Source organism: Shewanella sp. MF05960 (assembly GCF_050849305.1).
GTDB lineage: Bacteria > Pseudomonadota > Gammaproteobacteria > Enterobacterales > Shewanellaceae > Shewanella.
Genome location: NZ_JBOZPS010000017.1, coordinates 1 through 57,671, shown reverse-complemented (window position 1 = coordinate 57,671; position 57,671 = coordinate 1). Strand labels below are relative to the sequence as shown.

Below are 57,671 nucleotides of genomic sequence, written 5' to 3'. Positions count from 1 at the left end.
TCGAAATGTTGTTTAATCAAGTGATGAGCAGCAAAATGCCTGCTGATAGGATTATTGGCCAATATTTTCGTGAAAATAAAAAACACGGTTCAAAAGACAGACGAGTGATCCGCGAAAGTCTATTTGGTTTATTTCGTTGGTGGGGTTGGCTGAGCCAGTTACAAGCATCACAACAGCATGTGATTTGGTTTAGGCAATTAAGTGCCTGTGCAGCACTTGAACAACATACATGGCACGATGTCACCCAAGCTTGGGACGATATTGCAGCATGGCACGATGCGACCAAAGCAGAGAAGGAAGCTCCTGGAGATCAAGTTAACAAAACTCAACGCACCGAGAGTGTCAATGATAAGTTAGCGCTATTTATTGACTTATCAGGTATGACACAGTGCCAAACCAGTGACTTATTACCCCAATGGTTTTGGCAAACCTGCCCTGTAACAGCAACAGAAAAAACAGCCGTTGTTGAAGCCATGAGCAGCCGCCCACCCATTTGGGCCCGAGTACAAAATATGACGACTAAACAAGCTTTAGCGCAGTTGTCTAAAGCGGGTATTGAAGCTACAGCAAGTGAGTTTTTTACTGACGCCATGAGCCTGGGTCATAAAAGTATTAACCTCAATGAAGTCGACACGTATAAACTCGGGCATCTTGAGATTCAAGATCTTGCGTCGCAAGTGATTGGCCAGATCTGTCAGCCCCAAGCGAATGAACAATGGTGGGATGCCTGCAGTGGCGCTGGCGGTAAAACCTTGCAATTACGTTCGTTGATGCTGCAACAAGACCCAAATAGTCGCGGCAGTATTATTGCCTCAGATATCCGTAACAAACCATTAGAAGAACTGAACAAACGGGCTAAGCGTGCTGGTTTTAAGCATATCTCGGTTTCAGCTTGGAAGTCAGATGCCCTTCCCGTTAACCCCAATGCATTTGATGGCGTGTTAGTCGATGCACCTTGCAGCTGTACGGGCACGTGGCGCCGAAATCCTGATATGCGCTGGTTAGACGATGTCAGTGCAGTCAGCGATAAACCCGCGCTTCAATTGGATATTTTAACTCGAAGTGCTGCAGCTGTTAAATCGGGTGGGCAGTTAGTGTATGCCACATGTTCACTGTCGCCGAGTGAGAACGAGCATGTCGTGGAGGCTTTTTTGGCGCAAACCAATGAATTTGAGCTTATTCCAATTACACACCCGTTTACTGGTGAGTTATGCAACATGCTCACCATATGGCCGCAACTGGCAGACAGTGACGGTATGTTCGTCGCTAAAATGCGTCGAAAATAAGCGCGACTTCAAGCCTATTCTTATGCTTTCAATGACAATTAATTAGTCATTAGTTAGTCTAATCATTAATCAGTCTAATAATTAGTAACAAAACGCCATCAAGTTGATGGCGTTGTTGTTTTTATCTATATACCATTCCGTCTTAATAAGTGATGACTCAGAATGCGGATTGGTATTACTTTCGATGCAATCTTAAAATCAGCTCGGCTTCGGCTTTGGGTAGTTCACATTCTTGAATTAACTCTTCAATACCCGCCCCTAGCGCAACCATTTTAACCGCACGAGAATACAACTTAGCTTGTGGGTCTTGCTGGCTGGATTCTTCAATCATATCGGACTGTTGAACAAGCTTTTTTTCTAGTTCAACCACTCGACGGCCAACACCAATCGTGCCGCTGCGCAATTCTTGTAATTCGCGTTTTACAGCTTCGCGTTGGCGATCACTTTCTTTAACTAGCACGGTTAATGCGTCAACTTTAGTCTTTAACTTGCGTGATTGTTTTTGTAAGTAAAGCACCAAACCAAGGCAAATAATCACGGAAACTAGCGCAGCAATTAAAAATTCATCACCCATCAACATACCTACATTGCCATTACATAAAAGCAAAATAAAAAGCCAACAAACAATGGTTGGCTTTAGGATTACAAATTAAAAATTAAAGCTGTGTTAATTCGTCCCACTCGTCGTCTGACAATAACTTATCTAGGTCGACTAAAATCAATAATTCATTATCACGATTACTCACGCCTTGAATAAACTTAGCACTTTCTTCAGTTCCCACATTTGGCGCGTTATCGATTTCTGAGCGACGTAAATAAACCACTTCTGCAACACTGTCTACCAAAATACCAATAACTTGTTTTTCGGCTTCGATAATCACAATACGGGTAGAATCATCAAGCTCAGCTGACTGCAAACCAAAACGTGAGCGCGTATCAATGACGGTCACGACGTTGCCACGAAGGTTAATAATGCCTAGTACATAATCAGGCGCGCCCGGCACAGGGGCTATCTCGGTATAACGCAACACTTCTTGAACTTGCATTACATTGATGCCGTAGGTTTCATGGTCTAACTTAAATGTTACCCATTGTAATACTGCATCGTCTTTACCCGCAGCAACCGCTGCTACACTTCTAGAATCGCTCATAGTTAACCTCGGTCAATCGAATCCTGACAACCTAAACCTGCATCAAGCATTTCAATCAATGCTTGTACATGCAAAATGCCACACATTTGTTGTTTTACTACCCCAGCAAGCCAAGGACGCTTACCCGGTTTTTCACGCCAATTGACGTGTGATTTGTCTATCTTCACGGCATTAACCAATGACTCACAGGTTAAGCCCCAAGAACTGTTTTCTAACATAACAAGATACTGATAGTTCACTGTTTCTGCCAGTGCCGGTGTATATTTTTCTGGCATGACCCAGGCACAGGTATCAACCACATTAATTTTACTGTCGCGGTGAGTTTGCACTCCTTTAAACCATGACGGCCTACCAATGAGATGGTTAATTTTCTCTATCTTTATAATGCCACCTAAACTCACTAATGGCACGGCTAAGGTTAAGCCTGCAACATTAAAGAATAATACCTGAAATTCATCATCTAATACGTCTTGTAAATTTTGAGTAATACTCGGTGGTGTCGCCCCAGTTTGCGTTTGCAACGCTTGTTGTTGCGCGGCTTTGTCTTCAGCGAGCTTGTCATGTTTAATAATAGCGTCTTTTAATTCAGCTAGCGCACTATTATCAGTTTTTATATCGACTAACGGTTTGATTTCTTTATTCGTTAATGACGTTTTTTGTATATTTATACTTTTTAGCGCGGATTGCTCAACAGGTGTCGTCTCTGTTTGGCTGATAGCTTGACGCACTCTTTCTGCACTGGCCTTAATTTGCAGCTGTATATCAGTGCCTTTGTCGACATGCGATACCGCAGACAGTAGCTTTTCCAGTGCTAATTTATCGACTTGAGTTGCGGGTTCAGCAAAACGTCGAGCACTCGCAGCTTTTATTTGTGACGCAAATGAAGACTCAGGTTTACTGGTCACATCTGCACTCTCTTGTGCTGACTTAGCATTGTCTATCGATTTAGGATGAACCGCGATAGGTGCAGCGACTGGCTTGGTTTCAGATGTTATTGCAGGTTGGGCTTCTGCCGGTTCCTGTAATAAAATACTGAAATAATCAAAAACAGTTTCATCAACCGATTTTGACATGAGTAAACTCCCGAGCGTATAAAAAATCAAGCAGACGATTGTATGCTTTAACCCCACGACTCGTCGCAGAATAATGTGATGCGGGTAAATGCGCTAGGCTGGCATCTCTAAATTTGGTATCTACTGGGATCACGTCATTAGGCCACAATGTTTGTCCATATTTGTCTTGTAAAAACTGTAACGCTATTGGTGATGCTTTGGTGCGTTTATCGTACATTGTCGGTAACACTGTGTAGCTATAACGGGTCTTTTTAGAACGGCCCATAATTTCCATGGTTTTCACCATTCTCTCTAAACCTTTTATCGCTAAAAACTCAGTCTGCACCGGAATAATAATATGATTACTCGCCGCTAACGCATTGACCATTAATACCCCAAGCACTGGCGGACAATCAATAATGGCCACATCGTATTTGTCTTCAACTAATGATAATAAATTACGTAATACTAGCCCCATACCTTCTTGATGACCTAAAGAACGGTCAAGTGTGGCAAGTGCCATATTGGCGGGAATAATATCTAAACCTTCTATTTGAGTGGGTATCACATTTTGCATAATCAATTCTTGAGTCAAAGCTTGATGATTTAAAAACACATCATAAAGCGACCCTGGTACTTCATCGGAATCAATACCCAAGTAATAGCCCAATGAAGCATGAGGATCGGTATCAATCATCAACACACGTTGACCACGTTTAGCTAACGCTCCAGCTAAACTGGCAACCGTGGTGGTTTTACCGACACCACCTTTTTGATTTGCTACTGTCCATACTTTCAAAAAAAGCCTCTCAACTTATCATTATGCGATGGAATGCTCATTGCTGTTTTTGTTGTTTATCTTCTCGAGTGGTAACTCGAATACCGCCATTAGGCAAGCGAATCACTTTAACGCCTTGAGCATTTTCAGACACTATAACTTCATGCGTTGGTAATGTCTGTGAGCTGTCAGTCGATGGTGATAATTTGTCATTGTTAGGCGCCTCTGCTCCTGGCCCAACTAGCACACTTTTCGTGTCATTTTTGCCCGACTGACTAATCATGGCTTGGGTTTGCTCTGGATGCATTAACAACCAATTGGAAATATTTTCAGCTTGGTCTTCCGGTACCATCAATAACACTTGCGAAGATTTTAGTTGTTCAACCTCTTTTGTAAGTAAGGTCATTTTACGCCGTGAATCAAGATATAAACTGCCTAACACAAGGATGGCAACAAAGCACAAAAATAAGCCTAATCGAAGCTTAGTGATTAATGATGTTGCTGAATTAGCCACGACTGGTCTCTTTTAAAATCGCATCGGCCATATTATCAAGCGCAATAGAATGTACCGATATTCCAGCAGAAGCAACGGCTTGTGGCATTCCATATACGACACAACTGGCTTCATCTTGAGCCCAAATAGTCGCTCCAGCTGACTTAAGCATTCTGGCGCCTTCGCGGCCATCGGCTCCCATCCCAGTTAATACCACAGCCAAGACATCACCACCATAAGCTTTAGATGCTGACGCAAAAGTAATATCTACCGATGGTTTATAATTCATGTCTGCGTTACCAGCTAACACTTTTAAGCGTGCGGTCATCCCGGCGCGCTCTAACATTAGCTGCATACCACCAGGTGCAAGATACGCACAACCAGCACGCATGACGTCGCCATTTTGTGCTTCTTTCACTTCTATTTTGCATAACGAGTTTAAACGAGCAGCAAATGCGGGCGTAAACGCGGCCGGCATATGTTGAATGAGTACAATAGGGTGCGGGTAATTAGCTGGAAATGCCGTCAGCACTTTTTGTAGTGCAACAGGCCCACCTGTTGAGGTACCGATTAATAAGACTTTGTATTGTTTACCACTGGCTCGAATAGTAGACACTGATGGAGCAATCTGTGCTGATTGACGCTCAGTCACTGGCGAAGTTAATCCGCTGCGCGAGGGTAATGAAGCATTCCCAACAGCTGCAGTGCTTTGATTAATTCTTGAGCTTAATGGTCGGCGAGATGCACTTAAACTGTTGTCTGATAAGCTCGATGAACGACGAGAGTCTATTGTATTGCTAGATAATGCACTCGGAGTTGATAACGCGCTCGGTCGATACATTCGTCTGCGACCCAACGCTTTGATGCGCTGTTGTAGCAAACTAATTGCATCATCTTTATTGGTCGCGATGTCTTCAAAACGTTTCGGGAGAAAGTCGAGCGCGCCAGCTTCTAGCGCATCAAGTGTCGCTTTAGCTCCGTCATGTGTTAACGAAGAAAACATTAAAATAGGTGTAGGATTGTTAGCCATGATCTCACGGACAGCACTAATACCGTCCATAACCGGCATCTCGATATCCATCGTGATCACTTGAGGGTTTAACTTTGCAGCCATCTCAACCGCTTCTTTGCCATTAACAGCAACAGCAACGACTTCGAGATCAGGATCTTGATTAACAATTTCACTGACTCGACGTCGAAAAAAGCTAGAATCATCTACAACTAATACTTTTATGGCCATTTAATTCCTTAATTTATGGAACTTTTTTATTTTTTGTTTTTATTTTTGGCGTAATGTTTAAGTAAACCGGGAATATCTAAAATAAGCGCAATGCCGCCGTCTGAAGTAATTGTTGCTCCAGCCATACCAGGCGTGCCTTGCAACATACTGCCTAAGGGCTTAATCACCACTTCTTCTTGACCAATAAGTGCGTCGACAACAAAACCAATCTGCAAAGTGCCAAGCTGCACAATAACAACATGGCCATGCTTTTTATCACCATGCTTAAACGTCGTTTTCTTGCTATGAAGCCAATGCTCAAGATAAAACAATGGCACAGCTTTATTACGGAAAATCACCGTTAATTGGCCATCGACAATATTAGTTTTAGTTAAATCTAAATTGAATATTTCATTCACACTCGACAGCGGCAATGCGAATACTTGCTTAGACACATCGACCATTAAGGTTGGCATAATCGCCAAGGTCAACGGCACTTTAATTTCAAGAACCGTGCCTTTGCCTTTCATTGAATCAATGTGAACAGTACCGTTTAACTGATTAATGCGAGTTTTAACCACATCCATGCCCACACCACGGCCTGAAATATCAGATATCTCAACTTTAGTTGAGAAGCCTGGTGCAAAAATCAGATTATACGCTTCGTTATCAGTCATTCTTGATGCGGCATCTTCGTCTAACACGCCGCGAGTGATAGCAATTTGTTTTAGCTTTTCAGGATCCATCCCTGCGCCATCATCCTCAATTTTAAGCAGGATATGGTCACCTTCTTGACTCGCAGAAAGCGTAATGGTGCCTGTTCGAGGCTTGCCATTGGCTTCACGCGTAATCGGCATTTCAATACCATGGTCTACCGAGTTTCGCACTAAGTGGACTAATGGATCGGCTAGTGCCTCAACTAAATTTTTATCAAGATCGGTTTCTTCACCAATCATGATCAAATCAATTTCTTTATTTAATGTTCGAGCTAAATCGCGGACAACCCTTGGGAAACGGCCAAACACTTTCTTAATTGGCTGCATGCGGGTTTTCATTACCGCACCCTGCAAGTCAGCGGTAACGAGATCAAGGTTGGCCAACGCTTTAGACATTTCTTCGTCTTCGCGGGTAATGCCTAAACTCACCAGGCGATTACGCACTAACACTAATTCGCCAACCATATTCATAATCTGGTCTAAACGAGCAGTATCTACACGAACCGTCGTTTCGCCTTGTGGGACTGCATTGGCTTTAGCCGCGACAGGTACAGGCGCTTTATCTTTGGCGACTTCAGCTTTAGGTACGGGCACTGCTGCCGGCGCGGCTTTGGCAACGGGGGCTGGTGTAACAGCTTTCGGTGCGTCAGGAACTTTAGGAGGTGTAGGCGTAGCCGCTACGACAGGGGCTGCTGGTTTAGCAACGACTGGAGCACTGCCTTTACCATGTAATTCATCTAATAAGCGTTCAAATTCATCATCGGTAATTTCATCAGAGTCGACTAATGGTTCAACAACCGGTTCTGCTGGCTTAATGGGTTCGCTAGTGGTTTCAGCTTTGGCTTTAAACGATCCAGAACCATGAAGCTCATCAAGTAATGCTTCAAACTCATCATCGGTAATTTCATCACTATTGCTTGATGATGCACTGGCCGATTTAGGTGCTATGGTGTCTTGATTTACAGCGGATGTAGCTGTTGAGGTTGGGCTTTTACCTGAGCCATGCAAGGCATCGAGTAATGCTTCAAATTCAGATTCGTCAATTTCATCAATACCAGTTGAGCTAGGTGCAGAAGTAGATTGCACACTAATGTCTTCGACATATTCAGGTTCAGAGACTTCAGCGGCTTCTTCTATGATTTCAGGTTCAGCAGTTGATTGACCCATTTCAGACGGCAGTGGAGCGCCAGAGCTTAATAATTTTAGTTTTGCTAACAAGTCTGAATCGGCAGGGTCTTGTTGTTGTCCCTGTTGAGTTTGAGCAAACATGGTATTAATTGCATCAACCGCTTGCAAAATTATGTCCATTAGCTCTGCATTGACTACACGTTTACCAGTACGTAAAAGATCAAACGTGTTTTCTGCTTCGTGACACACATCAACCATGGGTTTAAGGCTTAGAAAACCTGCCCCACCTTTGACGGTGTGAAATCCACGGAAAATAGCATTAAGTAAATCACTGTCATCAGGATTATTTTCAAGAGCGACCAGCTGCTCTTGTAGAAGCTCTAAAATCTCACCAGCTTCAATTAAAAAGTCCTGGAGTATCTCTTCATCAACATCAAATGACATTAAATTGACTCCTAATTAGAAACCCAGACTTGATAGCAGATCATCAACTTCATCCTGACCCGTGACCACGTCTTCACGTAACTCAGCGTTCATGATTGGGCCTTCTGCCTCTATCTTATTATCTTTAATTGTAGGTAATGACTCAGTAGTATGGTCACCAAAAACGGTCAACATGGATACTAAATTACTCTCTACTTCGCGCACTAGTTCAATCACTCGGCGGATCATCTGACCGGTTAAATCTTGGAAGTCTTGCGCCATCAATATCTGAGTGAGCAATTCACGAAGACGGTTAGAATCATGCTCGCTATTAGACATAAACTGCTGAACATCATGACAAAGTGATTTAAATTCACCCAGTTCGATGTCGCGACGCATCAGTTTATCCCACATAGGCGTTACAGATTGAATGTTGCTTATAATGGTATCGGCCAAAGGCAAACATTCTTCAACCGCATCCATGGTTTTATTAGCAGCTTGTTCTGTCATCTCAATAACATAGTTTAATCTTTCTTTAGCATCCGGAATTTCAGTGTTCGCTAATTCAGATAAACGGTTATCAACTTGGAAATCTTTTAGTGCGCTGTGCAATTGGCGAGTGAGTTTACCGACCTCTTCAAACAGCTCACGCTGCAGAGGAGTCGCTAAATCTCTAATTAATTCGTCAGCTTTACCTTGCTCTCCCGCCGATAGCAGTTCAACAAGTTGCTGGGCCTGTTCGAGAGTAATTAACCCCGATATTGATGCCTGCATGACTTATCCTTGCTTAAGCGAGTCGTTCAAAGATTTTGTCTAACTTTTCTTTTAACGTAGCGGCTGTGAACGGTTTAACAACATAACCATTAACACCAGCTTGAGCCGCAGCAATGATTTGCTCACGCTTAGCTTCAGCCGTAACCATTAATACAGGTAAATGTTTTAGTGAATCGTCTGCACGGATTGCTCTAAGTAAATCAATACCCTGCATTCCCGGCATATTCCAGTCGGTTACAACAAAGTCAAAATGACCTTTTTGTAACATAGGTAGGGCTGTTGAGCCATCATCTGCTTCTTGGGTATTATTAAATCCCAAGTCTCGCAACAAGTTCTTAATGATACGTCTCATTGTTGAAAAATCGTCAACAATAAGAATCTTCATATTCTTGTCCAAGGTTTCCTCCGGTGAGCTGACACTCGTTTGCTCTATAATTAGTTATTATTCTTGTGTCCAATGCTTGAGTTTGGCTTTTAGTCTGAGCATGGCCTGACTTAATATCTGGCTAACTCGCGACTCACTTACCTCAAGGATGGCACCGATTTCTTTTAAGTTTAATGCTTCGTCATAATATAACGACAGCACTAAAGCATCTCTTTCTGGCAAGGTTTTAATTGCTTCAACCAGTGCAGATTGGAACTGAGTCTCGGCGAGAGAATCAAAAGCTTCATTTGGGGATTCGTCGTCTGTGGTTAACACATCCTGGGAAACACCAAGGTCTTCTATGCCTATGATTTTACCGACAGAAACATCATTTAAGATATGATGGTACTCATCGAGAGACATATCAAGTTTTTCAGCAATTTCTGTGTCTCGTGCATCGCGCCCTAACACTTGTTCAAGTTCGTCAATGACATGGGCTACACGGCGATTATTACGATGAACTGAGCGTGGAACCCAGTCACCGCGGCGAATTTCGTCAATCATTGCGCCACGAATACGAATGCCAGCAAAGGTTTCAAATTTAGCCCCTTTGGTGCCATCAAATTTTGATGATGCTTCTAGAAGCCCCATCATACCTGCTTGTAATAAATCATCCAGTTGCACTGATGCTGGCAGCCTTGCCAACATATGATGAGCAATGCGTTTCACCAACGGTGCATACTGTTCAACAATCGATGTTTTGTTATCGAACTGAGTATACGCTGCGGCTTTATTCACTCGCTCTCCCCTCTTCTACTGGTTTACGTTGTACTAAGCGTTCAACAAAAAACTCTAAGTGACCACCAGGTTGTTGCGGTACAGGCCAGGTCATAATTTTATTGGCCAACCCTTGGTATGCAATCGCAGAAGGTGATTTTGGAAAGGCTTCTACGACCAGTTTTTGTTTACGAACTGCTTTGCGCAAATTTTCATCGAAAGGAACACTAGCGACAAGCTCTAAGGCCACATCTAAAAATCTATCTGTTACTTTACTGAGTTTAGCAAATAATTCCATGCCTTCGCGTAAACTACGCACCATATTTGCCACAATTTTGAAGTGGAACACACCGTGTTCACGACTTAAAATTTTAATCAGGGCGTAAGCATCAGTAATCGATGTAGGTTCATCACATACAACGATTAATACATCTTGTGACGCCCGCGAAAAACTCAGCACCATATCTGAAATACCCGCAGCCGTATCAACAATTAAAATGTCGAACTGGGTGCGCATTTCACTAAAGGCACGAATTAAACCGGCATGCTGCGCTGGGGTCAATTCAACCATCGCTTGTGAACCAGACGTGGCCGGCACAATACCGATCCCTTTTGGCCCACGGACAATGATGTCATCTAATTCGGCATCGCCAGACAAAACATGAGATAAATTTTTCTCTGCACGGATCCCTAGCATCACATCAACGTTGGCTAAACCTAAGTCAGCATCAAGCACCAGTACACGCTTGCCCTTTTCGGCTAATGCGACTGCGGTATTAATTGATACGCTTGTTTTACCGACTCCGCCTTTACCACCGGATACGGCAATTACTTTAACTTTATCGTTATTTGGTTGATTCATCATACGTAAACCACTTGCTTGATCCCGAGTCATATCTTTACTCAAATGCATAGGCAGTGTCATTTGACCATGCCGTGTCTTGTGACGTTGGTTGTTCTGTTTCGTTTAATGCGGCTAGTGCTTGTTTGGCTAATTCTAGTGTATCAGCCACTTTCATGTCTTCTGGAACACGTTGACCGTCAGTAACATAACTCAATGGTAACTCATTTTGAATCAATACGCTCAATGCACCTGCAATTGATACTGATTCATCTAATTTAGTCAAAATAGCACCCGATAACGGAATGCGTTTAAAGTGTTCAACTGCATCTTGCAATACACGACGCTGGCCAGTGGCAGACATCACTAAATAACTGCGAATTGGGATCCTACTATTTGCAGTCAAATTATCAAGTTGTTGATAAAGACGCATGTCTCGTTGTCCCATTCCCGCAGTATCAATTAACACTAGCTTACGATTTCTAAATTGATATAAAATCTGCTCTAATTCGCTTAAATCATGTGCTTGCTTAACAGGGCAGCCCATAATTTTACCATATGTCGCTAATTGCTCATATGCTCCAATTCGATAATGGTCTGTCGTAATCAACGCGACTTGTTCAGGACCATGATGTGCAGCAAACCGCGCAGCAATTTTTGCTAAAGAAGTCGTTTTACCGACACCCGTTGGGCCAACAAAAGCAACTACACCACCACGTTTAACAATATCATCACCTTGATTATCAAGTAAATTAGCTAAACTTTGTGGTAATGCTCGCACTAAGTCTGCTGGCGTGTAGTGTTGGCTCAGCCCAGCTAGTTTAGCAGCAACAGCGGGAGAAAACTCAGCTGCAATTAATTTACTTTCTAACATGGCGCCAACTGGATCAGAGCGCTTTTTGTGATCTTTCATTAAAGAAGACACCTGGTGGGTCAGTAAGCTTCTTAACGATGCCATTTCCTCACGCAATGAGTCTAGCTCGGCAGATTGATTTTTATTACTTTTATTGGGTTTTTCAAGATGATTTACCTGTGGCGCACTTGGGGTAGGCTTAGCCGTTTTAGCCCCTTGTAATTGGCGAGCCCATTCAGGTAACTCTGGTTCATCTTGATGCACAGACATTTGCTGTGCCATGCGATTGTGCTGCTTTTCAAGTAATGCTTGTAACGAGTCCGCTGCAGGCGGTGGGCTCACTTTTGAATGTGCCTTAACGGCAGGTTTAGCGCCCAATGAAACTCTATCTTCACTGACATCCATAAAGCTATTCGTTGGCGCTTGCGACGCCATAGCGGCTTTTGGTTCGTCATAATCAACCGCGGCAACAATTTCGATGCCACCAGCCACTTTTTTATTAGACATAATGACAGCGTCAGACCCTAAGGTGTCTTTAACTTGTGCCAATGCTGCACGCATATCTTTGGCAAAAAATCGTTTAATTTTCACGTACGCACCTCTTTAAACTGACGTTATCACTATTGACCTACTGCAGAAACAATTCTGATTTGTTTCTCGTCGGGGATTTCTTGGTAAGAAATCACTCGTAAATTTGGAATAGTGTATTTAACAAATCGTGACAGCGTGGATCTCAGCATACCAGATGTCAATAATATGGCTGGTTGCCCAACCATTTCTTGCTTCTGTGCAGCATCTAAAAGTGACTGCTGCATGCGTTCTGCGAGTCCGGGTTCAATATTTGGCCCTTCTCCACCTGTCGCCTGCATAGACTTATGCAACATCTGTTCCAACTCAGGCGCCAATGTAATGACAGGGATTTCAAGTTCTGGTCCAGAGATCTCCTGGACTATCATCCGTTTTAGGGCGATACGCACTGCGGCTGTCAATACTTCAGTATCATTACTCTTACTACCATACTCTAATAACGTTTGGACGATTGTGCGTAAATCTCGAACCGATACACCCTCATTTAATAAGTTCTGCATGACTTTAACCACAGAGCCTAAAGGCATAACGTCGGGTACAAAACCATCTACTAATTTTGGTGAGTTCTTTGCCAGCATATCCATTAACTGCTGCACTTCTTCGTAGCCTAATAGTTTAGCGGCATTGTTGCTTAACAACTGGCTAATATGGGTTGCGACAACGGTCGCGGTATCTACCACTGTGTAGCCTAATGTTTGTGCATGCTCACGTTGCTCTGGCGAAATCCAAACGGCCTCTAAACCAAATGCAGGATCGCGAGTTTCAATACCGTCGAGCTTGCCATAAACTTGACCTGGGTTAATTGCCAGTTCACAGTCATGTCTCACTTCGGCTTCACCCACCACAACCCCCATCAATGAAATCCGATAAGCATTGGGTGATAAGTCTAGATTGTCACGAATATGCACTGCTGGCACTAAAAATCCTAACTCTTGAGATAATTTCTTACGAACACCCTTAATACGGCCTAATAATTCGCCACCCTGGGATTTATCAACCAATGGAATTAACCGATAGCCGACTTCAAGACCGATGGTGTCAACGTGGCGCACATCATCCCAGCTCAAATCTTTAGGTTCTTTATCTTTGGCTTCCGCAGGGCCTTTAGTCGCGACGACTAACGCGGCTTGCTTTCTTTCAATATTACGTTTGTAAACAAAATAAGCGGCGCCGGCGGTGATAAATGCAAACGTTAAAAATGCCACATGCGGCATGCCGGGTACAATACCCATAATAAACAGTAGACCTGCGGCAATCGCTAAAGACTTATGATTGTCAAACATCTGACTCATCATCATCTGGCCCATATCACCAGATTCATTTTGACGCGTTACCATTAAGGCCGCAGCAATAGACAATAGTAAGCCAGGTATTTGCGCCACTAAACCATCACCAATGGTCAGTAAGGTATAAATTTCTACCGCACTTGAGAAATCGAGATCATGTTGCACTATACCAATAACAAAACCGCCGAGGATGTTGATCACTAGGATCATAATACCGGCAATAGCATCACCTTTTACAAACTTAGATGCACCGTCCATTGCGCCATAAAAGTCAGCTTCACGGGTCACTTCAGCACGGCGAATACGCGCTTGGTCTTGAGTAAGCGTTCCCGCATTTAAATCTGCATCAATGGCCATTTGTTTGCCGGGCATTGCATCGAGGGTAAAGCGAGCACTCACTTCTGCAATACGCCCAGCACCTTTAGTTACTACAGCAAAGTTAATGATAATTAGGATAATGAACACCACCAAACCCACAGCATAATTGCCGCCAATTACCACAGAGCCGAAGGCTTCAATCACCTTACCCGCGGCATCTCCACCGTTATGGCCTTCTAACAATACAATTCGAGTTGAAGCGACGTTTAACGCTAATCGCAACAACGTCGCGACAAGTAACACGGTAGGAAAGGCAGCAAAATCAAGGGGTCTGTCGGTATAAATCGCGACGAGTAACACCACTAACGCTAAGGCTATATTGAAAGAAAACAAGATATCGAGCAAGAATGGCGGGATAGGCAAAATCACCATCCCTAATGCAGCCAAAACTAATACAGGCGTACCGATACCTTTAAAAGTAGATGGTCTTATTTGTTTAAATTGCCCAAAAGCTGCTTTTGCATCCATATTTAGATGAACCCTTTCTGTCAGTCTACTGCGTCAATGGACTGTTAATTGACGCGAATAAACTTAGAAAGCAAGAATTAAGCCAAAAATAGCATTATCTAAAAACACGCTGAGCTTAATATTTTAAATCATCGGGGATAGGCTGTTTGTAAGGAATAGGTTTAGGCTTACGTCCCTTACCTTTTTGATACTGTCTGAGTTGAAACACGTAGGCTAATACTTGAGCTACTGCAGTAAAGAGCCCTTCTGGCACTTGTTGGTCAATCTTGGTGGTATGGTAAATAGCCCTGGCAAGAGGAGGAGCTGACACAATAGCGACGTTATGTTCACGAGCAATTTCTCGTATTTTAAACGCAACATCGTCTACGCCTTTGGCAATTAAAAATGGAGCCGATGAACGGGTCACATCATATTTAACCGCTACTGCATAATGCTCGGGGTTAACCACAATCACATCCGCTTTTGGCACTTCTGTCATCATTCGGCGCTGAGCCAATTCATGCTGCATTTGCCTAATACGCCCTTTGACTTCTGGTTTACCCTCAGAGTCTTTATATTCATCTTTGACTTCTTGCTTGGTCATTTTAAGCTGTTTATTGTGATTCCAAATCTGGAACGGCACATCAATAATGACAATCAGCAACATTGAACTGCATAAAACAATAAACATCCATACCAGCAGATCTAACGCATGGTACACATTACCCGGCAAATGGTCGTTCGATAACATTAAAATATCGTAAAAATAAAACCTTAATAAAAAATATGCCGACAGCGCAACAACAGCAAACTTAGCGATACCTTTAGTTAACTCAACCAACGCTTGAGTACCAAACATGCGTTTAAAGCCATTCATCGGATTAAGCTTACTGCCTTTAGGCATAAATGCTTTGACCGAAAAAGACATTCCACCTAATACGATATTGCCTAAGAAAGACACAAACGCCAACAATACAATAAAACTCAACAGTGGCCAGGCAAGCTCATTACCCACGACGCCCCAAACACGAAACATCGAGTTGGTATCGAATATTTGATCGCGCTCCATGGAGAAAATTTGTTTCATGATGTTGTAAAGACTAATCGCAATAGAAGGTCCAGTCATGGCAAAACCTACTGATGCAGCCAATAACACCGCGGCGGTTCCGAGTTCTTTTGAGCGAGCAACTTGACCCTTTTCACGTGCTTGTTCAAGTCGCTTACTGGTGGGTTCTTCTGTGCGTTCTTGACTGCTGTCATTTTCGGCCATTTTCCCTCCTTAGAACACGATTGCAGCGTCGGTTTGACATTGAAGTTGTAACACATCACACATCAACAGCTGTGCCGCCTGCCAGACTTCATCAAAATGCGCCATGATAGGGCCAAGGGTTAACCATAAAATCAGCAAACCACTGACCATGGTAACGGGGAAACCAATAGAGAAAATGTTTAACTGAGGTGACGCTCTGGTCATCACACCAAAAGAGAGGTTAATCAGTAATAAGGCCACAATCGCCGAGATTGACATGGTTAATGCCGCCCCAAACATATAACTGCCCCATTCAGCTAACGCGCGGTAATTGGCAATTGAAATACCTTGAGTCGATATAGGGATCGTTTCAAAACTGGCCACCAGCATTCTGAACATTAATAAATGGCCATCAACGGCTAAAAATATCAGCGTCGCGAGCAGTAAAAAAAAATTACTCACCACAGGTACTTGCTCACCTGAACCAGGGTCGACCATAGAGGCAAACCCTAAGCTGGTTTGCATACCAATAATTTGCCCTGTTAACACAAATGTCTGCATCACCATTAAAGTAACAAACCCCATCGACACACCAATAAGAATTTGTTGAGCAATCACAAATACTGAGCTAAACGCCACGAGCTCAATGGATTCTACTGGTGGTAATACCGGCGCAACAGCAACGGTAATGGCAACCGATAACATTAAACGTACACGCGATGGTGTAGTATTAGCACCAAAAACTGTCATCACCATCAACATCGATGAGATGCGAAAAAACGGCAACAGGTATGCGGCAATTGTTTGACTTATTTCATCAAACAAAATATCCATAACCTAACCTATCACTAAAGGAATGAGGTTTACCATATCAAGGAAAAAATCCATCATCGTTTGTACTAGCCAGTGACCTAAAAACATTAGTGCAAACAAGGTCACTAAAAGACGAGGTAAAAAACTTAAGGTTTGTTCATTAATCGAGGTTGCCGCTTGAAACACTGCCACAATCAAACCAATAAACAAACCGGGCAAAATAATCGCCGACACAATCAGTACAATGACCGACAATGCTTCTCTAAAGATATCTATTAGCGATTCTGGAGACATAAATAGGCGGCCTTATATTCCGAAGCTATTCGCTAATGTGCCCATCACTAGGCCCCAACCATCAACTAAAACAAATAACATAATTTTAAAAGGTAGTGACACAATCATCGGCGATAACATCATCATACCCATAGCCATTAAGATACTGGCGACCACTAAATCGAGCACTAAAAACGGCACGAACAACATAAAACCAATCTGAAAAGCGGTTTTTAGTTCACTGGTAATAAACGCAGGGATCACCACGCTCATTGGCGCTTGCTCTGGAGATTGAATGTCTTTGTAGCCCGAAATTTCAATAAAGGTTTGTAAGTCTGTGGTGCGAACTTGCGACAACATAAACGTTTTTATCGGTTCTTTGCCAACATCATATGCCTGGGTTAAGGTCATGGTTTCATTAACATATGGTTCAACCGCCTCGACATAAATCTTATCAAATACTGGCGCCATAATAAAAAACGTCATAAACAAGCTAATGCCAATAAGCACTTGATTTGATGGTGTTTGCTGTAAACCCAATGCTTGCCTTAATATCGATAACACCACAATGATACGCGTAAACGATGTCAGCATAATCACCATTGCTGGGATAAAGCTCATCGCCGTCATCAGCAATAAAATTTGTAATGTTACTGAATATTCTGTTGCACCGTCGGCGCCTGTGGTCACAGTAACAGCCGGTAAAATACCATCTTGCGCGAACGCATCAGGAGCCATCAATAACCCGAGCATTGCCATAATGGCCATCAGCAACATGCTAGTGTATTTATTCATTATTGCTGTTCCTTAGCTTTTCTCAAACGGCTGGCAAATGAAGTTGCAGAGACGTCTACCGCGGTGTCTAATTTGTCGATGAGATTAATACTTTGCGGAGTAACACCGAGAAGATATTGCTGGCCATTAACGTCAATAAGCATCACTTTTTCACGTTGGCCAATGGGCGTCACCGCAAGTGTTTTAATGACCCCACCATTTGATGGCACAAGATTTAGACGTTTTACAATGTAAGCTAAGACAAAAATGATCGCCAGTACCACAATTAATCCACCCACCATATTGGCAAGTGTTGCAGTATTTGAAACTTCAGAGGTGCGAGTGAGTACAGCGGTAGTTGCAGAGTTTGCAGCATTGGGCACTTCGGCATCGGTCAATGCTTGGGCCATCACACTGAGCATTGAGATCATATTTGCCACGGTCATTCCTTGTGTTGTGAACCTTTAGCAAAACCTGTACAAGGCCGGTTTTGCTCATCAAGATTATTTAAGCTTTTTAATACGTTCAGTTTGGCTGATCACGTCGGTTAAACGGATACCAAACTTATCGTTCACGACCACCACTTCACCATGCGCAATTAACGTACCGTTTACCATCACATCAAGCGGCTCACCGGCAACACGATCAAGTTCAACCACTGAACCCTGGTTTAGCTGCAATAAATTACGAATGCTAATAAAACTGCGGCCCACTTCCATTGAAATGGTCACCGGGATATCAAGAATCGAATCCAGTTTAGCGGCTTCTTCTTTGGTTATCGGTTTAGAGTCATCAACTAACTCATCTAGCTCAACCTGCTGCGCTTCTTCTAATGCTTGCTCAGCCATCGCTGCAGCCCAATCATCACCAGTATCTTCTGTACTCATTTATATCACCTTATAAATCTGAAATTTCACGAGCCTTACCTTTACGCGTAACCAGTTGGAGTTCTGATTTGACCGTTTCTGGTCGAGCTATTTTCTCGCTAATTTTTAATGCTAAATTATCGCGTGACTTACCGAGTTTACAACGATAAGTCGGCAAGTCTTCAATGCGCATCATAATATGTTCAGGCAAGTCGATAGGAATAATATCCCCGGCTTTAAAGCCCATCACGTCGCGTAATGTCACTTCGTGTTCAACGATATTGGCATCAAAGCCAACCTGTACGTCCATAATTTCATCACGAAGCGCTTGCGACCAACGCATGTCAGTATCTTGCTTATCACTTTGCACACCCGCGTCTAATAACTCACGAATAGGCTCAATCATCGAATACGGCATGGTAATATGGAAATCACCGCCGCCGCCGTCAACTTCAATGTGAAATGAGTTAATGACTACCACTTCAGTTGGGCTGACAATGTTAGCCATTGCAGGGTTCACTTCCGAATCAAGATATTCAAACTCAACATCCATCACTGGCGCCCATGCATCTTTATAATCTTCAAAGATGATTTTTAGCAACAACTGAACAATGCGACGCTCTGTTGGGGTGAATTCTCGCCCTTCAATTTTGGCATGAAAACGGCCGTCACCACCAAAGAAATTATCAACCAAAATAAACACTAAACGTGCTTCCATGGTGATAAGTGCAGTACCCTTCAACGGGCTAAAACGCACCATATTTAAACTGGTAGGGACAAATAACGTATGAACGTACTCGCCAAACTTAAGCATTTGTACGCCATTAATAGACACTTCTGCCGCGCGGCGCATCATGTTAAACATGCTTATCCGAAGATGACGTGCAAAGCGCTCGTTAACGATTTCGAGCGTGGGCATACGTCCACGTACAATTCGGTCTTGAGACGAGAAATCATAAGAGCGCGCATCTTCGCTATTCTCTTCAATATCATCGTCATCAACGTCGTCTACTCCATGAAGTAGCGCATCGATTTCATCTTGGCTTAATAAATCACTCACATCGTAGCCTTAGCAGTTAATGCATTTGGTTATTGCATCACAAAACCAGTAAACAGGACTTTTTCAACCACTTTTTTGCCCGTTATTGGTTGCAGCGTATTTTGCACATTAAGTAATGCTAATTGACGAAGCTCATCTTTACCGGCTTGGGTACTGAGCTTTTGCACATCTGCACCACTAAATGTAGTTAACAGTGCATCTTCAATTAAAGGAATATGTTTCTTAGTTAAGATACTGTCGTCTTCACCGCGTACCATTAGCTGCACTTTAATCTCAACTAACCGCGCACGATCAACGCCAGGCAAGTTGAATAAAAAAGGTCTCGGCATACCGACATAATCTGCTTGAGCAGAGACAACCGCCTCAGCTTCTGACTGGGTAGCATCTGCACCTTCAGCAACCGGTGTAACAGGAGCAGGATCATCTGACCCCATAAAAAACCAGGCACCACCCGCGGCTAATAAAAGCACAACCAAACCTATGCCACCAAATAACACCAGCTTGTTCTTCTTTTTCCCGCCGGTTGCAGTCTCTTCTAACTCTAATTCTTCAGCCATAAAGGTTCCCAATAAACAATGTGACTAACTTGATGACGAGCTCAATAACCCATTGTTATTAAAAAGTCATATTATGTGTATAGGTTACCTGCTTAAGCATAATAATCTATAGCAGAATGTAAACTCCTTGATGTATTTGTCATCAAGCTGATGTCTTGTGTTGATATTTCGTCCAATTGACCATCAGATGACTGGCCTTGATGTTCAGATGACTCTTGTTGCTGCTCTCGTCCGCTACCGCCTTGCGATACCTTGCTGTCGGTCAGTTGTAACCCTTCACTTGCAAGCATGTCACGTAAACGAGGAATAGCTTGCTCAACAAGATCGCGAGTTTGCGACTGCGCAACATGGAATTGCACTTGAGTTTGATCACCCTGAATTTGTATTTTTACCGTTAAATGACCTAGCTCTGGTGGATCAAGACGAATTTCGGCTTGCTGAATACCATTACTCACCATGGTGATTAACTGTTGCTTCATGACAGGAGAAAACTTTTGGATCATCTCCTGCATCTGGCTGCCCGCCTCCGACTGTGGCCTTAATGAGAGTTGAAATTGCGGTACCTCACTCTTGTGCACAGGCGTAAAGCTACTTTGATTTTGTAACGACTTATTGTCAACTTCACTGACATCAGCAAACATATCAAGTCCGTTATTGGCGGAGTTAACGTTTACACTAGATTCATTAGCACGCTTACCTGCAACAGAATCTAACACCACCGAAAAATCAGCTTTTTCTAAGGCTTTTACCTCAGCAGCAACAGGTTGAATATTACCATCGATCCGCGTTTTATCACCTAAAATAGCTTTAGCATCTGCAGCCAAAGTTGATGTCATATTCTGATCAGACTGAGAGGCGCTTAACTCCGCGCTGAATGATGATGCGATACTCGCACTCAGTGTCACTGAAGATGGGATTGATGTTAACTCAACATCCAATTGCGCCATAGTAGCGCCTTGATCTTTAACTCTCGCATTCACAACAAGCGCTTTATCTATCTCGCTTTGCTGGTAAGTATTAAGCACATTAACCGAAGTATCATCAATACTTTCAAGTTCGAGCTCAGCCATCGCTAAAATAGACTCATCCACAACGGGCATTTGTAAATTAAAATCGCTCACTAACTCACCTAATGCTTCAGCATCTAGTGCTTGTAATTCAGTGCGAGAAAGTTTGCTAAATGCCATTAAATTGGCTAATTGCTCGGGATTAAGCTCTGAGATAACGAGTGAAGATGAAGACGAAGGAGATAAATGAATTGTTTCGGTAAATAACTCATCGACATTGAATTCACTGCTTTTACTATCAAGAGAATCTAAATCAATTTGTTCAAACGTTAAGTCACCTAATGTATTTCCGATTACATTAGGCGAATTAAAAATGGGTTCTAAAGTGGCGCCCTGTTGCGTGTAAACACCGCTCTTATCGACATACGGCAATTCATTTCCGCCATGAGGATTACGCTTACCTAAAGTATCGGCCATCGTCAGCTGAGCAAAAATCATCTCTGCATCTGAATTTTCATCAGAAAGTTGCTCAGCTGTTTTATTGAGTTCGTTTTCGATATCGGCATCATATATTGGCACTTCGACATTTGAGTCTACGGTTTTAACGCTAGCATTTTTTACTTCTGCACTTGATTCGCTCGCCTGATTAAAAGTAGATAAGAATGACGTATTTTCAACATCTTGCTTGTTACCTTTCAAACCCACATCGGCAGATTTACTGCTATTGCTAAGTAAGATATTGCTCATCTGCTGCATAATCGGCTCCACTTAAATCAAATCAAGTTTGGTGAAATATCATCTCGAAAGGGGTCAATATCAAGTACGTTATGCACTGTCACATTGGTATGTAGATAACCCGACAGCAACTAACATGGACTTTAAAAATCCACTTAGTACTGTCACTTCGCTGACGATGTGTTTTTCTATGAACAGAATCAAGCAATTTAAGTGCCACTTGTTTAAAAACACTAAAGTTAAACATTGAGGCCAAAAACTGAGGTAAAAATAAGGTAAAAATACTAATAATCTAATGCTGACAATCTAATGCTGACAATCTAATGCTGATAATCTACTGCTGACAAGCAAACCTTGATAAATTCTGATTCAACAAACTACTTCATCTTCTGCCGAAAATATTGCTGCATCGCAAACTCATCAGACATTTTTTGTTCGCGTTTTGACTCAGCCATTTGCTCTTTGGTGGCTTTTTTAGCCAACAACATCTCAACCGCTTTACGCTTTTGTTGAGTCTCTTGCCAATGTTGCTGACGATAACCCACTTGTTTTTCACCGTCTTTAACCACGGCCACTTGTTGTAAAATGGCCTGATCAACCTGGCGAATAAATTGATGAAACTGATGATATTGATTAGCACGTAATGTGGTGCCGGTGTGGCCTTCCATTTGCTTCATGTAATCTAAGCGGTAATTATTTAGCGCATCAAGCTGCCCCTGGCGCTTTTGGCGTTCAAATTGAGCGGCTTTTAATTGCAACGCGGCTTTCTCTTCTGCGGCAACAGCTAATTTAAGTACGGTGACTAACGGATCTGTTTTAGCCATGGATTAACCTTGGCACTGCGCGGCAATTTGCGTCAGCATGAGTTTACTGTCATCAAAGCTCACAGGTTCTTTAAAGCCCTGACGTAAAAATGCATTCATTGCAGGCTGTAAACGAATGGCATTATCAATGCGCGGATCGCTGCCTTGTGAATAAGCGCCGATAGAAATCAAATCACGATTTTGCTGATACAACGAATACATTTGTTTTACACGACGCATCGCTTCTAGATGCTCACCACTTATCACCATTGGCGCCACACGACTAATAGAGGCTTCCACATCAATAGCCGGGTAATGCCCAGAGTCTGCGAGCTGGCGAGATAACACCACGTGGCCGTCTAAAATGGCACGAGAAGCGTCGGCAATCGGATCTTGCTGATCATCACCTTCTGTTAGCACAGTATAAAATGCGGTAATAGAGCCTTGACCAGGACCGCCATTACCCGCTCGTTCAACGAGTCTGGGTAATTTTGCAAACACCGATGGTGGATAGCCTTTAGTGGCTGGCGGTTCACCCACCGCTAACGCAACTTCACGCTGAGCCTGGGCATAACGGGTTAAACTGTCCATCAGCAATAACACGTCATAACCTAAATCACGGAAATACTCGGCAATACGCGTAGAGGTTTCACACGCGCGTAAACGCATTAATGGTGAAGTATCTGCTGGCGCGGCAACGACAACAGAACGTGCTCGGCCTTCCTCACCTAAAATCTCTTCAATAAATTCTTTAACTTCACGGCCACGCTCGCCCACCAGCCCAACCACAATAATGTCAGCGGTAGAACCGCGAGTCATCATGCCAAGGAGCACACTTTTACCGACACCAGAGCCAGCAAACAAGCCCATACGTTGACCTTTACCAACGGTGAGCATCGAGTTAATCGCTCTTACACCGACGTCTAAAGGCTCGGTAATCGCTCGTCGAGACAAGGGATTAATATTGGGTCCGTGACGAGCAGCTTGGTGGTCAGTATTCAATGGTCCTAAACCGTCTAACGGTGCACCACTGCCATCGAGCACTCGTCCGAGTAACGACATGCCTACATTTAAACTCGATTGCTCACCTAACGGTGTCACTCGAGCGCCTGGTAATACGCCGCGCAGCTCTTCAATTGGCATCAAGTACAGTAATTTATCATCAAAACCGACCACTTCAGCCACTAACTCGCCCACCATGGTTTCAATTGAACACAAGCTGCCTACAGGCGCACGACATCCAGTGGCTTCAAGGGTTAACCCGACAACACGCACTAATTGACCACTGGCCACAGGGCGCAGAGGCAACACTTTTTTGTGATGAACGCTAAATTTATTCAGCAACTGCTGTTGACGATGGTTCATCCATTGTCCTTAGCAGTATCAACATTAGTGGCATCAACATTAGTGGCATCAACATTAGCGGCTTCATCAACTCTCGCAGTATCATCAACACTAATCGTATCTGGCGTTATCGGGACTTGTTGTGATGGATCATTTACATTTTGTTGTTCATTAATGGCAGGCGATAAAGCCGCTTTCGCATGGCTATCTTCTATGCGATCGATTTGTGAAGAGTCCGTTTGTGATGAGTCAACTTGATCAACTGATGATGTACTCTCATCGTCAACATGAGCCTGCTCAGCAGATGCTTGCGTATAAGCAGCTAAATCTTCAACTTCAGATGATTGATAATTAGGGGTTGTAGTTTTTAACTGTTGGGCATTTTTAGTCAGCTGAGTGGCCTGCTCTTCAAGCTCAGTAAACACTTGATCAATACGTTGTTTAACCCGTAAGTCGACTGAAGAACGCACGCTTTCAATCATGCAATCACCGTTTGATAACGTCGGGTCGATATCGATTTGCCATTGATTTTTTAGCAGTTGTTCTGGCGGGTAGTTTTGCGACACGATATCGGCATCGTGCTGGTTTAAGCGTAGCTTAACCCTTTGCTCTTTTAACGGCAGTGCGTCAACACCTTGACGAAGTGCCGACAAAATATGCTCTGGATGGGTTTTTAATTCATGACCAATCACTGACTTAGCTAAACTCATTGTCATCGCCAGTAATTCCGCTTCAATCTCAGCGTCTAAAACAGATAACGGTTGTTCGAACTGAGCGATAAGCTGCGTGAGTTGCTCAACCAATTGGTTAACGGCTACTTGCCCAGCTTCAAGGCCCTGTTGTTCACCTTGAGTAAAACCTTCACTGTGGCCTTGCTCTAAGCCTTCTAAACGGCCTTGCTCTAAACCTTGTTGATAACCGTCTTGCTTGCCCTGCTCAAACCCTTCTTGTTCCGCAGCAGCGCGAATATCTTCAATTTGCGCCATGGTTGGCGGAGCCATTGATTTTTCAGCGGTCACAGGTTTGGTTTGGTAAGGCTCAGATGACTTACCAAACATATTAGAAGGATCTTGGCTTTTATCTCGCGTGATATCAGGAAGCTGCCAATGACTGAATTCAACTTCATCATCGACACTGAGGACATTTTTAGACGATTTGGATTCAGACATAATCAATCACTTGTATTGTTAGTAAATTAGCTATCGGAAATAACGGCACTCAAACGACCGATTATAAGAACTCGTCACCGCCACCACCGCCCAGCATAATTTCACCACTGTCGCTTAAGCGACGTGCAATAGACAGAATTTCTTTTTGAGCCACTTCCACTTCACTGATACGAATGGGACCCATGGCTTCAAGATCGTCACGCAATAATTCTGCAGCACGTTTAGACATATTGCCTAAGATTTTCTCTTTTAAGGCTTCATCAGCCCCTTTAAGTGCCTTCATCAGCACATCTTGCTGCACTTCACGTAACAAGGCTTGAATACCCCGATCATCAACATCAATCAGGTTTTCAAACACAAACATCATATCTTGAATTTGCTGCGCCATCTCTTCATCAGACTCACGCATGGTTTCCATAATCTGGCTTTCTACGCCGGTATCGAGGTAGTTCATAATGTTTGCAGCCGCTTTTAAGCCGCCCATTTTCGCCGCTTGTGCGCCACCTTGACCCGCAAATTGTTTCTCCATAATGTCATTCAACTCTTGCAATGCTGCAGGCTGAACTTCTTCAAGATTGGCAATACGCATCATTAAATCTAAACGAGTGTTTTCAGGGAACTGGCTAAAAATTTCAGCCGCTTGATCGGGTTCTAAATAAGACAACACAATGGTTTGAATTTGTGGATGTTCGTTTTGAATAATAGTCGCCACCTGGCGAGCGTCCATCCATTTTAACGAGTCTAGTCCTTTGGCACCGCTACCCATAATAATTTGTTCAATCAAATTACCGGCTTTGTCTTCGCCTAATGCCGCGGTTAACGCTTTGCGCACAAACTCTTCGCTGTTAAAACCAATTGAAGAGAATTTTTGAATATCATCTAAAAATAACTTGTGCACACCAATGACTTTTTCTTGACCAAAGTCATCCATGGCTGCCATCGCCATACCCACTTTTTGCACCTGCTTAGGCTCTAAGTGTTTTAAAATTGACGCGGCATCGGCTTCACTCAAACTGAGTAGCAAAATAGCGGTTTTTTCAACACCGGTTATCGACCCTGGGTCAAATGCAGCCGGTTTTGCCTTTTCTTTATCTTTTTCATTAGCCATTGTCTTGTAACCAATTCTTAACTACTTGAGTGGAAAGCTCAGGCTCATTGGCCACGAGTGCTCTAATTGCCTTAATCATATCATCATCTTTATGCAAATTAGGTATATGAATTGAACCATCATCGGCATAACTATATTCAGCTTCTTTAGTGTTGAGCATGCCCAGGGTGTCTGCGGCATATTGATCTTCAATTTCAGCTAACTCATGACCAGGTCGAGTGTCCGCTGGCATGTCGCTACCTTGTGGATTAGTGAGTTTTTTCAGCATTGGACGAACCACGGCTAAAAACAACACTAAGATCAATAAAGCACCTAACACTAATCTAATGGCGCGCCAAAACCAAGGCTGCTCCCACATGTCTGGCTCTGGTAGCGCTTCAATTAACTGGTCCATAAACGGCACGGTGACCACTTCAAGCGCATCACCGCGTTGAGTGCTAAAGCCCACCGCACCTTCAAGTAAACGACGAATATTAGTCATCTCTTCTTCTGTGCGAGGCACTCGAGACACTTGACCATTCTCATCAACTTGACCCGGTTTAAAGTCAATGGCAACCGACACACTCACCCGGCGCACTACACCAATTTGTTGGCGAGTATGGCTAATGGTGGTATCGAGTTCATAGTTACGAGTCGCTTCTTTAGACATATCGCCAGAGGCTGTTGACACACTGCCCGCTTCACCCGCCACTTGAGGAATGTCAGCTTCCATTGGTGGTTGATTACTCAACGCCCCTGGGATACCGCCAGAACTTTGACCCGACGAGTTACGCTCAATGGTCATTTCGCTGCGAATAGCCGGTAAATCAGGTGAAAAACGCTTAGCCGTTTGCTCTACCGCAGTGAAGTCCATGTTGACATCAACTTGCGAGGTAAAGTTTTCAGGGCCAAGAATAGGCATTAAAATCGATTCAATTTTGCGACGATATTCCGCTTCTTTTTGTTGTACCAGTTCAAGTTCGCGGCGCGCTCTAGCTGAGGTACCGTCCTGGCTACCAGAATTTAATAAACGACCATTTGAGTCGGTGACGGTGACGCGTGATGGCTCAAGACCTTGTACAGCAGAGCCAACAATATCAACAATCGCGTCAATTTCTTCCTGGCCTAATCCGCCACGGCGTACATTAACCACAACCGTTGCACTTGGCTTTGATGCATTGCGGGCAAAAACGTTTTCTTTTGGTAGGGCTAAAATCACTTTCGCGCGGCTAATGCTTTTAAGCTCTTCAATGGCGCGAGCCAGGTTTAACTCCTGGCTGTGCTTTAAACGCGCTTGCTCCATACGTTGGCTCACACCAAAACCACTGTCCTGACTTAAATAATCATTGGCTTGAGTGCTGCTTTCAATGCCTGCGCGGCTTAGGAGTAATTTTACTTCTTGATATTTGTCTTCAGGCACTTTGACAACATCAACATTAATTTGATAATCAATTTGGCTTTTATCCAGTACATCAAGTACCTGGATCATTTCAGCCGTTTCCATTTTACCCAATGGACGATATTCCGGCTCTTGTGCCCACATCATCACAAAAACAGCCAATGCAAGACACACAGCTAAAGCCAAAATCATGATCACCTGGCGCATCATGTCAGCCCCGCCGACGTTGCCCATTAGCCCAGACTTGTTCTCCTGCTGGACACCGGCGTCAACTGTTGAATCTGAACCTACCATTATGTCTGTGCTCACAATATGTACCTGCTATATGTCTGATGTTTGGGATTACCTAGCGCTTAAAACCGACAGCGGCTAAACAGGCATACTCATGATTTCTTTATACGCTTCAACTAACTTGTTACGCACTTGCACGGTGGCTTCAAATGCCACACCGGCTTTTTCACGCGCAATAACGGTGTCAGACAAGCTCACAGTCGTGTCGCCCATGTCTAAACGTGAAGCTAAACTCGATGATGTTTGTTGCAGTCCATTCACGCTACCTACCGCTTGCGATAACAGCTGGCTAAAATCAGCGCCAGTGGTGTTATTCACTTGCTGAGTTAAGTTAGGGGCAATTGATGAACCAATAGAAGGGGCGATTTCGCCACGAAGCGATTGCATTTCTTGTAATAATGGATTGGCGCTAATCTGCATGGTGTCACTCCCTTTCGTCGACTTTTTGACGACAACAATAATCTTATAAGGAGTTAAAGCAATATAGATGCCAAGATGTAAAACAGAAGGGATAACATCAACAAAACCAACTTACCTACATATATGCAGATAAGTTGGTTTTTATTTAAATACTTTATAGTCAGATAGTTATAGATTTAATAACAACATTACGCGGGTAATTGAATACCCATGTCGCGCATTTTTGCCATTTTATAACGCAACGTACGCGCACTGATCCCGAGTTTCTCAGCGACCATTTTCCGACTCCCCTGACATTGATTCAGGGTTTCTAAAATAATCACGTGCTCTTGCGCTTTAAGCTCATCGCCTAACCCTTCAACATCACCAGACTTATCAACATCGAGGATATCGTTAGATAATAGGTTTACGTCTGCAGAATCAATAATAATGTCATTGACGCCAATATCGTCATTCACGCGTAAAATCAGCGCACGTTGAATCACATTATCGAGTTCACGCACGTTACCCGGCCAACGATAAGTTAATAAACGTCGAGTAGCGGCATCATCAAGTTTAGGGACTGACGTCATATTTAAGGCTTTAGCATGCTTAGCCAGTAAATGGCGCGCCAGCGGTAAAATATCCGCAGGGCGTTGATGTAATGCAGGCCAGGTTAACGGAAACACGTTAATACGATAGTATAAATCTTCTCTAAACTCGCCAGATGTTGCCATGGCTTTAAGGTCGCGGTTTGAGGTCGCTAATACGCGTACATCTAACTTAATGGTTTTACGGCCGCCTAAACGCTCTACTTCACGCTCTTGCAATACTCGTAATAATTTGGCTTGTAAACCAAGCTCCATTTCCGATATTTCATCGAGTAATAGTGTGCCGCCCTGGGCCTGTTCAAATTTACCCGGGCATGCTTGATACGCGCCGGTAAACGCGCCTTTCTCGTAACCAAATAGCGTGGCTTCGAGCATGTTTTCAGGAATAGCCGCACAGTTAATGGCAATAAACGGCTGTCCATTACGCTGGCTGTGTTGATGAATATAACGTGCTAACACTTCTTTGCCTGAGCCACTTGGGCCCATAATCATCACCGAAGCTTCAGACACTGCAACACGTTGAGCAAGTGCCAATAACGCCAGGCTTTTGTCATCGGCTACCACAGGTTTATCGTGATGTTGCTTTAACGGCAAATAACGAGACACTTGATTGAGTAGCACTTCTGGCGCAAAGGGTTTGGCGAGGTAATCGACCGCACCTAACTTCATCGCACTAACCGCGCTGTTAATCGTGGCGTAAGCCGTCATCAACAATACCGGTAATTTAGGTTGGTGCTGCTGTAAATAACCGAGCAACCCCATACCGCCGATGCCGTCCATTTGCACGTCACTGATCACCATATCAAACTGGTTGGCTTTTAAGGCGATAATCGCCTCTTCAGCACTGCCAACATCAACGCACTCATAGTGAGCTAACAACAAGGTGTCGAGTAATGCCTCGCGTAAATCAGCATCATCTTCAACTAATAGAATATGTGCTTCAGCCATGTGTCACCTCCTGATGATGTGCTTTTTTGGCATGTGGAAAAATCAATCGAATATGGCAGCCCATTCCGGGTTTGCACGATAACTGAATGTGTCCGCCATGATTGCGTACCACAGACTGAACCACTGCTAACCCAAGGCCTGTGCCCTGACTTTTGGTGGTAAAAAACGGCTCTAGCACTTGCTTTTGCATGGCAGGGTCTAACCCTTTGCCATTATCAATCACATCTAATAATAGTCCGTCAACGGTTTCACTGGCAGACACTTTAATTTTTGTCGCGCCTGCTTCAAGGCTGTTCATCACCAAATTGTTCACCGCAGAACTTAACGCATTGGCATTGGCTAACATCCTCGAATGCGAAGTGTCTTGTGCTTCTAACTGACACTGCTTTTTGTCTGCTATAGGCTCACAGTTAGCCATCACTTGAGTGATAATATCATCCATAGTCACCGACTCTGCCATGCTGTCCTGACGACCTCTGGCCATCAGTAACATGTCATTAACTTGACGCTCTAATTCGTTTAAGCGGTCAACCAACTTAGATTGAAACTTGCTTCGCGCTGCATCGGTTAACTTTGGGCTAGCCAGATTTGAGGCATACAACAACGCCGCCGACAACGGCGTACGCACTTGATGCGCCAGGGTTGCGACCATTTTGCCTAAAGACGACAAACGTTGTAAATGAGATAAATTCTTTTGTAATAAACGGGTTTCAGTTAAATCGGTAATAACGATTAACTGCCCAGGTTCTGGTGCTAACGGCGTAATCGCCAATTTAACACGGCGACCATTTTTTAAAGACACTTCATGGCCGTCATCGTCTTGCGGCGCAAAGGCGCGGTGAATAATGTCAAACCAACGCGCCCCTTGTAGCGGACGCCCTAATAGCTCTGTAGCCACAGGGTTTGCTAGCGTCACTACGCCATCACCATCAATAATCACCACGCCTGATGGCATAGCCTGAAGAATATGCGCCATTTGATTAGACATATTGGCAGCCTTACTTGAATAATCGCTTACAACCGGCGTAAATACCGGTGCTTTCGCATGCGCAATGCTTTGACGTATGGCACTCTCACTCGGCCTATAATCAGCATGAGCCTCAGCCGCTGCATAAGGTGTGGCTGTAAGCGGAGTGGCAATAAGTGGGGTGGCAGAAAGCGATGCTGTCATCGGCAACTCAACCTCCGCTCCACGCGGATTTGATAACACTCGAGCTGAATACATGGCCACTCCGTCAAAAGAATTACATTTGAACTGGTGGATGCATTTAGTGTGCCAAGGCGAGGATCTATGATTAAGGGGGGGCTAGGAACTCGCAGGCTCGCCTGAGGGCGGACTGCGTCCTGCTAGGTTCTAGGTGCTAGGGTGGACTGCGTCCTGCTAGGTGCTAAGTGCTAAGCAACACCTGGATCCCCGATAAAAGCACTCGAGGATGACGTGCGCGGTGGTGCTAGTTCTAGAAGCAAAAAACACATCTGTGGATGTGTTTATAGGTTAATTGCTAATGACGAATCAAAGCAATAATCAGCTATTGGTTATTCTTTGCTCATGCCGTATTTACGCATTTTTTCAACGAGGGTGGTTCGGCGAATGCCGAGCATTTCGGCGGCGCGGGCGACGACATTGTCTTGTTGCTCTAATGCCTGGCGGATCATGTCGATTTCAAGCTCAGCTAGTAGGTCTTTAAGGTTGACCCCTTCAGGCGGTAACTCGCTTGGGAATCGGGTTTCAGGAATATCTACAGGCTCTTCATCGCTGAATATCGATGCGAGTGCATCGCGTTCGAGTTGCTCTTCGCTAATTTCAACGCAGTATTCGGGTACATCAATGTAACGGTATTTATGCGGTAAATCGTTTACATCAACTAGGCCGCCTGGATACAGAATCGTTAACCGTTCAATCAAGTTAGACAATTCACGGACGTTACCGGACCAGTTATGTTCTTTTAACGACTCAATGGCGCGTTGGGTGAAGCGTACTTTACCGCGGCCTTCGTTAAAGACGCGATTCACTAACTCGTGTAATAACAAGGGTACGTCGTCACGACGCTCACTTAAGGCTGGCATTTCGATTGGGAATACATTGAGGCGGTAATATAAATCTTCACGGAATTCATTTTCAGTGATCATGGTTTCTAAATCACGATGGGTTGCCGCTACAATTCGCACATCGGTTGCAATGGTTTTACTGCCACCGACGCGCTCAAACACCCGCTCTTGCAATACACGTAATAACTTAACTTGCATTTGCAATGGCATGTCGCCAATTTCATCTAAAAACAGTGTGCCGCCTTCGGCAAGCTCAAAGCGACCTTTACGGGCAGATATCGCGCCAGTGAACGAGCCCTTCTCATGGCCAAACAATTCACTTTCAAGCAGTTCTGGCGGAATAGCACCACAGTTAACCGGAATAAACGGTCCATCACGGCGCTCAGACAAATAATGAATATTACGCGCCACCACTTCTTTCCCGGTACCCGACTGGCCTAAAACCAGCACGGTAGCATCAGAGCCAGACACCTGATTGATTAAATGTCTTACGTTGGCAATGCCTTCGCTGCGGCCGACTAGGCTGCGGAATAATTTGGTTTGATTGCCACTGGTTAAGGTGTGTTCTCGTTTGGCCTGGCCAAAAACCTGACAAAAATGCAGTAACTCAGTTAATTGCGGGTAATTTACCGGCTCTTCTATCTGCCCTAGCACATTAGACAAATGGATCTCAGATTCGCCAAGCAACAGCATAGGTTGCCAGGGCGCTATCGCGGAAATATTTTTAATGCTCTCTACGCTGATGTTGTCATTAACAATCACTACGGCACGAAAACGCGATTGCTCAATTAACGGCAATAAAGATTGATGAGAGACTATTTCGCATTGCTCCCCCAGGAATTCGAAAATGCAGCACAAACGAGTCACGCGCTCTGATGGGGTACCGACAATTAACATTCTTTGTTCTATTTGCATCATTCAGAAGGCCAAAAGCTCTTGTTATAGGTTTTTATCCAGGATGATTATGCCACAAAAAACAGCCACATAAACCAAAATACATTGTATCAAAAATAGTCGTCAAAAAAGTCGCCAAAAAACTGACCACTTTACAATATTCTATCATTATCGCTCAATCGGCTCGTTAATCTGCAATTTAGCAGCAAGAAAAATGAGTTTACTCATAAATATTGTATTATCAGCGTGGCATAAGCAAGCAACAGTTACATATTATCTACATCAAGGCACATTTTTAATGAAAATGCTGATTTTTCAGTCTAAAAATACCGCGTAAACTCAATAAATCATCTTTGCGCCTACCTGTATGAGTAACTTAAATGAGTAACTTAAATGAGTAACTTAAATGAGTTACTTAAATGAGTTACTTAAATGGACTGCTTAAATGAACAACTGATACAAAGTCATTATTTTTGGTCTAATAGCAAAAAAGACGCAAAGCGTCTTTTTTAATTTACATACAGTATGCCGTAACGATTAACTTGCTTCAGAGGTCAAGTGATGTTGGTCTTGTGGAATGGCATCCCAACCTTCTTTCAAGGTTCTCAACACGCCCACAGCATCATCAATAGCTTTTACATCATTATTTAAATTAGCTTCGGTTATTTTCATAATTATAAAATCATATAATTGGCTTAAGTTACCAGCAATCTCTCCACCAGCTTCCATGTTTAAGCTATTGTTTAAACCATTAACGATCCCAATGGCTTTACCAATAAACACCCCCTTATCTGACATATTTTTATTTTCAATCGCATAACGACTCTGTGCAAGTCTCTCAAGACCACCAGCAAACATCATTTGAACAATTCGATGTGGTGACGCTATTGATATTTCACTATCAAGAGACACCTTGCGATATGATTGTAAAGAACTTCTCATAATAACCTACCTATATACCATCAATATTCTGATAAATCTTAATTTGTCTTTGATGAGACTGTTTCAAACTCAACAAACTCTGTTGATGAGACATAACTTTTGATGATCTACTTATAAAGCACTGAGTAAGCTTTAACTGTTCAGACAAACAAGTTGAAAATGAATCATCGATAGCGTCAGTTATTAATAAATTGATATATATTTGACGCTCACCAATGTACTTTTGCAATAATAACACCAAGTTGTCGGACTGCTCATTTTCAGCAGGAGTGTTCTCGAGTTGACTTAACATACCTTCAATAGTTTCGTTAATTACCTCAAGTTTAGGGCTCAATTTATACATGCGTTTTTACTCCCTAATGACGCCAGGTAACGATGCTAAACTGTTGGTCAAACTTGAGCTTTGGGAATTCAACTGAGAAACAATCAAATCCATTGCATTGAATTGTTTAAGTAATCGAGCTTCTAATTGCTCCATTTTTAATGTAAACGCTTCTCTTTGATCTGAAATGCGACTTTTTTCAGATGTATAAGTGTTATTTCGAGAATCAATAACGCCACCGCTTTTAGTGTAAGTCTTAACTAACTCATCGAATTTATATGCAACTCCGGTATCGCTAGTTGAAAAAACCCCTTCGATAAGCGACATATTATTTGTCACTGCATCAGTCAACTTATCATCATCAATCGACAATTTACCATCACGGTCAGTAGAAATACCTAACTCGTATAAAGCTGATTCAACACCGTCGACACTAACCCGTTCACTTACCATTTTTCGAAGTTGTGACTCTAAAGAACGAATAATTGAATCGCCTTGTAAAGCAGAAGCAGTCCCTTCGTCGACATCGAAAGAAGATAAGCTATCCATGGATGTTAGTAACGAATTGTATGCACTAACAAATGTTTCAATATTTTTCTTTACAGATTCTGTATCCTGGGCAATTGTTAATGTCGATATTGAGCCAACCTCTGCTTTTGTTAAAGAAAAAGTTACACCACTGATGGCATCATCAATAGTGTTACTCTGAGAGGTTAATGTTTGACCATCTATAGATATGATTGAGTTTTTAGCCTCTTGTAAGGTTTCTAAACTCGCACCGTTAAACATATTTGATAAACCTGTACCAGATGAGTCTGTTGCTAATACGGTCATCTGATTATCAGTTCCCGTGTCTTTCGAAGTAAATATAAGTCGGCTACCGGCATCGCTCTTAATAACAGTAGCTGTAACACCCGAGTTCACCGATGAACTATTAATTTTAGAAGCTATAGATGAAAGGCTATCTGTGAATTCAATCGCAATAGAAAAACTTTCACCATTAACTGAAAAATCAAGGCTTCCTTCGCCCACACCCAATGTAGGGTCAGTAACGTTGGCTCCTGCCAACTTTTGAGATTGTGCTAATTGTTCTACCTTAATCTCATAACTACCAGGTTGTGAGTATTGATCTGCTTTTGCAGTAAAAAAATCACTATCACCAGTTGAGACAGTGCGAATATTTAAAAACTCACCACTTTGCAGCTTTTTAACTGCATCTTGAAAGGTAGACAAACTACTCTTTAAAGTCCCCATGGCAGAGACTTTAGCATCTATTTTAGTTTCTGTTTTAGTGAACAATGTCTCTTTGGGTGTTTTCTCAGCATCAACAAGCACACTGACGATATTTGAAATATCCAACCCTGAACCAATACCTGTCGCGGTTAAAGCCATGACCTTGCTCCTTATAAACTGATACTAATAATCAAAGTAAAAAAGAAACCATTTTAAATGAATGTTAAATTCAAACTTCAATTTTCATCAAAATTCCTGACACTTCACTTAATTTTTCTGCCAACTTAAGCGCTTCTTCACTAGGGATTTGCCTAATGATATCACCTGAACTAACATCTTGAACTTTAATCACTTGTTTACCTGAAGCATCATCTACAGAAAACTTTAAGCCTTTCTGCATCATAGCAACCATATTAGTTAAATCAGAAGCAACCTGTTGCAATTGGGCTTTATCAACCTCTTGCTCAGCTTCTTGAACAAACTTGTCATTTGCAGCAGTGTCCGATACTGACGATAACTCATTCACTTTATTTTTCTCAGCCTTTTGTTCATTTAACACTGGCTGAGTACTTATATTATTTTTACTCATTTCTGAAGATCGAGTAAATTGAACAGTATTATTAACTTCCATCATACACCTCGGCGTACTTTGTAACCACCAGATATTATTTATCTTGCAGTAACAATAAAGGGAGAACCGTAATGGATCTCCCTAAACACTGCTAAAACAAACTTATTTAAAGTAGCGATAGAGCGATCTGAGGTAACTGGTTTGCTTGAGCTAACATCGCAGAACCTGTTTGTTGTAGAACCTGATTCTTCGTCATGGTTGATGTTTCTTTAGCAAAATCCACATCTACAATACGAGACTTAGCATCTGCAACGTTTGCTTGAGTATTGGCACTGTTACTAATGTTATACGCTAAACGATTTTGAATAGCACCTAAGTCCCCTCGTTGACTGTCAATTTTTGCTATTGCTTTATCAATTGCAGCTAACGATGATTTACGATTCGCCGAAGTAACATTCGTTATACCACTGATTGAAAGTGTAGCTTTATCGGTTTTAGCAACTTTAACTGTAGCATTTTCACCATTTTGATGACCAACTTGAAAGTTTTTTCCTGCAGAGAAGGTTCCAGTCATTAATTTTGTAGTACCAAATGCAGTCGTAGTACCAATATTATCGATTTCGGTAACCAATTGATCCATTTCTGCTTTTAGTGACTTCAAATCCGCAGTACTATTTGCACCGTTTTCGGATTGCACGGTTAAATCACGCATACGTTGAAGCATGTTAGTTTGTTCTTGCATTGCACCTTCTGCAATTTGAGCAATTGAAATTGCATCGTTTGCATTACGCATACCCACTTCCAAACCGTTGACTTGAGAGTTCAAACGGTTAGAAATGGCCAGACCTGCTGCGTCATCTTTAGCACTATTAATACGCAAGCCGCTAGATAGACGTTCCATAGAAGTTGCAAGTGCACCACTTGACGAATTCAAGTTTTTCTGTGCTTTTAACGACGTTACGTTAGTGTTTACTGTGATAGCCATGATTGCTTCCTCATATATTTCTGACTTGGGAGATGCCTGTATGCTTTGTCTCAAGTCAAACAGGTCTTGCTCGTTACAATATAATTAACGGCAGCAAAACCCTTACCTTTAGCTTTTTTTTTAAAAAAAACAAAAAAACATAGTAATACCTCTAAGTATCTTCGTAAAATAAATGATGTAAGTTAGTTCATTAGCATATTATGTTTTTCTGAATGCTTGGTGAACTTATCACCGCGACAAACTAGTACTATTTCGCCGAGCTAAAGCATGATTCAAGTTCAGTCGAAACAATCTTGTACTAATTTCATTTAATTCTGACTGTTTAAAAGTTTATAAGCTCGGTTGAGTTTCAACCGAGCGTTATCTACATCAAACATCCACTTAATACGTGCATGTTCGTTATTTCTGCCGTTTTCCCAAGCCGTAAGCGAAAGTCGTAGATCATCCCAAGTGGCGATTCGTCTATCCAAACATTGTCTGTTCATCACGCCAATCTCAATTTCTACCATATACAACCAACTGGCATGTTTTGGGGTGTAGTGAAATTCAATTTTCTTCAAGTTACGCCTAGCTTCTTCTGCTCAATAAGCTTTGTATAAAGGACCGGCGGTGTGCGTTGTATAGTTGTCTAAAACCACGTGGATTTTATCCGCATCAGGATAATGAACATCAACAAAATTCCGCATACACGCTGCAAAGTCCTCTCATGTTTTGGTTGCAGTTGCTTTAGCATGCCGCCAGCCTCGATGCCTGTCGAACATCAGATAGATATTGGCCAAATCTTCACGTCGGTATTTGTAATCATCTTTAGCTAAGTGCCCTGGTTAAGCTAATTTGGGCGGTTTTAGATGTGACACTAGTTGTTTCATTGCTTCATCAAAATTAACCACAGGATGTTTTTCATCTGCAGGCATTGCATAAATTTCCAGCATCTCTTCCATCTGCGCAATGAAGTCGCTGTTTAACTCGCCAATACACCACATCTTCTTTTGCCATGGTTTTAATTCATTGTGTTTCAGTCTTTGGCGGACCGTTTCTAGCGATACGCTTTCTAGTTCTGTCAGCGTAATTAATTTGTCTGCGATGAGCGCTAATGTCCAACGAGCGCGGCCATCTGGCGGCTCGCTACAAGCAATGCTGATCAATTTAGCATCTTCATTGGCGGAGAGTAATTTGGGTTGCCCTGTTCGTTTCCCTTCGGAGAGTGCAGCTTCCAGTCCGTCTTCAACGAACCGTTTTTTGGTTCGGTAAATCGTTGAGGTACTGGTATTAAGTAGCTCAACGATGTCTTTATCACTGTGCTTATGTTCGTTTGCAAGCAACAGAATGTTGGCTCGTTTTAACAAGCGAGCATTGTGTATGCCTTTGCTTAGTAAAATCTTTAAGGAGTGCAGTTCTTCTTGGGTCAACTCTACAAAGTAAGTGATATTCATGGCATGATACTCTCAACTATCAAAGACGATAATTGATCACAAAGCCTTGAGAATGTCGATCACCACAGAGAAAAAAATCAACCCCGCATTGAGCGTGAAACAAGGCCAATACCTCGATTTTATTTATTATTACAGCAAAGTGAACGGTTATCCGCCAGCTCAGGCAGATATCCAGAAGTACTTTGGTGTTTCAGCACCTACGGTTCATCAGACAATTTTGAAGTTAGAAGCAGACGAATTGATCAGCCGAACCCCGAGAGAAAGTAGCTCTTTGAAAGTGTTAATAAAAACCGATGAGCTACCGCTGGAATGGTAGCTCAATCGATCAAAACTAAATTGAAACGGTACTAGGTAGTGTAGAGTTAGTTAAAGCACTACGCAAAAAAGGGGTTAGCATCATGCTTTATCACAGCATTAAATTAATGGCGTGATTGAAACTGGTGGTGACGCAAGGCCTAGCTTGTAAAGTCACAACAAAGCCTAAGTACAGTGATAATGTGGCTGAAACTTGCTTAATATTAATTTTATCCAGTTGGGCCGAACCAAGTCTGAACAGGTGATGTGAGCCACTTTAAAACAGGTGAAGATAGGCTATATCTCGCGGTTGTTATAGATATGTATTCTCGCAGAATAGTCAGCTTGCGCATGACGCGAAGTTTAGTTGATAAAGCATTTTTGAAGACTTGCAACTTGCGAAAGCCACCCAAGGGCTTAGTGTTTCATAGTGGTAGAGGTTATCTACATTTGTTAAAGCAATTAAACTGCCAAAGCAGTATAGGTGAGTGCGTGTGGGAACAACATTGCTGTGGAGCGTCTCGTTGATAGTTTAAAGCATGATTGGTTCTTAAAAAATACCACAACATACTCGTCAACATATGTGTGATGATGAGGTTAAATATATGAACTATCAAATTGTAGAACGACTATAAACGACAAATACAGGCCTCTCGCCGATAGAATTTGAATCTGTTTAGAGCTGAGCATGGTTTGAATTGACCATAATACCTAAAGTAAAAATAAGAACTGGGAAGTCAAAGAAATAGGGTAAGGACATTTAGATATTCCGTTACTTAGCAGTTAAAGGCTAAGTAACGGAAAATATGTTACCCAAGTAATGATAATGCAACTTGCGGTAATTGATTAGCCTGGGCCAACATTGCTGAACCTGTTTGTTGTAGCACTTGATTCTTGGTCATTGTTGAGGTTTCTTTAGCAAAATCCACATCTACAATACGGGACTTAGCATCTGCAACGTTTGCTTGAGTATTGGCACTGTTACTAATGTTATACGCTAAACGATTTTGAACAGCACCTAAGTCCCCTCGTTGACTGTCAATTTTTGCTATTGCTTTATCAATTGCAGCTAACGATGATTTACGATTCGCCGAAGTAACATTCGTTATACCACTGATTGAAAGTGTAGCTTTATCGGTTTTAGCAACTTTAACTGTGACATTTTCACCATTTTGATGACCAACTTGGAAGTTTTTCCCTGCAGAAAAACCACCTTGCAATAGCTTAGTATTACCAAATGCCGTTGTAGTGCCAATATTATCGATTTCGGTAACCAATTGATCCATTTCTGCTTTTAGTGACTTCAAATCCGCAGTACTATTTGCACCGTTTTCGGATTGAATGGTTAAATCACGCATACGTTGCAACATGTTAGTCTGCTCTTGCATTGCACCTTCTGCAATCTGAGCTATTGAAATAGCATCATTCGCGTTACGCATACCTACTTCTAAACCACCAACTTGTGAGTTTAAGCGGTTAGAAATAGCCAAACCGGCTGCATCATCTTTTGCGCTGTTGATGCGAAGACCACTCGATAGACGCTCCATCGAAGTTGAAAGAGCCTGGCTCGATGTATTTAAGTTTTTTTGCGCTTTCATTGATGTAACGTTGGTATTTACTGTAATAGCCATAAATAATTCCTCATTCCTAGTTTTGTTGCCAAGACTGTGGAGCTTGGCTAAATTTTACAATTTAACGTGATTGCTTTTTTGTTATATGTAATCAAACAATGAAAGCGAACCCACTTTACTAAACACACTCGATACAGCATTAAGTGCAAGTTGTTGTTTTTCAAACTCAGTAATAGCTTTGGCAAAATCCAAGTCTTCTAACTTAGAAAGCGCACTGCTATTAATGATTTTTTCTTCCGAATGATTTGAAGAAATACTCTCTAAACCTTTCAAATTGTTGCCTGCAATACTTCTAGCGGTACTGACTTGATTTTGACCACTACCAATATCATTCAATAGTTGTGCCAACTGTGATTGGCTTTGTGCAGTAGATGTTGCGTCAGGGCTTTCTAAGAAAGCTATCGCTTGATTAAAAGCATCAAAAATACTTACTGTCTCTTTAGGCTCAATCGTAAAAGAGTCGCCAGCTGCAGGTACTCCCGTTAATTTCACTTCAATGCCATTGAAAGATAACGAACTTGTTGCGTCAAAATTAGTCACAGTTGTTGCAACAGTCCCTGCAGAGTTGACCACCTGCAGATCAACACCAGCGCCATTATCAATAAAGTTAAATGTATATGAATCAGGAGTATGAGGTGAATTTGTTATTTTGGCGCTTGCAACGGTAAAATCACCTTGCTGTGAAGACAAATAATTGACACCATAATCACCTAAAGGATTGGCGGCATTCATGAACGCTGTATCGCCAGGAACATTTGTTGACATCGCGACTCCGGATGCCACAACACTTTTTCTGATACCTGAATCACCGCTATAAACAATTTCACCATTCGTATCAAAAGCAAAAGGTTGAGAATTAGTTTTATTACCTGCAAAAATGTAATTACCCGATTCGTCTTGGCTATTAGCAATAGAAAGTAATTCTTGTAAGCTTTGCTTCATTTCATCGGCAATCATTTGCCGCTCATTTGAACTCAGGCTGCCGTTAGCACCACGCAATAACTGTTCTCGCATAGAGTCCATCAAAGACTCTGTGCTACCAATTTTACTCTCAGTTAGGCCTAGGCGATTTGTTGCGTAATCAATGTTCTTCTCATATTGATCAACCAAAGTGTTTTTTTGTTTAAGATTATCAATCGCTATGGCGGCTACTGGGTCGTCACCTGCGGTTTCGACTCTTTTGCCGCTCGAAATCTGCCCCATGATGCTATTAGTGGCTGATTGCTTTTCTAAAATGCTGTTGGTGCTTTGCTGAAACATTTGTCCGGTAGAAATTCTCATGGCTTATCTCCTAGCGAACCGAGCTTAATAAGGTGTCAAAAATCGTTTGCGCGGTAGACATAATCCGCGCGGCGGCCTGGTATGACTGTTGAAAGCGCAATAAATTGGCGGCTTCTTCGTCTAGATTAACGCCAGATTCGCTTTGTACTCGATCATACGCTTGCTGATAAATAGCTGATGCGGAGTCCATGCGTACTTCTGCGGCTTTGGTTTGGCTGCCGATATCTAACTTGGTGTTTTCAAATACGCTGGTTAAGGTGCCCGTGCCGTTGTTCATTAATTTGACGTCCGACAATTTAGCCATTTCGACTGCGTTGCTGTTGTTGCCTTCGGCAAAGGCTAAGTCGAACGTAAAGCTGTCGGCAGTTGCGGTACCACTTGATGTAATATCAAAGTCCATACCAAAGGCATTAATGTTGTTACCTGTATATGAGGTGCTTGGGCCTAATGACGCTCCAGCACTATCAAATGCTTGATAAGTATTGGCGGCGGTATCAATAGTAAATGTAATTGATGAACCGGTTGCAGTACCTTGAAAACCGGTCACACTTGAGTCCATGCTGTTTAAGCTAACTGAAGTATTACCCGAGTTTGTTGTGGCAGAGGTTAACGTCGGCCCAGCAGCTGCAATGCCTTTAGGGTCGGTCATTATCACTTTTAACCCCGCGGCTGCACCTGCTGTTGGGCGAATTTCAAATTTATCTCCAACATCCATTGCGCCACTGGCAATATTAATGGTGAAGCCTTCGCCACTCACAAGCTGACTGCCGGTTTGGGTTAATGTTGTCACACTGCCAGTTTGAGTATCTGTTAATTCAAAATCGCCTGCGGTAGTAAAGCTCAATTCATAACTGCTACCAGACAATGCACCGACATCGTCAATATTGACAGACATGGCTGCATTACCGGTGTTAGTTGAGTAACCGCCTGCGCGGCCTGTTGCCATTAACGGATTATTGATATCACGGAAAATATCGCTGCCCACGTCGCCATTTAAATCAAAACCACTTGATTGCATTTCATTAAAGGTATCGGCAACCCCTAATGCTAGCTGGCCTAACTCGTTGCTGGCTGGGATTAAGGTGTCGTCGCGATAAGCAAATAACGCCCCTAATTGGCCGCCTAATTTACTTGGGTCAACATTGAGGGTTTTATTACTAATCGATGCGGTGAGTTTGGGTTCGTTAGGGAATGGATCGCCGGCGCTCACACCGATGCTCATTGCCACTTCGCCCGACACTAACATGACCGAGCCGCCTAACATGATTGACTTGGCGCCAGTATCTAGAGGAATAACGTTAACTTGCGCGTATTCGCTTAGCTCTAAAATCAGTGCGTCTTGCTTGTCTAAAATCTCGTTGTTGTCGCCTTGACCTTTCATCAATTCTAAATTGATGTTGGCCAGCTCTTTACTGATTTCGTTTACGCGGGTGGTCACCGACTCAATTTGGCTATTGGTTTGTTTAACCTGGTTATCAAGCTGCGACTGCATTTGATTAATGTTGATGGCCATTTGCTCAGCCGAACTTAAACTATTACTGCGAATGCCTAAATCGGAAGGTAAATCGGCCACACTGTTAAGGCTAGCAAAAAAATCATTGATGCTATTGGGCACCATGCTACCGATTTGCGAGTAAAGCTCGTCAAGTTCGCTTAATTTTGAATATGTGGTTTCGGCAGCGCTCATGCTGGTTTGGCCGATGCGTAACTCGCGCGCGGCAAATTCGTTGTACACACGTTTTACGTCAGACACATAAGTCCCTGTACCGTAAAAGCTGTCGCCAAGACTTTGTGATTGTAAGGTTGCTTGAGTTGCCGTTTGGCGGTTATAACCTTCGGTATTGGCATTGGCGATGTTATTACCGGTTACCCCAAGTTGAGATTGAGATGCCATAACGCCGGTGCGCGCGATGCTAAGTAGATCAATCGCCATTATTTAGTCTCCAGGGGTAATACAGATTTAAGGCCTTCTTTTACCGACTTCATCACGTTAATCACCTTGTTGGCATATTGTGGGTCGGTGGCGTAGCCCGCCTTTTGCAATGCGCGAATAAACTGAGTTGGCTCGCTGGCCACTTTGCGCGCATCTTCGTAACGATCGCCTTGGCCAATAAATGACACAAAGTCGCTAAAGCTTTGTTCAAGGTCGTCGTACATTCTAAAGTCTGCTTTTTGTTGCACCGGAATGCCTTTTTCAAACTCTAGTGTGTTGACCGAGGTTTTTTCGCCTTGCCAACGCTTGTCGGCTTTAATATTAAATAAGTTGTGGCTCATGGTGCCGTCGTTACGGCGAACCACTTTTTGGCCCCAACCGGTTTCCAGTGCCGACTGGGCAATGAGCACTTCGGCTGACGTACCCAGGGTTTTAGCCGCTTTTTCTGCATGCGGATACAACACTGAAATAAAATGCTGTGGACTGGTAAACTCGCTCACTGCCACGCCTTTAGGCTTTAATTTGTTGGTCTCTTGCGGCAAGTTATTGCCTGCGCTTATCGCCGCACTCTCCGGTGTGGCAGCTTGCTTGTTTGCAAACGGTTGGCTTGCTAACTGCTCGCCGCGTAATACACTGGCCAATTGCTGTGGCATTACCGCAGCCATGTCGCTGTGATTAATGGCCTGGTGCGATGTTGCGACTTGCTCAGCAGGCGCGATAGTGTCTAAGGTGTCTTGATCAAGCTCGCTTGGCTGCGGCACAAACATGGTTGGATTGACTTTGTAATTGCTGTCACCACGCAATACCGACGCTGGCGTAACAGGGCTGTTGTTTGGGTCAAGCTGCTGCACCATTAAGTCAGCGAGGCCTAGCATGCCTTTGTTTGACAAATCGACCGACATTTGTTGATCAAGCATTTGCTCAAAAAACGCGGTGGTTTCGCTGTTCATCGGATTGTCTGACTTAAAAGCGGCATTGGCATCGCGCATGCTTTTCATGAGCATTTGAACGAAAATACCTTCAAATTGCTTTGCCGCTTCTTTAAGTGCCCCCTTCTCGTCTTTCTGGGCCTGGACACGAAGTGAATCTAGTCCTCCTAGATCCAGAAAGTTCGATGAATTTGACAACTTTTCCATAGTCATACCGACAATTTTTAGATGATGATAAGTTCACCATGCAAAGCCCCTGCCATTTTTAACGCTTCGAGTATGGCAAGTACATCGGATGGTGCTGCACCCACTAGATTGACGGCTCTTACAAGCTCATCAAGGCTGGTGCCTGGATTAAACATAAACATACGACGGTCTTTTTCTGACACATCGATAGTGCTATTGGTGGTGACCACGGTATCGCCACCCGCTAATGCGTTAGGTTGTGACACTTGAGTGGCCTCAGCGATGGTGACGGTTAAGCCGCCATGGGTTACCGCTGCAGGTAATAACTTAACGTGCTGACCGACCACAATGGTGCCGGTTCGTGAGTTAACAATGACTTTGGCTGACTCGTCTGCTGGCTCAACTTCAATGTTTTCAAGGGTTGATAAAAACGACACTCGTTGTGATGCATCACGCGGCGCACTGACCTGAATAGAAGTTGCGTCAATGGCTTTAGCCATGTCTGGGCCAAGTAAGTCGTTAATGGCGTCTGCTGTACGCTTTGCGGTAGAGAAGTCTGAGCGACGTAAATTAAATGTAAGGTAGTCACCACTTGCAAATGGGCTGGCAACACTGCGTTCAACAATCGCGCCACTTGGGATACGCCCAACCGTAGGGGTGTTTTGAATCACTTGTGAGCCATCTAGGCCTTCGGCACTAAAACCACTCACTATAAGGCTGCCTTGTGCAATGGCATAAACGTTGCCATCAACCCCTTTTAAGAAGGTTTGAATGAGCGTACCGCCACGTAAACTTTTGGCTTCGCCTAAACTCGACACGGTAACGTCAAGGTTTTGACCCGGCTTAATAAACGCTGGCATGTCGGCATGCACTGCCACTACCGCGACGTTTTTTGAATTAGGTTTTACCGAATCGGGTAAATTAATGCCAAAGTTTTTAAGCATGGTGCGAAAAGTTTGTTCGGTATATTTGGTTTTTTCACCGGTACCAGGTAAACCCACCACTAAACCATAACCAATTAACTGGTTACTTCTTACGCCTTGAATATTGGCGATATCTTTTATGCGCTCTGCATGAACAGGGGCTGTTAGGATTAACAGCGAGGTCATTAGCGACACCAGCAATTTGATTTTCATGTATTACTCCTTAAAAAGGCCACCAGTCACCCAAGAAAAACGAATTCAACCAACCCACTTTTTGTGAGTCTGCAAATGTGCCAGTGCCGCTGTATTGAATACGAGCATTGGCAACACGGGTTGAATCGATGGTGTTGTCTGGATTGATGTCTTGGCTGCGAACCATGCCGGTAACGCGAATAAACTCATCACCGTTATTAATTGAAATCCATTTTTCGCCGCGGATAACCAGGTTGCCGTTACTGAGCACTTGTATGACGTTAGCCGAAATGCTGCCATCTAAACTGTTAGATTGGTCGGCATCTGCTTCACGCTTGGTGTTCATGCTATCTGAGTAGCCTAGGTCAATTGGCACTCCGCCAATAGACACATTTTTACCGCCGGCATAGACAGGTGTAACATTTAAGTCACTGCCTTTAGAGATGTCATTATTGGCGCTTTTTTTGGCTTGAGTAGACTCTTTTAGCGTGACGGTGATGATGTCGCCGACGCGATGCGCACGAATGTCGGAGAACAAGCTCGATGCTTGCGTATCAAGAAAAATAGATCCCGTTGCGGCTACCTGCGTCGGCGGCGTGTCTGGGTATACCGGCGCATAGAATGGGTCATCGGCAATGGGCTTTTTTTGTGTAGAACTGCAGCCTGCCAATAAAATCATCGACGCTAACGTTATGTATTTAATCATGATAGCTCCTTAGAGATTCTGATTAACGTAAGACAACATTTGGTCAACCGCTGAAATGACTTTTGAGTTCATTTCGTAAATGCGCTGACCTTGAATTAAGTTCACTAGCTCTTCTGTCACGTTGACGTTAGAGGTTTCTAACGCGCCCTGACGAATGGCACCTAAACCATCTTGCGATGCAGTGCCTTGAATGGGCGTACCGCTGGCACCGGTTTCGGTGTAGAGGTTTTGCCCTAATGGGTCTAACCCTGACGGATTAATAAAGTCGGTCATGGTTAACTGGCCAATCACCTGGCTTTCTGCAGTGCCTGGAATTTGCACCGACACTTCACCTTCTGCTGACACAGTAATACTGGTGGCATCGTCTGGGATAGTAATGGCGGGTTGCACCACATAGCCTGAACCAGGAGTCACAATTTGGCCGGTATCATCCAGGCTAAATTGACCATTACGGGTGTAAGCTGCGGTGCCGTCTGGCATTTGCACTTCAAAGAAGCCTGAGCCTTCAATCATTAAATCTAATGAGTTGTCGGTGGTGAGCATGCTGCCCTGGGTAAACATTTTTTGGGTGGCGACCACTTTGGTACCGGCACCAATGTTTAAGCCATTAGGTAACTTGGTGTTGTCGGCACTGACGCCGCCGGCTTGATTGACTGTTTGATACAGTAAATCTTCAAACACAGCGCGACTTTTTTTGAATCCAACCGTACTGGCGTTAGCCACGTTGTTAGAAATGACCGCGATGTTTGTTTGCTGCGCATCAACACCAGTTTTACTTATCCATAACGCTGGAATCATAATAATTACTCCTAACTAATTTTCATCAAGGAAGTCGACGCACGATCGATTTCTTCGGCGTTCTTCATCATTTTGACTTGCATCTCGTATTGACGCTGGATCTCAATCATTGCGACCATTTCATGTACTGGGTTGACGTTACTGCCTTCAACGGCGCCGCTTTCTACTGCAACATTGGGATCGGTTGGCGCGTTACCGCCGGCCATAAGACGAAATAAACCGTCTTCACCGCGCATCATTTGATTGTTACCTGGATTAACCAGTTTAATGCGGGCGACTTCTTCGATGACTTCTGCGGTTGCGCCTTGAGGTCTCACTGAGATAATGCCGTTGGCAGCAATTTCGACGTGTTCAATGGGCAGTGGTAATACGATTGGCCCTGCATCGCCCATTACCGGGCGGTTGCTGCTGTTTACCAGCAAACCAGTACTGTCAAATTTTAAGCTGCCTGCTCGGGTATATGCTTCTGAGCCATCGGCGGCTTGTACGGCTATCCATCCATCGCCTTTAACGGCGACATCAAGATTACGACCCGTGGTGACAATGGGACCGCTTGCAAAGTTACTGCCTGGGCTTTCAATCATTGAAAACACGCGGCTGGGTAAACCTTCACCAAACGCCTGCATAGAGCGAGCTTGAGTCATGTCAGCCTTGAAACCGTCAGTATTGGCGTTGGCAAGGTTGTTAGCACTGACCGCTAAGGCATTCATGCCTTGCTTAGCGCCACTCATGGCAACATAAAGAAATTTGTCCATTTGCTGCTCCGTCAAACTTTCTACAAAATGAATATATGTAGAGTTATAGCAAGCATCATGCCAATGAAGTTTGTTGCTAGTGAGTTATATTCAACACGCTGAATGTAAAGGAGTAAAAATAGAAGGAGGGAGTGATTAAGAGTCAAAAAAACAGCAGTTTTACGATAGTGAAGGCGGTGTATTATTTAAATGGCAAGGTGTTGCCGACAACGGCAACACCTTGTTTATCGATTACGCGGAGTAATAAATAATTATCGGATCTGTAACACTGTTTGGTTTAGAGTGTTGTTCACTTCCAGGGTACGAGAGTTAGCCTGGAAGTTACGCTGAGCGGTAATCAAATCAACCAATTCTGTGGTTAAATCAACGTTTGATTGCTCAAGCGCAGAAGACTGAATGCTACCAAAGGTACCACTATTAGCTTCACCGGCTAATGCTTCGCCTGAGTCTAAACTGGCTTTCCATGAGGTGTTACCCACCTGGGTTAAGCCTTGCTCATTAGCAAAACGTACTAACGCAACACGCGCTAATGGCACAGTTGAACCATTGCTGTAACTGGCAGTAATTAAGCCATCCGAGCCAATGCCTACGTTGGTTAAACGGCCAACGGTAATACCGTCTTGGCTTAATGCAGTCACTTCAAATGGCGAAGCATATTGTGTTGGGTTATCAAATCTGACTTCAAGTGTTTGAGTACCGTCTGAGCCTGGGTCTAATACACCGGCACCTGGTGTGCCAAGTGTTACAGTAGTGATCGGCGAAGGATTAGTCCCTGTATAAGAACCAACATTGTTAAACGAAATCACTGCACCATTCCAAGCTCCTGTACCACTTGGGTTAGTTGCTGTTGCAGTTTCGCTAAGGGTACCATCACCAACACCATCGCCATCTGCATCTATTTGATAACTCCCTGGAGTTTCCACACTAACCGGCTCACCATCAACAGCATAAAATGCAAGCCAGTTACTCTCCCCTGTATATGAGCCACCTGTAGGTTTCACAAAATAGGTGGTCATAATATGCGACTCACCTAATGAGTCATAGATGGTTACTGAGGTTGAATTGTTGTAGGTGTCAGAATTGTCTGGGTCAAATGCGCTAGGATCTAACGCATCTTCGCCGACATTTAAATTCATTTGCAATTCAACCACACCCGTTTTAACTGGACTACCAGCAGTATCTGGAATTTGAATAGGTTTGGTTGTGGTTAAGCTTACTGAAGTTGAGTTACCTTCGTCATCTACAGGGAAACCTTGTAAAAAGTTACCTGCGGCATCGACCATATAGTTGTCTGAATCGACTTTAAAAGCGCCTGCTCGAGTGTATGATAAATCTTGAGTGCCAACACCAGAAGAGGTAACAAAAAAGCCGCCGCCACTGATCGCCATATCTAATGAGTTGCTGGTAAATTGTAAACTACCTTGGTGAAATTGCTGTGCCACTTGCGAAGTTGATACACCGCCGCCGACCGCCGTTTTACCATTAGAAAAAATTGAGTTTGCGTACACGTCAGCAAATTCAGCACGCGACTCTTTAAAGCCGACAGTGTTTACGTTGGCAATGTTGTTTGCCGTTGTGTTTAAGTCTTTTTGCGCGGCAGAGATACCACTCAATGCAATGTTAAATGACATAATTCACCTCAAAGGTTTTATTCATAATCAACACGTTTATTTAGTAAACTGTAGATAATGTTAAGTTTCAGATACGGCAAGTACGTCAGATAACTTAATACCGCCGACTCCGCGCAAATTCAAAATAGCCCCTGTTGCAGCGGTGCCTAACGACACACTGCTAACATGGGCATAAGTAGATACTGCTAAGTCCTGGGCTTCGCCATCGACTTTCCCGCTCGCCTTAATAGAGTACAATCCCTCTTTTACTGGCGAACCATTTTTATCCAGTCCATCCCAAGACACATCAATGTTACCGCCGGCGCTACCATCAACACTAAAGGTTTTAATGAGCTGTCCGGATTCATCTTGTACACTCACGGTAATAGTTTCCATGGCCGATGGCGTACTAATCACGCCATTTATACCAGGACTCTCAGCGGAAATAATCCCAGTATCAGAAGGGATTAATACCTTACGGCCAACGAGACTCGATGCTTGCAATGCCTGACTTGAGCTCATCACAGTATTGAGGTTTAAAATTTCATCGTTAAGATTTGAAATACCATCAACAGTAGAAAATGATGCCATTTGGGCAATCATTTGATCATTGTCTACAGGCTCAAATGGGTCTTGCATTGATAACTGCTGACTGAGCAATGCAAAGAAGTCTTCTTGCTTTAACAGCTGATCATTCGCTTCAGGAACCGCGCTCTGCTCAGGTAACCGAATTGAATCGAGAAACGAATTACCCGTGGTTAACGTAGTAGTGCTCTGCACTGAACTCTTGGTCACTGCACTCGTATTTGATGCACTGCTTGACGTTTGCGGTAAAGACTGACTGTAAGAATTAATTAGGCTCATAGCTGCCTCCTTGAAAAATCAAAACTATTTACCCATATTGAGCGTTTGTTGCAGCATTGATTTAGTGGCATCTGCTACCTGAACATTCATTTGGTAAGACCGCGAAGCTGAAATCATGTCAGCCATTTCTTCCATTACATTCACGTTTGGCTTGTAAATAAATCCGTCAGCATCAGAAAGTGGATGATCTGGCGAGTACTCTTTAATTAGCGGTTTATCACTTTCAACAATGCCCTTCACCGACACTCCAGGAGATTGATTTTGCTGATTGCTGGCTTTGGCCATTTCTGCTTCAAAAACTGGATGACGTGCACGATAGGTTTTATCGACACTGCTCGACACTGAGTCTGCATTGGCAATGTTACTGGCCGTGGTATTAAGCCTGACAGATTGCGCCGACATCCCTGAACCAGAAACATTAAAGATATTGAATAAACTCATGATTAATCACCTCGCAATGCTTTACGCATGCCACTAAATTTACTTTCAAGAAAACCCAGTGACATTTGATATTCGAGCGCATTTTGCATAAATGCAGATTGTTCTTTTTGCGTGTCGACTGTGTTGCCATCGCCGGTGTCGGGTTGAGTCGGCACACGGTATTGCACGTGTTGCTGTGTTAATGACGTTAAATCAAAGTGCTTTTCGGTGGTTTGACTCATGCTTAAGCCATTTTGATGAGAGCTCGCGGCTTTCATCGCAGAAGCAAAATCCACATCCCGCGCTTTGTAATGAGGAGTATTGGCATTGGCGATATTACTTGAAATCACTTCTGCTCTTTGAGAACGTACGCCCAACGAGTATTGGTGAACACCTAATGCATTATCGAAATTAATCGCCATAAAATTGCCTCCATCAGCTAACTGATAGAATTAAAGCAAGGGTTATGCCAACAATTTCAATAAAGGATGAATAAGTATTTTAAATGAACATGCCGACGAATGCCGGCATGATAAAGCTAGTAAGCTATTTATTTAACTAGGTTTTCTTTTGATAGTAAATACCAGGATTACAACGAACCATATTAAATTCTTCGGTTAAACCGGCAATAGATTCTGACGCACCTAAGAATAAAATCCCTTTAGGGTTAAGTGCGGCAGCAAATTGCCGCAAAATTTTAGCCTTTGCCTCTGGTGCAAAGTAAATCAGCACATTACGACAAAAGATAATGTCGTATTTACCTAATAAACTATAACTTTCAAGAAGATTATGAGCTCTAAAGTTAACCAGACGCTTCACATTGTCTTTCAGTTTCATGTTGCCCGACGGTAAAGCATCAAAAAACTGACGCTTACGTTCATCAGATAAACCACGCGCTAACGCTAAACTGTCGTATTCAGCATTTTTACAACGTTCAAGCATAGAAGGCGATAAATCCGTTGCCTGAATAGATGCTCCGCCAGGCAGTGCGCCAGGCTTACGTTGTTGGTATTCAAGTACCGTCATGGCGAGAGAATAGGGTTCTTGACCTGATGAGCAAGCAGCCGACCAAATCTTTAATGGACGACCTAACTTACTGTACTCAGGTAATAAGGTATTATGCAGTAACTCGAAAGGATAACGGTCACGAAACCATAAGGTTTCATTGGTTGTCATCGCGTCGATCACTTCAGCACGTAACTGGCGCTCAGTCGGTTTCATCGACTTTTTAACCACCTCTGATAATGAGGGTAAGTTATGCTTACCCATCAAAGGGGCCAAACGGCTACGCACTAAATATTGTTTATTCTCGCCTAACACAATACCGCTATGCTGTTCTAAAAACAGTCTAAATTGATTGTACTCTGCTTCAGCAAGTGATTTATCTGTCACATTAACATCCTAAAATAAGTAAGCTTATAGCGCTTAATAATTTACACGCTGTCATTATAGACAGTTATAAGCTCAAATGTTTGTTTACTGCGGCGGCCAATTCATCTGGGTTAAATTTCGCAATAAAATCGTTTGCGCCCACTTTTTGCACCATCGCCTGATTAAATACGCCACTGAGTGAAGTGTGTAGTACCACTTTGATATTCTTCAATTTTGGATCGTCACGAATTTCAGCCGTTAAGGTATAACCGTCCATTTCTGGCATTTCGATATCGGAAATAATTAACGGGATTTCGTGCGATACATCGTCCATTTCAGCCGCGATAGCTTTAAGTTTATTTAAAGCTTCTCGGCCATCTTTGGCAGTATCAATCTGTAGATTTAGCGATTCGAGTGAGCGAATAATTTGCTTGCGTGCCACGGCTGAGTCGTCAATCACCATAATGTGGTAATGCTGTTCTCTATCGATGGTTAGCGTTTCGTTCACTTCTTTACTGATCGCGGTTTTAACCGGAGAAATCTCATCAAGGATTTTCTCTACGTCTAAAATCTCAACCAACTCGCCTTCAATTTCGGTTACTGCCGTTAAATAAGAATAACGCCCTGCACCTTGTGGTGGTGGCATGATTGCAGCCCAGTTCATATTGATAATACGCTCAACGGAACTCACCAGGAATCCTTGCACACTGCGGTTGTATTCAGAAATGATAATGAAACAATTTTCAGTCGACGTGAGTGGACGGCCACCGGTTGCAGCACTTAAATCAATGACCGAAATGGTTGTACCACGAATGTGAGCGACACCTTTAACAAATCGATTTAATTTAGGTAATGTGGTTAATGGAGGACATTGCAGGACCTCTTTAACTTTAAACACGTTAATACCGAAGCGCTGACGACCATTAAGCCTAAACAGCAGTAATTCTAATCTGTTTTGCCCAACAAGTTGGGTACGTTTGTTTACTGAATCTAAAATGCTCGACATAGCGGGGCCTTGTAGTTAACTGTCACCCAAAAGGATACATTTGTTATTAAAATTATCGTAAAGCCTAATTCTTGATAATAAACTTAATTTGTTGATAAAGTTCAATTATCGATAGTAAAACCCGGTTCGCAGTACCCAGTTGCAATATCCACACTACCCGGTTGCAATAATGAATACGTTGTTGATAACACATTTTACTGGCAACGCACACCAGTTAACCATTGCCAGGTCGACTACACAATGAATACTTATCGCCACAACTTATCAACACAAATAGGCATACAACTTGCTTAGATTAATAAACTAGCCGATACGGTATTTTTTTGACGGAGGATAATGAACATGATTCGCCGCCATACCCATCGATTATTAGTCTATTCAATACGTCTACATTATCCGCGTATTAATCGTTTTTCAAAGTATAGGTGCATTCTGGCAAAACAAGCTAGTATCTTCATTATGAAAGTATTTTTTTTATGTTTTTTGTGCTTACTCTCGCTTTCTTTACCGGTATTTGCCAGTGAAGAAGCCACTGCTCCTTCATTATCGACCATTTATCAATTAGCTAAAGAGGCCGTAGAAAAAAAAATTGATGTAGAGTCAAACGCTAAGGTCGAAATTACCCCACAAAATTTAGAAGGAAGGCTGACACCGCCACGCTGCTATCCTCCAATATCGGTTGAGTTAGCCAGCGAACGAGATGTCACTCGAAATAACACCGTTAAAATAAGCTGTGAAACTCCAGATTACGACTACCCGTGGCAGATGTACTTGTCTGTAAGAGTTGATATTCAATATCCTGTTATTGTCGCGACTGAATTATTGTCACCCAATCAGATTCTTAATTCTGATGACTTAGCCATTATGTATGTAGACCAATATAGTTTGAAGGGACAATTCTTTTCAGATAAAGCGAGCCTACTCGGTTCGCGCGTAAAACGTCGAGTCGCTAAAGACTCACCGATCATTGGCAGTAATCTTTGTTTTGTCTGTAAAGGAGACATGGTCTCTATATATGCTAAGACACAGAGTATCGAAATTAAAACCTTGGGTGAAGCATTGCGTGACGGCAATATTGGAGAAGCTATTAAGGTCAAAAATAGCAAAAGTAACAAACGACTAGAAGCTGTAGTGATTGGTGTTGGTGAAGTTGAAGTTAGGATGTAAAATAGATTAAAGTTTTTTCCACGAGCGCCGATAGCCTGTATGGAAAACCTAATACATTACGCTGGAGCCTCACATGGCAATTGATATTAAGCACAATACTGCGACCAATACACAGATGCGCACAGCACGTGACACGCAGTCTACTTCACAAACAAACACTGCTGCGCCACAAAAATCGGCTGCACCCGTTAAAAGTGATTCGGTAAGCATTACTTCGCAAGCGCAACAGCTGCAAAGTGCTCAAGGCAAAATGGCTGCATTACCTGAAGTGGATCAAAAAAAGGTCGCTGAAATTAAACTGGCTATCTCAGAAGGTCGTTATAAAGTCGACCCAGAAAAATTAGCTGCGAATATCGCTAGTTTTGAAGCTGAACTGAGCGGCCTATCGTTCGATAAAGAGTAGCCTAGTCCGTTACTCTTTATTGTATTTTAACCTTTGTTATCGGTGCACTTTTGCATCATAGGAAAGTGTTGACTACGTAAACCAAAGAGTAATATATGACCGATATAACTGTGCTACTTGATGCTCAACATCAAACTCTCACTCTGCTTAAACAGCTCATTACTGAAGAAAAAGACGCATTACTCAAGCAAGATGCTGACAAACTGTTAGCGCTCGCTAAAGATAAATTGCAGCGCATGAGCTTACTCAAGGCAACGGATGAAAAGTTAGCTGCCCACCCAGAGGCGGAAAAGCTGACCTCTGTACCTGAACTTGCCCAAAAAGTTGAATCGGCCAAAGCTATCCTTGCCGAGTGCAAACACATCAACACGCAAAACTCTAGCTTAATAGAGCATAATATTGCCACGATAAATCGTTTAGCCCAGGCGCTACAAGTGAGCCGTAATGCCACTAGCCTCACCTATAACGATAAAGGCAAAACCTCGACAATTTCGAGCTTAGGTAATGATTTTACTGCCTAGGACTAGGACGCTTCGCTGCTAGAGACGCTTCGCTGCTAGAAACTATTAAATCTGATCTAGCACCTAGCAGGACGCAGTCCGACCTAGTATCTAGCAGGACAAAGTCCGTCCTATCAGCGCAGCGACCCTAGCACCTAGTAGAGAATTTACTGCGCTAACATATCCTGCTTTAAACTGTCTTGCGCTGGATTATCACCCAACCAAATCTTTAATAACGCCTGACGAAATGCCTCTCCTGCAATGTTACCTTGAACATGGCCATTTTTAATACTGGTCACGCCCTTGCCTTTTTGAGTCACAAAAGTAAATTGATCGCCCTCAACAATTTCATCGGCAAACAATTGAGTAAATTGTTGAATATCCGTTTTAATCGAACCAATATTGTTATCGGTTGCCGCATCAAAGCCTTCTTCAATCGCATTGCGCATTTTATCTGAGGTGATCATCCCAGAGGTAATGGTTAATTGAATCACCGCAATCGGTTGCTCAAGCACGCTATCTAATTGGTTTACTGTTGCAGGCAAATATAAATTGCCGACATATAAGTCCATAAAAAACTTACTGCGCACGCCTGCACCATTCAGCACTAAGGTTTGATCTGCAAACATCGCTTGATCCGCAACATTCACATCAGCAACCATTTTTGCCTGTACTGCAGTTGGTGCTAACGTTGGCAATAACACCGAAAAAGCCAAACCGATTAACGCATAAAGTTTCATGTCATCTCTTTTAAATAATCTGTTATTCATAAAAGTGGTTATCATCTGTTTTAGTAGAGTCTATTAATCTCGAGTAGACACATAAGCTCTACATACAAATGATTTCAACACCAGGTTGTCATTCATAGAATATGTAGCTCTAACCTCTAACACCTAATTTATATTGACCATTTTGCTCAAACATCAATGCTTGTTTGTGTTTTTGCGCCATTAAAATTGGACCATCATCAAAAAATAAAAAGCATTTCCAGTTACGAACAAACACATCCCAACGGGTTTCTAACACTTGATATTTTTCATAACAGAAATAAATCACAGTATCATCTGGCCATTTAATGTGTTCTAAAATAGCTTCAGGCAATGCATTATCATGAGAATCCCACGCCGACTGCCAATGCTCAGTCGCACTCCAAGCATCCTGCTTTGCTGGCCAATCACCTTTTTCGAATAGTTCCGCACGGCTGCTTTTATTGCTTATCCACTTATTCCATACTTCCATGGCACTTTTATCAGCCAATGGCTTGATCAACGCCTTGTCATCGTCTGACACCGGCAAATCTTTATGGTTAAAAATCCACTTACGCTTATAAAGTTCAAACGGAATATATGAGTGTGACAAACAACTGCTCCTGGCAACATAAAATGAGGCGCAATTATAGCGTTAAAACAAGGTAAACTGCGATAGAGTACAGCAGAAAATAAAGACAAAGATTTAAATGGTCATTACCCAGTAAACGAGGCGGGCGGCAATCACAAAAATCAAGATAAACAAAGTAGAAAAGCATTAAAGTATATATGCATTGCATTTCAGATCATGTTATTGAAAATGCAGGTAAAAGCAGCTTTGGGCATCACAACACGCAGAGCTTCGCGACACTAAAAAAGGCCTACACGTTCAAAAAGAGCGCGATTTAGAACGAACCATCGAAAGCAGGAACGTTATGCGTAGTGGCAACATTCAAACCATTAGTTAGACCTGATAACAATATCATGGTTTTAGGGCGTAGATCTTGCTGAGCTAATGACCAATCTGGAAGTAAAAATTCTTTTCATCGAGGATTTATTTTTAAAAACGCTTTTTGCAGAGACGAACATCCCACTGGTCGTCAAGTGGCCAACGAGTAATGCCTCGTTTGGCTGATTTACAGGCATAACGTGATACGATTGAGGGGGAACAGACAAGCTATTAACTATCTTACGATGGCGAGTTTTCAGCCATATTTTAATCTTGAAACCTCTTTAAGTTTACGCATAGAAATAGGTGGCGTGCCATGGTTATTCTTAATCATCAAAAAAGAAATGAATCAGGGTGATAAAACACCTACTGGCTGGGCGAAAAGTATAAAAATAGAACTATACCATTTTGGCCGAACAGTAATCTGTATCGATGGTATTGAGTGTTCGCAAAACATCAGGGGCTGATCATACTCGATCGCTTTTCATACATCCTTTTAAAAACAAAGAGATAAAAATAGCTTGATTGATCTCGCCAGTGTGATCAAATAGCGCTCTTTTTCTTTGTCTTTATACTTAATATGCTTAAACATCTCGATAAGATTACTGATTGCCGTTCCCATATAAATCAAGAACATGA

58 protein-coding genes and 2 pseudogenes (1 of these 60 running past the window's edge) are annotated in these 57,671 nt (G+C 42.9%); 6 read left to right on the top strand and 54 right to left on the bottom strand.

The annotated features are described in order from the left end of the window. Window positions 1-1,286: the 3' portion of an RsmB/NOP family class I SAM-dependent RNA methyltransferase gene (locus tag ACROAE_RS16080; RefSeq protein ID WP_432403555.1), read on the top strand. Its footprint begins 109 nt before the window's first position; 1,286 of the gene's 1,395 nt are visible here — the last part of the coding sequence; its start codon lies off the left edge, out of view; it ends in the stop codon at window positions 1,284-1,286. Between the two features lie 175 nt (window positions 1,287-1,461). Here ACROAE_RS16080 and ACROAE_RS16075 read toward each other — a convergent pair whose 3' ends face one another. From ACROAE_RS16075 to ACROAE_RS15895, 37 genes and pseudogenes are all read right to left on the bottom strand, one after another. Then, window positions 1,462-1,860, bottom strand: a complete 399-nt coding sequence (locus ACROAE_RS16075) for a DUF2802 domain-containing protein (RefSeq protein ID WP_432403553.1) — start codon at window positions 1,858-1,860, stop codon at window positions 1,462-1,464. 82 nt (window positions 1,861-1,942) lie between these two features. Next, on the bottom strand, window positions 1,943-2,437 hold the full coding sequence (locus ACROAE_RS16070; protein ID WP_432403551.1) for a chemotaxis protein CheW: 495 nt from the start codon (window positions 2,435-2,437) through the stop codon (window positions 1,943-1,945). A 2-nt stretch (window positions 2,438-2,439) separates the two neighbouring features. After that, complete coding sequence (locus ACROAE_RS16065) at window positions 2,440-3,510, bottom strand: chemotaxis protein CheW (protein WP_432403549.1); 1,071 nt, start codon at window positions 3,508-3,510, stop codon at window positions 2,440-2,442. After that, entirely contained in the window at window positions 3,494-4,288 is a 795-nt protein-coding gene (locus tag ACROAE_RS16060; protein ID WP_432403547.1) for a ParA family protein, read from the bottom strand. The genes ACROAE_RS16065 and ACROAE_RS16060 overlap by 17 nt, the downstream gene beginning before the upstream one ends. 37 nt (window positions 4,289-4,325) lie before the next feature. Beyond that, entirely contained in the window at window positions 4,326-4,781 is a 456-nt protein-coding gene (locus ACROAE_RS16055) for a membrane anchored protein in chemotaxis locus (RefSeq protein WP_432403545.1), read from the bottom strand. After that, window positions 4,774-6,000, bottom strand: a complete 1,227-nt coding sequence (locus tag ACROAE_RS16050; RefSeq protein ID WP_432403543.1) for a protein-glutamate methylesterase/protein-glutamine glutaminase — start codon at window positions 5,998-6,000, stop codon at window positions 4,774-4,776. The genes ACROAE_RS16055 and ACROAE_RS16050 overlap by 8 nt, the downstream gene beginning before the upstream one ends. 26 nt (window positions 6,001-6,026) lie before the next feature. Then, window positions 6,027-8,267, bottom strand: coding sequence for a chemotaxis protein CheA (locus ACROAE_RS16045; protein ID WP_432403540.1), 2,241 nt, complete (start codon window positions 8,265-8,267; stop codon window positions 6,027-6,029). A 15-nt stretch (window positions 8,268-8,282) separates the two neighbouring features. Beyond that, window positions 8,283-9,020, bottom strand: a complete 738-nt coding sequence (locus tag ACROAE_RS16040; RefSeq protein WP_432403538.1) for a protein phosphatase CheZ — start codon at window positions 9,018-9,020, stop codon at window positions 8,283-8,285. Window positions 9,021-9,033: 13 nt separating this feature from the next. Further along, a complete protein-coding gene (gene cheY / locus ACROAE_RS16035; RefSeq protein ID WP_432403536.1) occupies window positions 9,034-9,417 on the bottom strand; it encodes a chemotaxis response regulator CheY in 384 nt (127 codons plus the stop codon). A 45-nt stretch (window positions 9,418-9,462) separates the two neighbouring features. Then, window positions 9,463-10,182, bottom strand: coding sequence for an RNA polymerase sigma factor FliA (locus ACROAE_RS16030; protein ID WP_432403534.1), 720 nt, complete (start codon window positions 10,180-10,182; stop codon window positions 9,463-9,465). Beyond that, window positions 10,175-11,056: a MinD/ParA family protein gene (locus ACROAE_RS16025; protein WP_432403623.1), complete on the bottom strand. Its 882-nt coding sequence runs from the start codon at window positions 11,054-11,056 to the stop codon at window positions 10,175-10,177. The genes ACROAE_RS16030 and ACROAE_RS16025 overlap by 8 nt, the downstream gene beginning before the upstream one ends. A 4-nt stretch (window positions 11,057-11,060) precedes the next feature. Further along, window positions 11,061-12,446, bottom strand: a complete 1,386-nt coding sequence (gene flhF / locus ACROAE_RS16020) for a flagellar biosynthesis protein FlhF (protein WP_432403532.1) — start codon at window positions 12,444-12,446, stop codon at window positions 11,061-11,063. Window positions 12,447-12,475: 29 nt separating this feature from the next. Continuing rightward, a complete protein-coding gene (flhA, locus tag ACROAE_RS16015) occupies window positions 12,476-14,575 on the bottom strand; it encodes a flagellar biosynthesis protein FlhA (RefSeq protein ID WP_432403530.1) in 2,100 nt (699 codons plus the stop codon). A gap of 115 nt (window positions 14,576-14,690) precedes the next feature. Beyond that, window positions 14,691-15,824 carry a flagellar biosynthesis protein FlhB gene (flhB, locus tag ACROAE_RS16010; protein ID WP_432403528.1) on the bottom strand — a complete coding sequence of 378 codons (1,134 nt, stop codon included), beginning with the start codon at window positions 15,822-15,824 and terminating at the stop codon, window positions 14,691-14,693. A 9-nt stretch (window positions 15,825-15,833) separates the two neighbouring features. Next, the gene (fliR, locus tag ACROAE_RS16005) at window positions 15,834-16,637 is read right to left on the bottom strand and encodes a flagellar biosynthetic protein FliR (RefSeq protein WP_432403526.1); all 804 of its coding nucleotides are present in this window, start codon (window positions 16,635-16,637) and stop codon (window positions 15,834-15,836) included. A 3-nt stretch (window positions 16,638-16,640) separates the two neighbouring features. Beyond that, window positions 16,641-16,910 (bottom strand): flagellar biosynthesis protein FliQ, encoded by a 270-nt coding sequence (gene fliQ / locus ACROAE_RS16000; protein ID WP_432403524.1) that lies wholly within the window; start codon window positions 16,908-16,910, stop codon window positions 16,641-16,643. 12 nt (window positions 16,911-16,922) lie between these two features. Beyond that, window positions 16,923-17,666, bottom strand: a complete 744-nt coding sequence (fliP, locus tag ACROAE_RS15995; RefSeq protein ID WP_432403621.1) for a flagellar type III secretion system pore protein FliP — start codon at window positions 17,664-17,666, stop codon at window positions 16,923-16,925. A gap of 17 nt (window positions 17,667-17,683) precedes the next feature. After that, on the bottom strand, window positions 17,684-18,094 hold the full coding sequence (fliO, locus tag ACROAE_RS15990; RefSeq protein WP_432403619.1) for a flagellar biosynthetic protein FliO: 411 nt from the start codon (window positions 18,092-18,094) through the stop codon (window positions 17,684-17,686). Between the two features lie 72 nt (window positions 18,095-18,166). Then, entirely contained in the window at window positions 18,167-18,550 is a 384-nt protein-coding gene (gene fliN, locus ACROAE_RS15985) for a flagellar motor switch protein FliN (RefSeq protein ID WP_160054621.1), read from the bottom strand. 10 nt (window positions 18,551-18,560) lie between these two features. Further along, the gene (gene fliM, locus ACROAE_RS15980) at window positions 18,561-19,589 is read right to left on the bottom strand and encodes a flagellar motor switch protein FliM (RefSeq protein ID WP_432403521.1); all 1,029 of its coding nucleotides are present in this window, start codon (window positions 19,587-19,589) and stop codon (window positions 18,561-18,563) included. Between the two features lie 29 nt (window positions 19,590-19,618). Then, window positions 19,619-20,146: a flagellar basal body-associated protein FliL gene (gene fliL / locus ACROAE_RS15975; protein ID WP_432403519.1), complete on the bottom strand. Its 528-nt coding sequence runs from the start codon at window positions 20,144-20,146 to the stop codon at window positions 19,619-19,621. A gap of 92 nt (window positions 20,147-20,238) precedes the next feature. After that, window positions 20,239-21,909, bottom strand: coding sequence for a flagellar hook-length control protein FliK (locus ACROAE_RS15970; protein WP_432403517.1), 1,671 nt, complete (start codon window positions 21,907-21,909; stop codon window positions 20,239-20,241). A 356-nt stretch (window positions 21,910-22,265) separates the two neighbouring features. Beyond that, a complete protein-coding gene (gene fliJ / locus ACROAE_RS15965) occupies window positions 22,266-22,712 on the bottom strand; it encodes a flagellar export protein FliJ (protein WP_432403515.1) in 447 nt (148 codons plus the stop codon). Window positions 22,713-22,715: 3 nt separating this feature from the next. After that, complete coding sequence (gene fliI / locus ACROAE_RS15960; RefSeq protein WP_432403513.1) at window positions 22,716-24,056, bottom strand: flagellar protein export ATPase FliI; 1,341 nt, start codon at window positions 24,054-24,056, stop codon at window positions 22,716-22,718. Beyond that, window positions 24,053-25,204, bottom strand: a complete 1,152-nt coding sequence (gene fliH / locus ACROAE_RS15955) for a flagellar assembly protein FliH (RefSeq protein WP_432403511.1) — start codon at window positions 25,202-25,204, stop codon at window positions 24,053-24,055. The genes fliI and fliH overlap by 4 nt, the downstream gene beginning before the upstream one ends. 61 nt (window positions 25,205-25,265) lie before the next feature. Continuing rightward, on the bottom strand, window positions 25,266-26,312 hold the full coding sequence (gene fliG, locus ACROAE_RS15950; RefSeq protein WP_432403509.1) for a flagellar motor switch protein FliG: 1,047 nt from the start codon (window positions 26,310-26,312) through the stop codon (window positions 25,266-25,268). Beyond that, a complete protein-coding gene (gene fliF, locus ACROAE_RS15945; protein ID WP_432403617.1) occupies window positions 26,305-27,987 on the bottom strand; it encodes a flagellar basal-body MS-ring/collar protein FliF in 1,683 nt (560 codons plus the stop codon). Before fliF ends, fliG begins: the two co-directional genes overlap by 8 nt. A gap of 72 nt (window positions 27,988-28,059) precedes the next feature. Beyond that, on the bottom strand, window positions 28,060-28,401 hold the full coding sequence (fliE, locus tag ACROAE_RS15940; RefSeq protein WP_160054603.1) for a flagellar hook-basal body complex protein FliE: 342 nt from the start codon (window positions 28,399-28,401) through the stop codon (window positions 28,060-28,062). Between the two features lie 188 nt (window positions 28,402-28,589). Beyond that, window positions 28,590-29,939, bottom strand: a complete 1,350-nt coding sequence (locus tag ACROAE_RS15935; RefSeq protein ID WP_432403507.1) for a sigma-54-dependent transcriptional regulator — start codon at window positions 29,937-29,939, stop codon at window positions 28,590-28,592. Continuing rightward, the gene (locus tag ACROAE_RS15930; RefSeq protein WP_432403505.1) at window positions 29,932-31,164 is read right to left on the bottom strand and encodes a sensor histidine kinase; all 1,233 of its coding nucleotides are present in this window, start codon (window positions 31,162-31,164) and stop codon (window positions 29,932-29,934) included. The genes ACROAE_RS15935 and ACROAE_RS15930 overlap by 8 nt, the downstream gene beginning before the upstream one ends. Before the next feature lie 311 nt (window positions 31,165-31,475). Then, window positions 31,476-32,906: a sigma-54 dependent transcriptional regulator gene (locus ACROAE_RS15925; RefSeq protein ID WP_432403503.1), complete on the bottom strand. Its 1,431-nt coding sequence runs from the start codon at window positions 32,904-32,906 to the stop codon at window positions 31,476-31,478. Window positions 32,907-33,419: 513 nt separating this feature from the next. Beyond that, the gene (fliS, locus tag ACROAE_RS15920) at window positions 33,420-33,824 is read right to left on the bottom strand and encodes a flagellar export chaperone FliS (RefSeq protein WP_432403501.1); all 405 of its coding nucleotides are present in this window, start codon (window positions 33,822-33,824) and stop codon (window positions 33,420-33,422) included. A gap of 10 nt (window positions 33,825-33,834) precedes the next feature. Beyond that, a complete protein-coding gene (locus ACROAE_RS15915; RefSeq protein ID WP_432403499.1) occupies window positions 33,835-34,167 on the bottom strand; it encodes a flagella biosynthesis chaperone for FliD, FliT in 333 nt (110 codons plus the stop codon). A gap of 6 nt (window positions 34,168-34,173) precedes the next feature. Continuing rightward, on the bottom strand, window positions 34,174-35,538 hold the full coding sequence (fliD, locus tag ACROAE_RS15910) for a flagellar filament capping protein FliD (RefSeq protein ID WP_432403497.1): 1,365 nt from the start codon (window positions 35,536-35,538) through the stop codon (window positions 34,174-34,176). Between the two features lie 70 nt (window positions 35,539-35,608). Then, a complete protein-coding gene (locus ACROAE_RS15905) occupies window positions 35,609-36,013 on the bottom strand; it encodes a flagellar protein FlaG (RefSeq protein ID WP_432403495.1) in 405 nt (134 codons plus the stop codon). Window positions 36,014-36,116: 103 nt separating this feature from the next. Then, window positions 36,117-36,935, bottom strand: coding sequence for a flagellin (locus ACROAE_RS15900; RefSeq protein WP_432403493.1), 819 nt, complete (start codon window positions 36,933-36,935; stop codon window positions 36,117-36,119). Between the two features lie 308 nt (window positions 36,936-37,243). Then, a pseudogene (locus ACROAE_RS15895) lies at window positions 37,244-38,368 on the bottom strand (IS630 family transposase). Between the two features lie 52 nt (window positions 38,369-38,420). On the opposite strand from ACROAE_RS15895, the gene ACROAE_RS15890 reads away from it, so the two are divergent. Both ACROAE_RS15890 and ACROAE_RS15885 read left to right on the top strand, forming a co-directional pair. Continuing rightward, window positions 38,421-38,684, top strand: a complete 264-nt coding sequence (locus ACROAE_RS15890; RefSeq protein ID WP_432403491.1) for a LexA family protein — start codon at window positions 38,421-38,423, stop codon at window positions 38,682-38,684. Window positions 38,685-38,929: 245 nt separating this feature from the next. Then, on the top strand, window positions 38,930-39,190 hold the full coding sequence (locus ACROAE_RS15885) for a hypothetical protein (RefSeq protein WP_432403489.1): 261 nt from the start codon (window positions 38,930-38,932) through the stop codon (window positions 39,188-39,190). Between the two features lie 281 nt (window positions 39,191-39,471). Here the strand turns inward: ACROAE_RS15885 and ACROAE_RS15880 are convergent, their stop codons facing one another. From ACROAE_RS15880 to ACROAE_RS15815, 14 genes are all read right to left on the bottom strand, one after another. After that, window positions 39,472-40,293 (bottom strand): flagellin, encoded by an 822-nt coding sequence (locus ACROAE_RS15880; RefSeq protein WP_432403486.1) that lies wholly within the window; start codon window positions 40,291-40,293, stop codon window positions 39,472-39,474. Window positions 40,294-40,374: 81 nt separating this feature from the next. Further along, the gene (gene flgL / locus ACROAE_RS15875) at window positions 40,375-41,574 is read right to left on the bottom strand and encodes a flagellar hook-associated protein FlgL (RefSeq protein ID WP_432403483.1); all 1,200 of its coding nucleotides are present in this window, start codon (window positions 41,572-41,574) and stop codon (window positions 40,375-40,377) included. Between the two features lie 10 nt (window positions 41,575-41,584). Further along, a complete protein-coding gene (gene flgK, locus ACROAE_RS15870) occupies window positions 41,585-43,507 on the bottom strand; it encodes a flagellar hook-associated protein FlgK (RefSeq protein ID WP_432403481.1) in 1,923 nt (640 codons plus the stop codon). Continuing rightward, window positions 43,507-44,643: a flagellar assembly peptidoglycan hydrolase FlgJ gene (gene flgJ, locus ACROAE_RS15865; RefSeq protein ID WP_432403479.1), complete on the bottom strand. Its 1,137-nt coding sequence runs from the start codon at window positions 44,641-44,643 to the stop codon at window positions 43,507-43,509. Before flgJ ends, flgK begins: the two co-directional genes overlap by 1 nt. A 17-nt stretch (window positions 44,644-44,660) precedes the next feature. After that, entirely contained in the window at window positions 44,661-45,758 is a 1,098-nt protein-coding gene (locus ACROAE_RS15860) for a flagellar basal body P-ring protein FlgI (protein WP_432403477.1), read from the bottom strand. Between the two features lie 10 nt (window positions 45,759-45,768). Beyond that, entirely contained in the window at window positions 45,769-46,443 is a 675-nt protein-coding gene (flgH, locus tag ACROAE_RS15855) for a flagellar basal body L-ring protein FlgH (protein ID WP_432403475.1), read from the bottom strand. Window positions 46,444-46,452: 9 nt separating this feature from the next. Beyond that, complete coding sequence (gene flgG, locus ACROAE_RS15850; protein ID WP_160054578.1) at window positions 46,453-47,241, bottom strand: flagellar basal-body rod protein FlgG; 789 nt, start codon at window positions 47,239-47,241, stop codon at window positions 46,453-46,455. Between the two features lie 11 nt (window positions 47,242-47,252). Beyond that, window positions 47,253-47,996 (bottom strand): flagellar basal-body rod protein FlgF, encoded by a 744-nt coding sequence (gene flgF, locus ACROAE_RS15845; protein ID WP_432403473.1) that lies wholly within the window; start codon window positions 47,994-47,996, stop codon window positions 47,253-47,255. Window positions 47,997-48,247: 251 nt separating this feature from the next. After that, the gene (gene flgE / locus ACROAE_RS15840; RefSeq protein WP_432403471.1) at window positions 48,248-49,627 is read right to left on the bottom strand and encodes a flagellar hook protein FlgE; all 1,380 of its coding nucleotides are present in this window, start codon (window positions 49,625-49,627) and stop codon (window positions 48,248-48,250) included. Window positions 49,628-49,687: 60 nt separating this feature from the next. Then, a complete protein-coding gene (gene flgD, locus ACROAE_RS15835) occupies window positions 49,688-50,470 on the bottom strand; it encodes a flagellar hook assembly protein FlgD (protein WP_432403469.1) in 783 nt (260 codons plus the stop codon). Between the two features lie 24 nt (window positions 50,471-50,494). Continuing rightward, on the bottom strand, window positions 50,495-50,911 hold the full coding sequence (gene flgC, locus ACROAE_RS15830; protein ID WP_432403467.1) for a flagellar basal body rod protein FlgC: 417 nt from the start codon (window positions 50,909-50,911) through the stop codon (window positions 50,495-50,497). A 2-nt stretch (window positions 50,912-50,913) separates the two neighbouring features. After that, entirely contained in the window at window positions 50,914-51,312 is a 399-nt protein-coding gene (flgB, locus tag ACROAE_RS15825) for a flagellar basal body rod protein FlgB (protein ID WP_432403465.1), read from the bottom strand. Between the two features lie 136 nt (window positions 51,313-51,448). Beyond that, window positions 51,449-52,282, bottom strand: a complete 834-nt coding sequence (locus ACROAE_RS15820; RefSeq protein ID WP_160054565.1) for a CheR family methyltransferase — start codon at window positions 52,280-52,282, stop codon at window positions 51,449-51,451. 64 nt (window positions 52,283-52,346) lie between these two features. Further along, complete coding sequence (locus tag ACROAE_RS15815) at window positions 52,347-53,267, bottom strand: chemotaxis protein CheV (RefSeq protein ID WP_432403463.1); 921 nt, start codon at window positions 53,265-53,267, stop codon at window positions 52,347-52,349. Window positions 53,268-53,726: 459 nt separating this feature from the next. On the opposite strand from ACROAE_RS15815, the gene flgA reads away from it, so the two are divergent. The 3 genes from flgA (at window position 53,727) to ACROAE_RS15800 (ending at window position 55,358) form a co-directional block, all read left to right on the top strand. Beyond that, window positions 53,727-54,434 (top strand): flagellar basal body P-ring formation chaperone FlgA, encoded by a 708-nt coding sequence (gene flgA / locus ACROAE_RS15810; RefSeq protein ID WP_432403461.1) that lies wholly within the window; start codon window positions 53,727-53,729, stop codon window positions 54,432-54,434. A gap of 73 nt (window positions 54,435-54,507) precedes the next feature. Then, window positions 54,508-54,837, top strand: a complete 330-nt coding sequence (flgM, locus tag ACROAE_RS15805) for a flagellar biosynthesis anti-sigma factor FlgM (RefSeq protein ID WP_432403459.1) — start codon at window positions 54,508-54,510, stop codon at window positions 54,835-54,837. Between the two features lie 95 nt (window positions 54,838-54,932). After that, the gene (locus tag ACROAE_RS15800; protein WP_432403457.1) at window positions 54,933-55,358 is read left to right on the top strand and encodes a flagella synthesis protein FlgN; all 426 of its coding nucleotides are present in this window, start codon (window positions 54,933-54,935) and stop codon (window positions 55,356-55,358) included. Window positions 55,359-55,504: 146 nt separating this feature from the next. On the opposite strand, the gene ACROAE_RS15795 is transcribed toward ACROAE_RS15800, so the two are convergent. The 3 genes and pseudogenes from ACROAE_RS15795 to ACROAE_RS15785 all read right to left on the bottom strand — a co-directional run. Next, on the bottom strand, window positions 55,505-56,077 hold the full coding sequence (locus ACROAE_RS15795) for a chalcone isomerase family protein (protein ID WP_432403455.1): 573 nt from the start codon (window positions 56,075-56,077) through the stop codon (window positions 55,505-55,507). A gap of 139 nt (window positions 56,078-56,216) precedes the next feature. Then, a complete protein-coding gene (locus ACROAE_RS15790; protein ID WP_432403453.1) occupies window positions 56,217-56,696 on the bottom strand; it encodes a DUF2947 domain-containing protein in 480 nt (159 codons plus the stop codon). A 361-nt stretch (window positions 56,697-57,057) separates the two neighbouring features. Further along, window positions 57,058-57,366, bottom strand: a pseudogene (locus ACROAE_RS15785) (IS21 family transposase); the annotation flags it as partial. Between the last annotated feature and the right edge of the window lie 305 nt (window positions 57,367-57,671).

Excerpts from the sequence above, each read along its gene's own strand:
- fliQ (WP_432403524.1), bottom strand. The coding sequence starts at position 16,910 with ATGTCTCCAGAATCGCTAATAGATATCTTTAGAGAAGCATTGTCGGTC.
- flgJ (WP_432403479.1), bottom strand. The coding sequence starts at position 44,643 with ATGGAAAAGTTGTCAAATTCATCGAACTTTCTGGATCTAGGAGGACTA.
- flgK (WP_432403481.1), bottom strand. The coding sequence starts at position 43,507 with ATGGCGATTGATCTACTTAGCATCGCGCGCACCGGCGTTATGGCATCT.
- ACROAE_RS16040 (WP_432403538.1), bottom strand. The coding sequence starts at position 9,020 with ATGCAGGCATCAATATCGGGGTTAATTACTCTCGAACAGGCCCAGCAA.
- ACROAE_RS15930 (WP_432403505.1), bottom strand. The coding sequence starts at position 31,164 with ATGTATTCAGCTCGAGTGTTATCAAATCCGCGTGGAGCGGAGGTTGAG.
- ACROAE_RS16065 (WP_432403549.1), bottom strand. The coding sequence starts at position 3,510 with ATGTCAAAATCGGTTGATGAAACTGTTTTTGATTATTTCAGTATTTTA.
- ACROAE_RS16050 (WP_432403543.1), bottom strand. The coding sequence starts at position 6,000 with ATGGCCATAAAAGTATTAGTTGTAGATGATTCTAGCTTTTTTCGACGT.
- ACROAE_RS15925 (WP_432403503.1), bottom strand. The coding sequence starts at position 32,906 with ATGATGCAAATAGAACAAAGAATGTTAATTGTCGGTACCCCATCAGAG.
- flgD (WP_432403469.1), bottom strand. The coding sequence starts at position 50,470 with ATGAGCCTAATTAATTCTTACAGTCAGTCTTTACCGCAAACGTCAAGC.
- ACROAE_RS15795 (WP_432403455.1), bottom strand. The coding sequence starts at position 56,077 with ATGAAACTTTATGCGTTAATCGGTTTGGCTTTTTCGGTGTTATTGCCA.
- flhA (WP_432403530.1), bottom strand. The coding sequence starts at position 14,575 with ATGGATGCAAAAGCAGCTTTTGGGCAATTTAAACAAATAAGACCATCT.
- ACROAE_RS15970 (WP_432403517.1), bottom strand. The coding sequence starts at position 21,909 with ATGCAGCAGATGAGCAATATCTTACTTAGCAATAGCAGTAAATCTGCC.
- fliS (WP_432403501.1), bottom strand. The coding sequence starts at position 33,824 with ATGAGAAGTTCTTTACAATCATATCGCAAGGTGTCTCTTGATAGTGAA.
- flgB (WP_432403465.1), bottom strand. The coding sequence starts at position 51,312 with ATGGCGATTAATTTCGATAATGCATTAGGTGTTCACCAATACTCGTTG.
- ACROAE_RS15860 (WP_432403477.1), bottom strand. The coding sequence starts at position 45,758 with ATGAAAATCAAATTGCTGGTGTCGCTAATGACCTCGCTGTTAATCCTA.
- fliG (WP_432403509.1), bottom strand. The coding sequence starts at position 26,312 with ATGGCTAATGAAAAAGATAAAGAAAAGGCAAAACCGGCTGCATTTGAC.
- ACROAE_RS16075 (WP_432403553.1), bottom strand. The coding sequence starts at position 1,860 with ATGGGTGATGAATTTTTAATTGCTGCGCTAGTTTCCGTGATTATTTGC.
- fliL (WP_432403519.1), bottom strand. The coding sequence starts at position 20,146 with ATGGCTGAAGAATTAGAGTTAGAAGAGACTGCAACCGGCGGGAAAAAG.
- fliE (WP_160054603.1), bottom strand. The coding sequence starts at position 28,401 with ATGCAGATTAGCGCCAATCCATTATTACAAGAAATGCAATCGCTTCGT.
- fliP (WP_432403621.1), bottom strand. The coding sequence starts at position 17,666 with ATGTTGCTGATGGCCATTATGGCAATGCTCGGGTTATTGATGGCTCCT.
- ACROAE_RS15800 (WP_432403457.1), top strand. The coding sequence starts at position 54,933 with ATGACCGATATAACTGTGCTACTTGATGCTCAACATCAAACTCTCACT.
- fliR (WP_432403526.1), bottom strand. The coding sequence starts at position 16,637 with ATGGATATTTTGTTTGATGAAATAAGTCAAACAATTGCCGCATACCTG.
- flgL (WP_432403483.1), bottom strand. The coding sequence starts at position 41,574 with ATGAGAATTTCTACCGGACAAATGTTTCAGCAAAGCACCAACAGCATT.
- flgG (WP_160054578.1), bottom strand. The coding sequence starts at position 47,241 with ATGATTCCAGCGTTATGGATAAGTAAAACTGGTGTTGATGCGCAGCAA.
- ACROAE_RS16070 (WP_432403551.1), bottom strand. The coding sequence starts at position 2,437 with ATGAGCGATTCTAGAAGTGTAGCAGCGGTTGCTGCGGGTAAAGACGAT.
- ACROAE_RS16025 (WP_432403623.1), bottom strand. The coding sequence starts at position 11,056 with ATGACTCGGGATCAAGCAAGTGGTTTACGTATGATGAATCAACCAAAT.
- fliJ (WP_432403515.1), bottom strand. The coding sequence starts at position 22,712 with ATGGCTAAAACAGATCCGTTAGTCACCGTACTTAAATTAGCTGTTGCC.
- ACROAE_RS15915 (WP_432403499.1), bottom strand. The coding sequence starts at position 34,167 with ATGTATAAATTGAGCCCTAAACTTGAGGTAATTAACGAAACTATTGAA.
- flgM (WP_432403459.1), top strand. The coding sequence starts at position 54,508 with ATGGCAATTGATATTAAGCACAATACTGCGACCAATACACAGATGCGC.
- fliD (WP_432403497.1), bottom strand. The coding sequence starts at position 35,538 with ATGGCTTTAACCGCGACAGGTATTGGTTCAGGGTTGGATATTTCAAAT.
- flgA (WP_432403461.1), top strand. The coding sequence starts at position 53,727 with ATGAAAGTATTTTTTTTATGTTTTTTGTGCTTACTCTCGCTTTCTTTA.
- ACROAE_RS15880 (WP_432403486.1), bottom strand. The coding sequence starts at position 40,293 with ATGGCTATTACAGTAAATACCAACGTTACATCAATGAAAGCGCAAAAA.
- ACROAE_RS15815 (WP_432403463.1), bottom strand. The coding sequence starts at position 53,267 with ATGTCGAGCATTTTAGATTCAGTAAACAAACGTACCCAACTTGTTGGG.
- flgH (WP_432403475.1), bottom strand. The coding sequence starts at position 46,443 with ATGATTAAATACATAACGTTAGCGTCGATGATTTTATTGGCAGGCTGC.
- flhB (WP_432403528.1), bottom strand. The coding sequence starts at position 15,824 with ATGGCCGAAAATGACAGCAGTCAAGAACGCACAGAAGAACCCACCAGT.
- ACROAE_RS15905 (WP_432403495.1), bottom strand. The coding sequence starts at position 36,013 with ATGATGGAAGTTAATAATACTGTTCAATTTACTCGATCTTCAGAAATG.
- ACROAE_RS16045 (WP_432403540.1), bottom strand. The coding sequence starts at position 8,267 with ATGTCATTTGATGTTGATGAAGAGATACTCCAGGACTTTTTAATTGAA.
- flgF (WP_432403473.1), bottom strand. The coding sequence starts at position 47,996 with ATGGACAAATTTCTTTATGTTGCCATGAGTGGCGCTAAGCAAGGCATG.
- ACROAE_RS15900 (WP_432403493.1), bottom strand. The coding sequence starts at position 36,935 with ATGGCTATCACAGTAAACACTAACGTAACGTCGTTAAAAGCACAGAAA.
- fliI (WP_432403513.1), bottom strand. The coding sequence starts at position 24,056 with ATGAACCATCGTCAACAGCAGTTGCTGAATAAATTTAGCGTTCATCAC.
- ACROAE_RS15890 (WP_432403491.1), top strand. The coding sequence starts at position 38,421 with ATGTCGATCACCACAGAGAAAAAAATCAACCCCGCATTGAGCGTGAAA.
- fliH (WP_432403511.1), bottom strand. The coding sequence starts at position 25,204 with ATGTCTGAATCCAAATCGTCTAAAAATGTCCTCAGTGTCGATGATGAA.
- fliN (WP_160054621.1), bottom strand. The coding sequence starts at position 18,550 with ATGAGTACAGAAGATACTGGTGATGATTGGGCTGCAGCGATGGCTGAG.
- flgE (WP_432403471.1), bottom strand. The coding sequence starts at position 49,627 with ATGTCATTTAACATTGCATTGAGTGGTATCTCTGCCGCGCAAAAAGAC.
- ACROAE_RS15935 (WP_432403507.1), bottom strand. The coding sequence starts at position 29,939 with ATGGCTGAAGCACATATTCTATTAGTTGAAGATGATGCTGATTTACGC.
- fliO (WP_432403619.1), bottom strand. The coding sequence starts at position 18,094 with ATGATCTCAATGCTCAGTGTGATGGCCCAAGCATTGACCGATGCCGAA.
- flgC (WP_432403467.1), bottom strand. The coding sequence starts at position 50,911 with ATGAGTTTATTCAATATCTTTAATGTTTCTGGTTCAGGGATGTCGGCG.